Source organism: Dactylosporangium sp. NPDC000244 (genome assembly GCF_040300725.1).
Lineage (GTDB): Bacteria > Actinomycetota > Actinomycetes > Mycobacteriales > Micromonosporaceae > Dactylosporangium.
In genome coordinates, this window is the sequence record NZ_JBEPEH010000052.1 from 8,130 (window position 1) to 65,800 (window position 57,671).

Here is a 57,671-nt window from a genome sequence, read left to right on the forward strand (position 1 = left end):
CGGAGGCGCGGAGGCGCGGAGGCGCGGAGGCGCGGAGGCGCGGAGGCGCGGAGGCGCGGAGGCGCGGAGGCGCGGAGGCGCGGAGGCGCGGAGGCGCTAGGTCGGGCGGGCGATCCGGGCCGGGCTGCCGTCGGCGTTGTGGAACGTCACGCCGAGCGGTCCATTGTGGACCGTCAGCTCGCCCGCGGCCGTGACGCTCACGTCCAGTTCGCCGTCGGCGATTTTCAGGCCGCGGACGCGGTACGCGCCGACCGGGGACGGGGCGAGCGGGGCGAACGTGATGCGGCCCGCGGGTACGTCGACGTCCAGGCCCAGCAGGGCGGTCAGGATCGCGGGTGCGACCGCGGCGGCCCAGGCCTGGGGGCGGCAGGCGAACGGGTAGGGCGTGGGCCGGTCGTCGCCGCCGTACAGCTCCGGCAGCCGGTACTCGAACCGCTCCGCCGCGGCCAGCAGGGCCGTGATCACCGCCGACGCCTCCGCGCGGTGGCCGTCGCGCACGAGGCCGAGCAGGGCGATCACGTTGTCGTGGGGCCAGACGGAGCCGAGATGATAGGCGAGGGAGTCGTACCCGGCCGACACCGGCGACACCGTGCGAATCCCGAACGGCGAGCGCAGCCCGGCCAGGTGCCCGGCCACGGTGGCGCTCTCCCCCGGCGTCAGCAGCCCGGTACCCAGCAGATGGCCCATGTTCGACGCCACCAGGTCGATCGGGTGGCCGTCGCCGTCGAGGGCGATCGCCGGGTATCCGCCGGGGCACCAGAACGCCGCCCGGAAGCGGGCGCCGAGGTCGTCCGCCCAGGCTCGCCACCGCTTCGCCTCGTCCGCCGCGGACTCGGCCCCGGAGCCACCCGCGTCCGAGCCACCCGCGTCCGAGCGGCCCGCGTCCGCGTCCGATGCGGCCGGGCGCGCCGGGTCCGAACCCCCACCGGCCCCCTCCGCGAGCCACGCATTCAGGCTCGCCAGCCCCGAAGGAGCCTCCGCCGGGCCCGCGCCGGAGAGCCCAGAAAGCCCAGGGAGTCCGGCGGACCCAGAGAGCCCGGAGAGCCCAGAAAGCCCGGAGAGCCCGGAGAGCCCGGCGAGCCCAGAAGGCTCAGAGAGCCCGGAAAGCGCCGGGCGGGAAGGCGCGCCGCCCGAGAGCTGCTCCAGGAGCCAGGCCCCGTCCAGGGCCGCCCGGTACGCGTAGGCCTGGACCTCGCTCAAGGCGATCGGCCCCCGCGCCTCGCGGCCGTCCGCGTGCTGGATGGCCTCCGCCGAGTCCTTCCAGCCCTGGTTGGACAGGCCGGGGCCGCCGGTCGTGTGGGTGATGAAGCCGTCGTGGCTGCGTAGCCAGGCCAGGGCGCGGCGGACGTTCGGCACCAGGGCGCGGACCGCCGCGGCGGGCATGCCCCAGCGGTAGGCCTCCGCGAGGGTGCTCACGAACAGCGGGGTCGCGTCGACCGTCCCGTAGTAGGTCGGGGGGAAGCTCGGGGCGCTGTCGGCGCGGCGCAGCTCGTGCAGGATGCGGCCCGGTTCCTCCTCCGTCGCCGGGTCGTGTCCGGTGCCCTGGCGGTCCGCCAGGGCGCGCAGGGTGCCGGCGGCGACGTCGTGGCCGAGCGGGAGGGCGAGCCGGGCGGACCACAGGGCGTCCCGGCCGAAGAGGGTCAGGAACCAGGGGCTGCCGGCGGCGTAGTACGCGTCCGCGCCCTCGGTGCGGCGCAGGGCGTCCAGGTCCTGCACGCCGGTGCGGACGAGCGCGTCCAGGCGGCGGTCCTCGGCGGCCACGCGCAGGGTGCTGAACCGCTTGGGGCGGGCGATCGGCGGGATGTCGGTGCGGGTCACGCGCAGTTCGGCGGACCAGGTGGCGCTCGGGGGCACGACCGCCCGCCACTGCAGCGTCGCCTCCGCGCCCGCGGTCGTCACGGTCGCCGGCGGGGTGGCCTCGATCCGGACCGACATGCCGTCGGCCGAACGCCACTCGAGCTCGGGCGACACAGTCCCGGTCGCCTCGCCGGCGCGGCCCGCGCGGACGAGGCCCGGCGATGCGAAACCGGTCGCGGCAGCGGCGCGACCCGCGCGGACGCGGCCCAGCGGTGCAAAGCGGCCCGCGCGGACGCGGCCCAGCGGTGCAAAGCGGCCCGCGCGGACCACACCCAGCGGTGCGAAATCGGTCGCGGCATGCACCGTGACCGTGACCGTGCGCGGCTCCGAAGCGGTGTTGGCCAGCGTGATGGTCTCCGTTCCGCCCGTCGGCTCCGCCAGGCGGTCGCGCCGCAGGGACAGGGCGGGATCGGCCAGTACCGCGGAGAATCGCGCCGACGCGGCACCCGTCCGGTGCGCGTCCGCCGTCGCCGGCTCGGCGCCGTCGACCGTCACGCGCCAGTGCGACAGGACGCGGCGGTCCTCCACGTAGAGGCCGTCGGCGCCGGTGGAGAGGGTGCCCGAGGGCGGCGACAGCCACGTGGCGGGGGCGGCCACGCAGGTGAGGTGCTCGTGGATGTACGGCGGCGGCATCCCTCAGCCGCCGATGACGTTCACGGCCCGGGCCACCACCAGCAGGACCGTGACCAGGGAGACCACGGACTCGGCCAGCATCAGCAGCTTGGCCCGGACGGTCATCGGCAGCGTGTCCGTCGGGCTGAACGCGGTCGCGTTGGTGAAGGCGAGGTACAGGTAGTCGAAGAAGCCGGGCTCCCAGTCGTGGGGCGCGAGCTGCGGCACCTGCATCGGGGTGAACAGCAGGTCGGGGTGCGGGGTGTCCGCGTCCGCGCGGGCGGCCGGGCCGCCGCGGTCGATCTCCCAGAACCACAGGGCGAACACGATCACGTTGGTGAGCCAGATCGCGGCGCCCCACAGCAGCAGGTGGGCGGGCGGCAGCTCGCTCTGGTTCTTCTCGAACAGCGCCCGGACGAGCAGCCACACCGACCAGGCGGTGACGACGGTCAGCAGCGCGACGAGGCCGAGCGCGAGGGGGCGCAGGATGCGGGTCTCGCGGTTGATGCGCAGCGGGTTGACGACGACGATCGCGAGCAGCGCGGCGCCCTCGAGGCCGGGCAGCAGCCAGCGCGGGCGCGGCGCGAGGTCGGCGGGCAGCACGAGGTGGATGACGATGGCGATCGCGATGACGAGCGCGGCGGGCCAGCGCTGCTCCGCCTCGGTGCGGCGCAACCAGCCGGGCACCTGGGCGGGCGGGAGATCACTCACAGACGCCAACCGTAGACCTGCGTCGACGGTCAGGCGAGGAGGTGGTACACCCGCCAGCCGATCGCCGCGAAGCCGGCCAGCGCCAGGACGCCGAGGTAGGCCAGGACTAGGCGGGTGTCGCGCAGGACGCACTTGGACCGCGTGAGGCCGCGGCGGCGGGCGCGCACGTACCCGGCGAACCCGAGCAGCGCGAACCCCACCACCGCGATCGGCCCGAGCAGCCAGGCCAGGGCCGCGATCGTGGCGTACACACACAGCCGCAGCGGATCGTAGGGCTTCTCCGTCATCGCGCGGCCGCGCGCGGCAGGCGCTGGGCGGACAGCGCGGGCCAGGCCTGCACGGCGCAGAACGGCGCGCACTGGTCCTGCGGCCCGGACTCGCCGGGGCGGCGGGTCGCGACGTGCACGCAGCACTGCAGCAGCCGCTCCTCGATCATCGTGTGCATGTCCATGAAGGGCTTCACGGTGATGCGCTTGACCCGCTCCCCCAGCATCTTGCGCAGCCGCTGCCGCCCGCCCGGCAGCGACGCGGAGACGAGCGTCGTGAGCGTCGAGATGCCCAGGTCGCAGTTCTCGCAGATGTCGCGCCACAGGTCGCCCACGTCCGGGTGGGACAGCGACGACTGCTCCGAGAGCAGCCCGAGCAGCGAGTCCTTGACCGCGCCGCGCAGGGCCGCGGGGAGCTGGACGTCGGCGATGCGGTTGGCGACGAGGTCGGGCGCGAGGTCGAGGAACTCCAGCAGCCGGTCGTGGCCGATGAGCTTGGTCATCGACTGCCACTGGCCCGCGTCGTCGCGCAGCATGTACCCGACCGAGCAGCAGTGCGGGTGCGAGCAGGGCAGCGCCGTGAGGTCGCGCCAGGTGACCAGGTCGCCGGTCTGCGGGCCGAGCCGCGCGAGGACGCCGGTGTGGGTGAGCCGGTCCATCGGGTCGATCGGGCCCGAGCGGCCGGAGCCGAACTGCGGCTGCAGGGAGACGCCGCCGACGTACGGGGTGTCCAGCGCCCGCTTCACGACCGCGCCGATCTCGTCGTCGTTCACGCCGAGCGCGCAGGTCATGGTGAGCGTGGTGAAGATGCCGCGCGCGGAGAGGCGCTCCACGGCCTGGTCCTTGAGCCGGCGCAGGTCGGCGCCGCGGTGGTGGCGGGCGGCGCGCTCGGACACGCCGTCGTACTGCAGGTAGACCTCGACCCGCTCACGGTGCTTGGTGAGCAGGTCCAGCAGCGCGTCGTCGCGGGCGATCCGCACGCCGTTGGAGTTGACGAGGACCCGCACGACGTTGCGCCGGCCGACCTCGTCGAGCAGCTCGGCGAGCCACGGGTAGAGGGTCGGCTCGCCGCCGGAGAGCATGAGCACGTCGATGCGGCCGTTCTCCCGCGACAGCTTCGTGTCGACGCTGGCGAGCACGTCGGCGAGCGGCACGGCGCCCTCGATGGCCGGCGAGGAGTCGGTGAAGCAGGTCGGGCAGCGCAGGTTGCAGCTGTCGGTGAGGTCGGCGAGCAGGATGCAGGTGTGCTGGGTCTGCATCTCCGGCAGCCCGGCGAGGTAGGCCGACGGGACCGGGGCGAAGTTGCCGGCCAGGTCGGGCACGTGGGTCTTCGTGGGGGCGGTCCAGCGCTCGAGGTACCGCAGGATCTCCGGCTCCTCGTCGTAGAGGGTGCGCACCAGCCCGTGCGAGGGGCAGCCGCGCTCGAGCCAGATCCGCCCGTCGCGCTCCGCGAGCCAGCCCGAGAGGCGCTGGACGGTCTCCAGCGGACGATCCGGCTGCTCGGCCGCGCAGGAGGGGCAGAACGCGTTGACGTAGCGGTGGATGCGGTCGCCGCGCAGTGGCATTCCGGAGGAGGTCATAGTTGTCCTTGGTTGAGGACGGCGAGGCAGACGCCGATGCCGACGACGGGGCAGAGCAGGACGCTGGCGCCCCATCCGATGAGCAGGCCCAGGCCGATGCCGCGGTCCTTGCGCACGATCCAGATGATGCCGAACGTGAGGCAGGCGGCGAACAGCGCGACCTGCAGCGCGACCTCGAGCCACACGCCGAGCAGGCCGTTGTTCGGGTCGGAGCTGTTGCTGCCCAGCGCGACCGCGCCGATGCCGAGCAGCACGGCGACGAGCTGCGCGCCGAAGACGATGCCGATGCCGGCGAACACGCGCCCGGGCCGGATCGGGCGGTCGGGCCCCGGCATGGGCGGCGGGGGCGGGACGGTGAAGCTCATGACGCCTCCGCTTCGCTCCGGCGCCATGAGCCGCCGGCCCTGGATTTCCGATGAGCGGCCCCTCCGCTGCGCTCCGGACCGCTCATGTTGCCTCCACGCGCTTGTGGGACCAGACGAAGCGCCCCAGCGTCAGGGGCAGCAGGGCGAGCAGGAACAGCTGCGAGCGGGTCAGGCCCGCCCACACGACCTCGTTGCCGCGCACGAACTCGACGCCGAAGCGGAACGCGGCGTACGCGGCGAGGTAGTACGTGAACATCCGCCCGGGCGCGGTGACCCGCTCGCGCAGGGCGACGATGGCGGCGAACGCGGCCAGGTGGAACAGGATCTCGTAGACGAACGAGGGGTGCAGCGGCACGCCGGCGGGCACGTGCATGGCCGCGGCGTGCGCCTCGTCGAGCCGGATGCCCCAGGGCAGGCGCGTCGGGGTGCCCGGCGACTCGGCCAGCAGGCAGCCGATCCGGCCGACCGCCATGCCGGCGGCGACGGCGGGGGCGAACAGGTTGCCCGTCTTGTGCGGGTACCCGCCGATCCGCTTGCCGAGCAGGGCGCCCAGGTAGGCGCCGAGGAGCCCGGAGAGGATGCTGCGGTTGCCGTACGCCCACTGCTCCAGCAACGAGGCGTTGTCGCGCGGGTCGAGGTGCTGCGCCCAGGTGCCCAGCCGCGCGAGGATCGCCCCGCCGACGAGGGCGCCGGCCAGCACGTACCAGAGGCGCTCGTCCTCGGCCCGGCGCCGGCGGATCTCCCAGAGCAGCACGAGGGCGGCGATCCCGACGCCGAGCCCCACGAACACGTCGTGGGACAGGATCGCCACCGGGCCGATCCGCATGATCACCGGGTGCACGGTTGCCGAGCCTAGTGCCATCCGGCCGCATCCGGGCGTGTCTGGCGCTTGCGTCGCTGCCCTACCCTGGTGGAATGGCCACCACGCAGGACACCCTGCCGTTGCTGCCCGAGAAGCCGGTCAAGCGGCGCAGCCGGTGGTGGAGCGTCGTGGTGTGGCTGCTGGCGGCGCCGTTCCTGGCGTGGGCGGCGCTGCGCCTCCTCGGGCTCGACAGCGGCTTCCCGGCCGTCCAGCTCGTCGCCTTCACGCCCTACGTCGCGGCCGCGTCGCTCGTGCCGCTCGTCGTCGCGCTGCTGACGAAGCGGGTCTGGCCGGCCGTCATCACCGCCGTCGCGACCGTCGCGCTCGCGGCCTGCGTGCTGCCGCGCTGGATCGCCGACAGCGACCCGGGACCGCAGGACGGGCCGGGGCTGCGGGTGCTGAGCGTCAACATGCTCATGGGCGGCGCGGACGCGGGCACGATCGTCGCCCTGGTGCGCGACCTGCACGTGGACCTGGTGGCGCTGCAGGAGTACACGCCGGAGGCCAAGGCCGCGCTGAACGCCGCGGGGCTGGACGAGATGCTGCCCAACGCGGTGTCGTACCCGCGCCCGGGCGTGACCGGCTCCGCGGTCTACAGCCGCTTCCCGGTGACCGACCTCGGCTACCGCCACTTCCCGAGCGACTTCGGCCAGGCCCAGGCGGGCGTGGCGGTGCCGGGCGCGACGGACGTGCGGGTCGAGTCGGTGCACCCGTGCGCGCCCTCGGACGCGCACGGGGCGTCGTGCTGGGAGCACGACATCGTGCAGGAGCCGGCCGCGACGCCGGAGGGCGCGGTGAACCTGCTCATCGGCGACTTCAACGCGACGCTGGACCACGAGAAGTTCCGCGCGGTGCTCGACAAGGGCTACCGGGACGCCGCGGACGTCGCGGGGGCCGGGTTCGCGGCGTCGTGGCCCTTCGACGAGCGCTGGTTCATCCCCGGCGTGGTGCTGGACCACGTGGTGGCGGACAAGCGCGTGGGGGTTCGGAAGGTGTCGGTTCACCGCATTCCCGACAGCGACCACAAAGCGGTCTTCGCCGAACTCATCCTGCCGAAGGGCTGATACCGGCCGAACGTACCGAAGGCGTACCTCCGGCTATACGCGGTTCGTTGGCCGGGAGTACCTTCACGTACGGATCGGGCCCCCGCCCGAGTGAAGACCACGTTGGAGCGGATGGGTGACACGTACGTTTCGCGGCCTCGCGCTCGCCATCGCCGTCCCGCTGGTCCTGGGCGCGGCGACCGCGTGCTCGGACAAGCAGAACGACAAGGCGGACCCCGCGTCGGACCGGCCGACGGTGGAGGTGACCGCGCAGCCGCAGGACGCGCAGTCGGCGCAGGTGACGGCCGAGCAGGTGTTCGACAACCTGTCGGACGGCGACTGGGCCGGTGCCTATGACCTGTGGACGGACAGCGCCAAGTCGGCGATCGGCAAGGACGCGTACATCGATCTGGTCGCCACCTGCACCGGGCAGCAGGGCGAGTACCAGGTCACGGGCGTGACGCCGGTGGACGACTCGACGGCGACGATCAAGTGGACGCACACCCCCGCCGCCGGGACCGGCCAGCTGACGGGGCAGAGCACGGTGAAGTACCAGAACGGGCTCTGGCGCTTCGAGCCCGACGCCGCCGCGCTCGCCGCCTACAAACAGAGCAAGTGCCCATAGATCATGGCTCGGGTCCGCGTCAGTAGCTGACCGTCGCTCCCGCCAGACAAAAGGGCGGTCCCGAGGGCCTTCGGCCGGAGGGACCGCCCTAGCCGTGTCCGCGGTGTCAAGGGCGAAGAGCCGTCAGACGCGGACCGCGTGCGAAAGGCCGTAGGTCAGCGCGTCGACCAGCGCCTGCCAGCTGGCCTCGACGACGTTCTCGTGCACGCCGACGGTGGTCCAGTCGTCCCCGGTCGCGTGGGTCTCCACGAGCACCCGGGTCACCGCGCCGGTGCCGTGGCTGCCCTCGAGGATGCGCACCTTGTAGTCGGCGAGCTGGAAGCGGCCCAGCTCCGGGTAGTGCCGCGTGAGCGCGACCCGCAGCGCCTCGTCGAGCGCGTTGACGGGGCCGTTGCCCTCGGCGGTCGCGATGACCCGCTCGCCGCGGACGCGGACCTTCACGGTCGCCTCCGACACGACGGCGCCGTCCTCGCGGTGCTCGACCAGCACCCGGTACGACTCCAGCGCGAACGGTTTCGGCAGCGCCCCCTCGGCCAGCTCGGCCCGGGCGAGCAGCTCGAACGAGGCGTCGGCGGCCTCGAAGGACCAGCCGCGGGCCTCGAGCTCCTTGACCCGGTTCGTGACCCGCGACAGGGCCTCGGGGTTGCCGGCCAGGTCAACGCCGAGCTCGCGCGCCTTGAGCTCGATGCTGGCCCGGCCGGCCATCTCGGTGACCAGGATCCGCATGTCGTTGCCCACGACGACCGGGTCGATGTGGTTGTAGAGCACGGGATCCACTTTGATCGCGCTCGCGTGCAGGCCCGCCTTGTGAGCGAACGCTGACGACCCGACGTAGGCCTGGTGGGTGTCGGGTGCGATGTTGGCGATCTCTGCGATGGAGTGCGAGACGCGCACCATCTGCTCGATGCACCCCTCCGGTAGGACGGGCATGCCGAGCTTGAGCTGCAGGTTGCCGACGACGGCGAACAGGTCGGCGTTGCCGGGGCGCTCGCCGTAGCCGTTGGCGGTGCACTGGAAGTGCGGTACGCCGGCCTCGACCGCGGCGACGGTGTTCGCGACCGCGCACGACGTGTCGTTCTGGCAGTGGATGCCGAGCCGGGCCACGGCCTCCTCCGCGCTGACCCCGAGCGCGACCGCGAGCCGGTCCTTGACCTCGGCGATCGTGCGGGTGATCAGGGAGGGCACCATGCCGCCGTTGGTGTCGCACATGACGGCGGCCTCGGCGCCGGCGGCGAGCGCGGCCGCGGCGACGGACGCGGTGTAGTCGGGGTCGAAGCGGTACCCGTCGAAGAAGTGCTCGCAGTCGAGGAAGACCCGCCGGCCCTCGGAGACGAAGTACTCCACGGTGTCGCGGACCATCGCGAGGTTCTCCTCGCGCGTCGTGCGCAGCGCGCGCTCCACGTGGCGGATGTCCGACTTGGCCACGAGCGTCACGGCGGGGGTCTCGGCCTCCAGCAGCGCCCGGACCTGCGGGTCGTCCTGGACGCGCACGCCGGCCTTGCGGGTGGCGCCGAACGCGACGAACACCGCGTGCTTGAGGTCGAGCTCCGTGCGCGCCCTGCGGAAGAACTCGGTGTCCTTCGGCATCGCCCCCGGCCACCCGCCCTCGATGAACCCGACGCCGAACTCGTCGAGCAGCCGCGCAACCGCGAGTTTGTCCACGACCGAGTAGCTGATCGCCTCACGCTGGGCCCCGTCGCGCAGCGTCGTGTCGTACACCTGCATGGTTGTGCTCCTTTGGCGGGAAGAGGGGGCCTTCGGGCTCGGCGGATCGGGGCCAACAAAAAGACCCCCCGCAAATGCGAGAGGTCTGCGCGTCCGGCGGATGGTTGCCGGGCGCGCTAGGGGCCAATAATGAGCCGAGTCACGTTCGGTAGCTTGCCACCAACGGGCCTTCCGTGACACGTGATTCCGAATTTTGAGATCCGGGGTGATCTGCTTCACGATTCACCCTGTTCGTCACGTCCTCGTAACGAGCGTCGGTCAAGGTTGGAGCCAGTCCGGAACGACGCCCCGTCCGGGGGCGCCGATCACCGTTGGTGAGGGGGTGAGGTGACATGTCCATCGAGACGCTGAAGGCGGCGGTTCCGCCCTACGCGCACGATCTGCGGCTCAACCTCGACTCCATCCTCGCCACGGAGCTGCTGACCGAGCGGCAGCTGTGGGGCGCCGTGCTCGCGAGCGCGATGACGACCCGCAGCGCGACGGTGATCCGCGAGGTCACCGGCGAGGCGGCCGGCCGGCTCAAGCCGGAGGCGATCGAGGCCGCGAAGGCGGTCGCGTCGCGGATGGCCATCCACAACGTCTACTTCCGCGCCAAGCACCTCATCGGTGACGAGGCGTACCAGAGCCTGCCCGCGCGTCTGCGCCGCCAGGTCTCCTCCACGCCCGGGGTCGGCGCCGCCGACGTCGAGGCGTGGTCAGTGGCAGTATCCGCGATCACCGGGTGCGGGGTGTGCCTGGAATCGCACGAAAGATCGCTTCGTGGTGCAGGGGTGTCCCGCGAAGCGGTCGACGAGGTGTTGCGCGTCGCCGCGGTTGTTCACGCACTGGCGGTAACCCTCGATGCAGAGGCGGCTTCCTACTAGGAGCTTTCCTCTTGTACGGGTGTCGGAGTGGCGGCTCCGGCACCCGTACGCATTTTCCGGGCTTGATGGCCGTCCCCCGCTCGTGCAAGTTGCGCACAGCGTGTCTGCGTCATCCGCGGATTCACCGTTACCGTTGCTATCGGCACATCGGGTGCGCAATCGGTCTCGGGTCTTTGGGGGCGCAACATGATCGACGACGTACCGCGGGAACCGGTGGAGCCGCCGGTCGAGCCGCCCCTCGGCTGCGCCGACCCGATGTTGTGGCGCGTGGCCCGCGCCCTGCGCGACGCCCACCGCCCGCGGACCGACAACTTCTGCGAGTGCAAGGCGTTCTGGCCGTGCCCGGACGCGCAGTTGTCCGAGGAGGCGCTGCAGCTGGCCTACGATCGGCCGTCGCCGCGGGGCTTACGGCCGGGGACGGGCCGCGGTTCGAATCTGGGCCGCTGGTCGGCGTAGGGGCTTTGACCCGGATATGTCGGCCGCTTCGCGGCCGAACCGGCCAACATATCCGACATTTACCCTGACCGGCGATATATGCGCAGCTCACCAATGGCGCATTGATCGCACTCCACGGGCGCCTCGGAAACGGGTGCGATTCCCCCCGAGTCGGAAAAGTCCGGAACAGCACAAACGGCGCCGGGAACGAATCCCGGCGCCGCCGTGTGAACGATTCGTTACAAGACGCGATGGACCCAGCCGTGCGGGTCCGGGGCGGTCCCGCGCTGGATGGACACGAGCTGCTCCCGCAGCGCCATCGTCACGTCGCCGGCCTTGCCCTCGCCGACCGTGAACTCCCCGTCGGCGTCGCGGACCGTGCCGATCGGCGTGATGACCGCCGCCGTCCCGCACGCGAACGCCTCGCGCAGCCGGCCCGAGTTGGCGTCGGCGCGCCACTGCTCATACGAGTACAGCTCCTCGCGCACCGCATGCCCCCGGTCCGCGGCCAGGCGCAGGACCGACTCGCGGGTGATGCCGGGCAGGATCGAGCCGGTGAGCGGCGGCGTGCTGATCGAGCCGTCGTCGAACACGTAGAACACGTTCATGCCGCCGAGCTCCTCGACGTATTTCTGCTCCACCGCGTCGAGGAAGACCACCTGGTCACAGCCGTGCTCCATGGCCTCGGCCTGGGCCACGAGGCTCGCGGCGTAGTTGCCGCCGCACTTCGCCGCGCCCGTGCCGCCGGGGGCCGCGCGCGTGTATTCCCGCGACACCCACACGCTGACGGGCTGCACGCCGCCCTTGAAGTAGCTGCCGACCGGCGAGGCGATGACCAGGAAGAGGTACTCCGAGGACGGCTTGACGCCCAGGAAGACCTCGCTGGCGTACTGGAAGGGCCGCAGGTAGAGGCTGCCCTCCGGGTCCGTCGGCACCCAGTCCCGGTCGGCGCGGATCAGCGCCTCGAGGGAGTCCAGGAAGAGCCCCTCCGGCACCGGTGCCATCGCCAGGCGCCGGGCCGAGTCACGGAACCGCGCCGCGTTGGCGTCGGGGCGGAACATCGTCACGCCGCCGTCGGCCGTCCGGTACGCCTTGAGCCCCTCGAAGATCTCCTGCGCGTAGTGCAGCACCGCGCTCGCCGGGTCCATCGGGATCGGGCCGCGCGGCTCGACCCGGGCGTCGTACCAGCCCTTGCCCTCGGCGTAGCGCACGGTGACCATGTGATCGGTGAAGATCCGGCCGAAGCCCGGGTTGGCCATGAGCGCGGATCGCTCCGCGGCGGCTACGGGCTGGGGATTCGGACGGATCTCGAAATCGAGCGTTTCACCGCCGTTCATGCATGCCTCCACAAAAGGTCGCGGTGGCACGCTCACGCCGCGTGCCGTGCCGCCAACTTACCCGAACGGACGTTCAATCGCAGCCAGCGCGCGGAGGTTCCAATGGTGTGGAGGATTCCGGCGTTGAGCCCGGGCCGATCGGCCCGGGCTTTCCCTCGGTCTACGCTCTGAAGGCGGGTGTGGCCCGTGGTGCATCAGGCCGGCCCGCCTTGTTGCCGACGGCCTGGCCGGTCGCCGATCGCGGCACCGGCCTCGTGGCCGACGGCCTTGCTTACACGTGGTGGATCAAGCGGGCCGACGGCCTTGCTCACATGTGGTGGATCAAGCGGGCCGACGGCCTTGCTTACGCGTGGTGGATCAAGCCACCGCTGCCGCGAGCCGGTCGCCGATCGCGTCGGTGGACAGGGCCGAGCCGGGGGTGCGGCCCGCGACCTCGTTGCCGACGGCCTCGGTCACGCGCGCGGCCGCCTCGGGGTGGCCGAGGTGGTCCAGCAGCAGCGCGGTCGAGAGCACGGCGGCCGACGGGTCGGCGACGCCCTTGCCGGCGATGTCGGGAGCCGACCCGTGCACGGGCTCGAACATCGACGGGAAGGCCCGCTCCGGGTTGATCGAGCCGCTCGCGGCCAGGCCGATGCCGCCCGTGACCGCCGCGGCGATGTCGGTGAGGATGTCGCCGAACAGGTTGTCGGTGACGACGACGTCGTACCGCTGCGGATTCGAGACCAGGAACATCGCGGCCGCGTCGACGTGCTGGTATTCGGTCTCGATGTCCGGGAACTCACCCTTGACCGCGTTGAAGGTCCGCGCCCACAGACCACCGGCGTGGGTCAGCACGTTGGTCTTGTGCACGAGCGTCACCTTGCGCCGCGGGCGCTTGGCCGCCCGGGCGAAGGCGTCGCGGATGACGCGCTCGACGCCGTGGCGGGTGTTGAGGCTCTCCTCGGTGGCGACCTCGGCCGCGGTGTCGGGGTGCAGGTTGCCGCCGGCGCCGACGTACAGGCCCTCGGTGCCCTCGCGGACCACGACGAGGTCGATCTCGCCCGGCTTCACCCCGGCCAGCGGGCTGGTGGTGCCCGGCCAGAGGCGGGAGGGGCGCAGGTTGACGTACTGGTCGAAGTCGAAGCGCAGCTTCAGCAGCAGGCCCCGCTCCAGCACGCCCGGCGGGACGCTGGGGTCGCCGACCGCGCCGAGCAGGATGGCGTCGTGGCCGCGCAGTTCCTCGAGCACGCTGTCGGGAAGGACCTCGCCGGTGCGGTTGTACCGGGCGGCGCCCAGGTCGTAGTCGGTCGTCTCGACGCCGGGCAGGACCACGCGCAACACCTTCAGCGCCTGCGCCACTACCTCGGTGCCGATGCCGTCACCGGCCACAACCGCGATCTTCGCCACCTCTGACCCCTTTCGTAGACCGCTCAACCGTACGCCGCTGTCCTATTCCGTGGACGGGCGTCCCGCTCCATGAGAACACGTGCTGTGATGCCGGGCCGGTCACGGCCGCCGCGACCCGCGGTGACCGCTCGCGTCCGGGCGGCCACGCACTCGTGCTCGCGCGCAGCCACTCTCCCATTCGCGTCCGCACGAGGATGCAGCACCCACTCCTGCACCGCGTAAGCACGCCGCGCCCGCGCGCTGAACGCGCTTTCGCGCCCGAGCACCGGCGAGCACCGTCGCGCCGCACCCGAGCGCCGCCGAGCCATTGCCTGACGCGCCCGAACGCCCCCGCGGACCGTCTGATCGCCCCGAGCACCGTCGCGCCGTCTGATCGCCCCCGAGCACCGTCGCGCCGCACCCGAGCGCCGTCGAGCGCGTCCGAGCGTCGGCCGGTCGTTGCCGAGCGCTGCGCCCCCGCACCCGCGCGACCGGGGCCGCGCAAGGAATGAGGGCGGGGAGCGCCGCCACGCTCCCCGCCCTCGCAGAGGAAAGTCCTAGTCGGCGGACAAGTCCGCCGTGCTCGCGGCAGTCGCACCGATGGCCTGCTGGGCCTCGCCGAGCAGATCCGCCGCCACCGCCTGGTCGACGGTCAGCGTCATGAGCGCCTCCCCGCCGGCCTCGCGCCGAGCGACCTGCATCGAACCGATGTTGACCCCCGCGGAACCCAGTATCGACCCCACCGTGCCCACCACGCCGGGGCGGTCGGCGTAGCGGAAGAACAGCAGCACGCCTTCCGCAGCCAGCTCGAGACTGAAGCCGTCGATCTCGGTCAGCTTCAGCGCCTCACGCGGGCCCGCGACATACGTACCGGACACCGAGGCTACCCGCCCGTCCGGCAGGGCTCCACGCACGGTCACCAGGTTGGGCTGGTCGGATGAGTCGGTGAAGACCGCGAGTGCTACCTCGACCCCGCGGTCGGCCGCCAGATGGGGGGCGTTGACGTACGTCACCTGCTCCGCCACCACGCTGCCGAACAGCCCCTTCGTGGCGGCCAGCTTGAGCACCGACACATCGTGCTTGGCCACCTCGCCGTGCACCTCGACGGTCACCGACGCCGCGATGCCGCCCGCGACCGCGGTGAACACGGCGCCGAGCTTCTCCGCCAGCGGCAGCAGCGGGCGCACCTCCTCCGCGACCATGCCGCCGACCTGGACGTTCACCGCGTCGGGCACGAACTCGCCGTCGAGGGCCAGCTTGACGGAGCGCGCGACCGCGAGCCCGGCCTTGTCCTGCGCCTCGACCGTGGAGGCGCCCAGGTGCGGGGTGGCGACCACGCTGTCGAAGGCGAACAGCGGCGAGGCGAGGCACGGCTCCTTGCTGTACACGTCGATGCCCGCGCCCGCCACCCGCCCGTCGGCGATCGCGTCGGCGAGGGCCTGCTCGTCGACGAGGCCGCCGCGGGCCGCGTTGATGATGCGCACGCCCGGCTTGACGATGGACAGCTCGCGCACGCCGATCAGCCCGACGGTCTCCGGCGTCTTGGGCAGGTGGATCGAGATGAAGTCACTCTCCCGAAGGAGTTCGTCCAGCCCCAGCAGCCGCACTCCGAGCCCAGCCGCGCGCGCCGGCTGGATGTACGGGTCGTAGGCGACCAGCCGGACCCCGAACGCCGCCATGCGCTGGGCGAAGAGCACACCGATGCGCCCGAGCCCGACCACTCCGACGACCTTCCCGGACAATTCCACGCCGGTGTACTTCGAGCGCTTCCACTCCCCCGCCTTCAGTGCCGCGGACGCGGCGGCGGTGTTGCGCGCGACGGCGAGCAGCAGCGCGACGGCCTGCTCGGCCGCGGAGACGATGTTGGACGTGGGCGCGTTGACGACCATGACGCCGCGTGCGGTGGCGGCCGGCACGTCGACGTTGTCCAGGCCGACCCCGGCGCGGGCGACGACCTTGAGCCGAGGCGCCGCGGCGACCGCCTCGGCGTCGATGCGGGTGGCGCTGCGAACGATCACGGCGCTGGCGTCGGCGAGCTCGGCCAGCAGAGCGGGGCGGTCGGTACCGTCGATGTGACGAACCTCGTAGTCGTCGGCGAGCACCTCGAGAGCGGACGGAGCCAACTCCTCGGCGATGAGCACCACCGGGCGGTCAGGAGGGAGGGTCATGGGACCTCGACTTCCAGGCTTCGGTTGGCGTCGGCTGCGGGGCGCGCGACACTGCCCGCCACGCACTGGGGGAAACCGCGACGGGGCCGGGCGGACGGCCTCTTCAGGCGATGGTAGGCCCGCCGCCCCACCCCTTCCCGACCCAATCAAGTGAGCGCGATCACAGCGTGAGCCGGTCGGGCCCCTCGCCTCCGCGCCCGATATCCCCCTGTAAGAGCGCTTTCCCGCACGAACACTCCACCGACTAGGCCCCCGCGCGCCCGCCCACACCCGGCCGCGCCCCCGCAGCCGCCCAACACATGGCCACCACCCCACCGAACCCGCGCGACCGTCGCACGCCCGCCGCCGCCGGGCAGGACGCCGGCTATGAGGCGCACGGCCCGGGGGCGACGTACGACGCGCACGGGCAGGAGGCGACGTACGACGCGCGCGAGGTCGACGGAGCCGCCGTAGCCCCAGCCCTGACCGTCCTCCAGGAACAGGCCGGCGGGGGCGCGCTGGGCGGGAGTCGTCTGGGCGGTGGTCATCGCGCGGACCGACGCCTCGGACAGCACGCGGCGGCCGTCCGGGGCCGTGCCTCCGGTCAGGAGCATCCGGCCGAACGCGACCCAGTCGGCCGCGGTCGTGACCAGGCCGCCGTTGCCGAGCTCGAACGCCGGCGCGGTGCGGGATCAATCCGGACACGGAGTGTTCGGATTGATCCGGCCCCAAGGGGGTTGACTCTCCAGTCGCTGGAGACATCAGGCTGGAGGGCATGACGATGAACCTGACACCCGAGGAGAAGCGGGAGCTGTTCGGCTCCTTCGATCCCGATCAGCATGCCGAGGAGGCCGAGCAGCGCTGGGGCTCCACCGAGGCGTACCAGCAGTCCGCCCGCCGCACGGCGCAGTACACCAAGGCCGACTGGGAGCGGATCAAGGGCGAGGCGGCCGAGAACACCGCCCAGTTCGCCGCGGCGTTCGACGGAGGCGTTCCGGCCGGCGACGAGCGGGCCATGGACCTCGCCGAGGCGCACCGGCAGCACATCAGCCGCTGGTTCTACGACTGCTCGGCCGAGATCCACCAGGGGCTCGGGGAGATGTACGTGTCCGATCCCCGGTTCACCGCGAACTACGACACCGAGCACCCGGGGCTCGCGGCGTACATCCGCGATGCCATCCGGGCCAACGCGGCCCGGGTGCGCTGAGCCGGCCGCCACCCACGGACGTCGGGATTCCTGGCGGGAGCGACGGTCAGCTAGTGACGCGGACCCGAGCCATGAACCAGCGCGGCCCCTCTCAAAGCGAGAGGGGCCGCGTTTTTTTCAGGTCAGGCGGTCTCGGTGATGGGCCGGTCGACCCAGCTCATCATCGAGCGCAGCTGCTTGCCGGTCTCCTCGATCGGGTGGTTGGCGCCCTGCTCGCGGTACTTGGTGAAGTTCGGGCGGCCGGCGTCGTCCTCGGCGATCAGCTCGCGGGCGAACTCGCCCGACTGGATCTCGCCCAGGATGCGCTTCATCTCCTCCTTGACCCGGGCGTCGATGACGCGCGGGCCACGGGTGTAGTCGCCGTACTCGGCGGTGTCGGAGACGCTGTAGCGCATGCGGGCGATGCCGCCCTCGTACATCAGGTCCACGATGAGCTTGAGCTCGTGCAGGCACTCGAAGTAGGCGATCTCCGGGGCGTAGCCCGCCTCGGTGAGCACCTCGAAGCCGGTCTGGACCAGGGCCGACGCGCCGCCGCAGAGCACGGCCTGCTCGCCGAAGAGGTCCGTCTCGGTCTCCTCCTTGAAGGTGGTCTTGATCACGCCGGCGCGGGTGCCGCCGATGCCGGCCGCGTAGGCCAGCGCCAGCTGCAGCGCGTTGCCGGTCGCGTCCTGCTCCACCGCGACGAGGCAGGGCACGCCCTTGCCGTCGACGAACTGGCGGCGGACCAGGTGGCCCGGGCCCTTCGGGGCGACCATGCACACGTCAACGTCCGCGGGGGGCGTGATCAGCCCGAAGCGGATGTTGAGGCCGTGGCCGAAGAAGAGCGCCTTGCCGGCGGTCAGGTTCGGGGCCACGTGCTCGGAGTACAGCGAGCGCTGCGCCGTGTCGGGCGCGAGGATCATGATCACGTCTGCCTCGGCGCTCGCCTCGGCCGGGGTGAGGACGCGCAGGCCCTGCTCCTCGGCCTTGGCGCGGCTCTTGGACCCCTCGGGCAGGCCGATGCGCACGTCGACGCCGGAGTCGCGCAGGCTCAGCGCGTGGGCGTGACCCTGGCTGCCGTACCCCAGCACCGCGACCTTGCGGCCCTGGATCAACGACAGGTCGGCGTCGTCGTCGTAAAACACCTCGGCGGGCATGTGCTTGTTCCTTTCGAGAATTTCAGGAGGCGGCGCGGAGCGCCGGACCGGTCGTGATGGAGCGGGAGCCGCGGCCGATGGCCACGACGCCGGACTGGACCATTTCCTTGATACCGAACGGCTCCAGGTCACGAAGCAGCGCGTCCAGCTTTTCCGACGTGCCGGTCGCCTCGATGGTGAGGGCGTCGGCGGCGACGTCGACCACGCGGGCCCGGAACAGGTTCACGGTCTCGAGGACCTGCGAGCGCACCGGGCGTTCCGCGCGCACCTTCACCAGCAGCAGCTCGCGCTGCACGCTGGCGGTGGTGTCGAGTTCGACGATCTTCAGGACCTGCACGAGCTTGTTGAGCTGCTTGGTCACCTGTTCCAGCGGGGATTCGTCCGCGTTGACCACGATCGTCATCCGGGAGACCTCAGGGTGCTCGGTCTCGCCGACGGCCAGGGAGTCGATGTTGAAGCCGCGGCGGGCGAACAGCCCCGCGACGCGGGCCAGTATGCCGGGCTTGTTCTCCACCAGGACGGAGAGGGTGTGCTTGGCCATGTCGGTGCTACTCCTACACGTCGTCCTGGTCGAACGCGGGACGGACGCCCCGCGCGAACATGATCTCGTCGTTGCTCGTGCCGGCGGCGACCATCGGCCACACCATCGCGTCCTTGCCGACCACGAAGTCGATGACGACGGGCTGGTCGTTGACCTTCATCGCGGCCTCGATCGTCGCGTCGACGTCGCGCTTGGTCTCGCAGCGCAGCCCGAAGCAGCCCAGCGCGTCGGCGAGCTTCACGAAGTCCGGGATGCGGTGCTTGTGGGTGCCGAGCTCGGTGTTGGAGTACCGCTGGTCGTAGAAGAGCGTCTGCCACTGCCGGACCATGCCCAGGTTGCCGTTGTTGATGACGGCGACCTTGATCGGGATGCCCTCCAGGGCGCAGGTGGCCAGCTCCTGGTTGGTCATCTGGAAGCAGCCGTCGCCGTCGATCGCCCAGACCGTCTTGTCCGGGCGGCCGACCTTGGCGCCCATCGCGGCCGGCACCGCGTAGCCCATGGTGCCCAGGCCGCCCGAGTTGAGCCAGGTGGCCGGGTGCTCGTACTTGATGAACTGCGCGGCCCACATCTGGTGCTGGCCCACGCCCGCGGTGTAGATCGCCTCCGGGCCGACCAGCTTGCCGATGCGCTCGATGACGTACTGCGGCGACAGCGTCCCGTCCGCGGGCTCCTCGTAGCCCAGCGGGTACCGGCCGCGGATGTCGTCCAGGGTCGCCCACCAGTCGGTGACGCTCGGCTTGCGCCCGGCCGCGTGCTCGGCCGAGACGGCGGCGATGAGCTCCTCGATCACGTGCTTGGCGTCGCCCACGATCGGCACGTCGGCGGTGCGGTTCTTGCCGATCTCGGCCGGGTCGATGTCGGCGTGGATGACCGCGGCGTTCGGCGCGAACGTCGACAGCGTGCCGGTCACGCGGTCGTCGAAGCGGGCGCCGATGGTGATGAGCAGGTCGGACTTCTGCAGGGCGTAGACCGCGCCGACCGAGCCGTGCATGCCCGGCATGCCCATGTGCTGCGGGTGGGAGTCCGGGAAGGCGCCGCGGGCCATCAGCGTCGTGACGACCGGGGCGCCGGTCAGCTCGGCCAGCTTCAGCAGCACCTCGGAGGCGTGGGCCTTGATGACGCCGCCGCCGACGTAGAGCACCGGGCGCTTGGCCGCGGCGATGAGGCGGGCCGCCTCGCGGATCTGCTTGCCGTGCGGGTGCAGGGTCGGGTGGTAGCCGGGCAGCTCCATGGTCGGCGGCCACTTGAACGTGGTCTTGTTCTGCAGCACGTCCTTGGGGATGTCGACCAGGACGGGGCCGGGGCGGCCGGTGCCGGCCAGGTGGAACGCCTCGGCGAGCACCCGGGGCAGCTCCTCGCCCGACTGGACCAGGTAGTTGTGCTTGGTGATCGGCAGCGTGATGCCGGCGATGTCCGCCTCCTGGAAGGCGTCCGTGCCGATGTAGCTGGAGGCGACCTGGCCGGTGATGGCCACCATGGGGACCGAGTCCATGTAGGCGTCGGCGATCGGGGTCACCAGGTTGGTCGCGCCCGGGCCGGACGTGGCCATGCACACGCCGACCTTGCCGGTCGCCTGCGCGTAGCCGGTGGCGGCGTGGCCGGCCCCCTGCTCGTGGCGGACCAGGATGTGCCGGACGTTCTCGGAGTCGAACAGCGGGTCGTACGCCGGGAGGATCGCGCCGCCCGGAATGCCGAACACGACGTCGGCGCCGAGGGCCTCGAGCGAGCGGACGAGTACCTGCGCCCCGGTGAGCAGCTCCGGCTGGGCCTTCTTGTCGGCGGCCGGCGCGGTGGCGGGCGGTGCGGGGTGCCCCCGGTGGGCGAGCACTTCTGGCGTGGGTCTCGTCATCGCTTTCGCACTTTCGCTCGAAGGTGTCTAGGCAAGGCTCCGGACATGAAAAAACCCCACGTGCTCGGCACGGGGGGCTAGCGCGCTGACGGCAGGCGTCGGCGCGCTAGATGATAAGTACTCGGAGCGACCTCGACGACATGAGCCCACTCTGGCGCATCTCATGGCCTGAGTCAACCTATCCCAGGATGCGGAACGTGTCAGACTCCAAGTATGCCCGAGCTGCGGTCCAAGACTTCCACTTCTGGTCGCAACATGGCCGGCGCGCGCGCCCTCTGGCGCGCCACTGGCATGACCGACTCCGACTTCGGCAAGCCGATTGTCGCCATCGCCAACAGTTTCACGCAGTTCGTGCCGGGCCACGTCCACCTCCGCAACCTCGGCATGATCGTCGCCGACGCGGTTGCCGAGGCCGGTGGGGTCGCCAAGGAGTTCAACACCATCGCCGTCGACGACGGCATCGCCATGGGCCACGGCGGGATGCTCTACTCGCTGCCCAGCCGCGAGCTCATCGCCGACGCCGTCGAGTACATGGTGCAGGCCCACTGCGCCGACGCCCTCGTGTGCATCTCCAACTGCGACAAGATCACGCCCGGCATGCTGCTCGCCGCCCTCCGCCTCAACATCCCGACCGTCTTCGTCTCCGGCGGCCCCATGGAAGCCGGCAAGACCATCTCGATCGAGGGCATCGTCCACGAGAAGGACGCCAAGCTCGATCTCATCGACGCGATGATCGCCTCCGCCAACGAGTCCGTCACGGACGAGCAGCTCGGCCAGATCGAGCGCTCCGCCTGCCCGACGTGCGGCTCCTGCTCGGGCATGTTCACCGCCAACTCCATGAACTGCCTGACCGAGGCGATCGGGCTGGCCCTGCCGGGCAACGGCTCGACGCTGGCCACGCACGCGGCGCGCAAGGCGCTCTTCGAGCGGGCCGGTTCGCTGATCGTCGACCTCGCCAAGCGCTACTACTTCTCCGATGACGCCTCGGTGCTGCCGCGGGCGATCGCCTCCCGGCCCGCCTTCGAGAACGCGGTGGCGCTGGACGTCGCGATGGGCGGGTCCACCAACACCGTGCTGCACCTGCTGGCCGCCGCACGGGAGGCCGAGCTCGACTTCTCCGTGGCCGACATGGACGGGATCTCGCGTCGCGTGCCCTGCCTGGCCAAGGTGGCACCGAACACGCAGAAGTACCACATGGAGGACGTGCACCGCGCCGGCGGCATCCCCGCCATCCTCGGCGAGCTGTCGCGCGGCGGGCTGATCGACGAGTCCGTCTGGTCGGTGCACTCCCCGACGTTCCGCGAGTGGGTCGACGAGTGGGACATTCGCGGCGGCAAGGCCTCGGAGCAGGCGCTCGAGCTGTTCCACGCCGCGCCCGGGGGCGTGCGGACCACCGAGCCGTTCTCCACGGAGAACCGGTGGAACTCGCTCGACACCGACGGCGAGAACGGGTGCATCCGCAGCGTCGAGCACGCCTACACCAAGGACGGCGGCCTGGCGATCCTCTTCGGCAACCTCGCGCCCGAGGGCTGCGTCGTCAAGACGGCCGGCGTGCCCGAGGAGAACCTGACGTTCTCCGGCCGCGCGAAGGTCTTCGAGTCGCAGGAGGCCGCCGTCGACGGCATCCTCGCCAAGGAGGTCGTGGAGGGCGACGTCGTCGTCATCCGCTACGAGGGCCCGAAGGGCGGCCCCGGGATGCAGGAGATGCTGTACCCGACCAGCTTCCTCAAGGGCCGCGGGCTCGGCCGAGCCTGCGCGCTGATCACCGACGGGCGCTTCTCCGGCGGCACGTCGGGCCTGTCGATCGGGCACATCAGCCCGGAGGCGGCCGGCGGCGGGCTCATCGCGCTCGTCGAGGACGGCGACCGCATCGACATCGACATCCCGGCCCGCTCCATCCAGCTCGTCGTCGGCGACGAGGAGCTGGCCGCGCGCAAGATCGCGCAGGACAAGCGGGAGCGGCCCTACACCCCGCTCGACCGCGAGCGGCCGGTGTCGGCGGCGCTGCGGGCGTACGCGTCGATGGCGACGTCGGCGAGTGACGGCGCTTACCGCCGGGTTCCGTAAAGTTCCACTAGGATGTGCGTCAGTCATCGCGACTGGCGCACATCAAGGTGGAACCGACCACCGGGGAGCTTCCGATCGCGGGCACCGCGCGCCTGGGTGTCCCGACGTATCAGGAGGCTGCATGTCTTCTTTGCGCTTGGTGGACCCCGAGCTGGCCGCGCTCGTCGAGGGCGAGGAGCAGCGTCAGCACGACACGCTGCGGATGATCGCCTCGGAGAACTACGTCTCCCGGGCCGTCCTCGAGGCGACCGGCTCCGTGCTGACCAACAAGTACTCCGAGGGTTACCCCGGGAAGCGGTACTACGAGGGCCAGCGCTTCGTCGACCCCATCGAGGAGCTCGCGATCGCGCGGGCCAGGCACGTGTTCGGCGTCGAGCACGCGAACGTCCAGCCGTACTCGGGCTCGCCCGCGAACCTCGCCGTCTACCTGGCCCTGGCCAAGCCCGGCGACACCGTCATGGGCATGGCGCTGCCGATGGGCGGGCACCTCACGCACGGCTGGCCAGTGTCGGCGACGGGCAAGTGGTTCCGGCCGGTGCAGTACTCGGTCCGCCGCGAGACCGGCCGCGTGGACCTCGACGAGGTGCGTGACCTGGCCCTGCGGGAGCGCCCGAGGCTCATCTTCTGCGGCGGTACGGCCATTCCGCGCACGATCGACTTCCCGCGCTTCGCCGAGATCGCCCGCGAGGTGGGCGCGGTGCTCGTCGCGGACATCGCGCACATCGCCGGCCTCGTGGCGGGCGGGGCGCACCCGTCCCCGGTCGGGCACGCCGAGATCATCTCGACCACGACGCACAAGACGCTGCGGGGCCCGCGGGGCGCCATGCTCATGTGCACCGCGGAGCACGCGTCCGCCATCGACAAGGCCGTGTTCCCAGGCCTGCAGGGCGGCCCGCACAACCACACCACCGCCGGGATCGCGGTCGCCCTGGGCGAGGCTTCACAGGATTCCTTCAAGGTGTACGCCCAGCAGGTGGTCGCCAACGCCCGCGCCCTGGCCTCGGCCCTGCTCGAGCACGGCTTCGACCTCGTGTCGGGCGGCACCGACAACCACCTGCTCCTGCTCGACCTCACCGGCAAGGGCATCGGCGGGAAGCCGGCCGCGAAGGCCCTCGACCGCGCGGGGATCGAGACGAACTACAACACGGTGCCGTACGACACCCGCAAGCCCTTCGACCCGTCGGGTCTGCGCCTGGGTACTCCCGCGCTGACCACCCGCGGCCTCACGGAGTCCGCGATGCCCCAGGTGGCCTCGTGGATCTCCCGCGCCGTGGACGCCGCCCTGAAGTCGGACGACGACGCGCTCGACGTGATCGCCGGTGAGGTTCGGGAGCTGCTCTCGTCCTACCCGCTGCGCTGACGCCCGAGGGGGCGCTCCGCTTTCGCGGCGCGCCCCCTCGTTCGGCTCTTCGATCACTTCCGGCGCAGGAACCTGCGAGTCTTCTCCTTCGGCTCCTCGTCGAGGTTGAGCTCGAGCGGGGCGAGGTCCTCGAACGCGGAGAGCTGCTGCTGCTCGCGCTTGCGCTGCTCCGGGATGCGCTCGCCGCCGCCCCAGCCCTCGTTGCCGGGCTCTTCGCTCCTGGGCGCGGCGCGCTCCCAGCCCTCGTTGCGCGGCTCCTCGTTCCTGGGCGCCGCGGGTTCCCAGCGCTCGCCCGGCTCGGAGGCCCAGGCGCCGGCGGTCTCCTCCGGGCTGTTGCGCTCTTTCTTGTCCTTGTCCTTGTTGCGCCCCCAGCGGGACTTCTTGGCCTTCTCGGGACTGCCGTCACCGCCGTCGGCGACGGGCGGCGGCACGGGCGCCTGCGCGGGCCCGTCCCACCAGGCCTCTTCACCGGCACGCCCCGCGGGCGCGTGGTTGTCGACCGGCGGCGGCGCGGGCCGCTGCGGCCGGGACTCCCACGCATCGGTGGTACGCCCGTTCCGGCCCGGCCACGCCTGAGTGGCCGGCTCGTCGCGGCTCGGAGCCTGCGCCTCCCACGGCTGGGTGCTCGCCCCTTGCTGGGCGCTCGCTCCTCCCCCGGCCGCGAAGTCGGGCTGGCCCTGGGCTTCCCGGCCCGAGGGGTGGGAAGCCCACGGCTGGCTGTTCCATCCACCGCCGGCCGGGGCGGCGGGCTGGGCCTGCGTGTTCGGGTTCTCGGACCTGGGGTCCCACGCGTCGGCGGCACGGCCGTTCCCAGCTGCGGCCTGGCCCTCCCACGCGTCGGCGGCCCGCCCACTGCCGGCCTGGGCCTCCCACGCGTCGGTGGTACGCCCGTTCCCGGCCGGGGCCGCGTTCGGCTGCCCCATGCCCGGCATCGGGCCCGCATCCGCACCCGGCACGCTGGGCCAGCTCGCGGTCCGCTGCTCCCGCGCGTCGACGTTCTCAACCTCGCCCGGCTGCTGCCGATCCCGCCGCCGAATCGACCGCGACGCGGCATCGGACGACTCCCAGGACCGCCGCAGCTCGAGCGGCTTGGCCACGAGCTCGGGCGAATCGCCCTCGAACAGGCTCCCGGTGAAGGGCGCCCGCTCAGGCCGCCGCCGCGCCTCTCCGGCCGCCGGCTGCTGCTCCCGGCCCGGCTCCGAGTTACGCCAGTCCCCACCGCCCGCCTGAGGCGACGTCCGCCAGTCAACGGACGGCCCGGCCTCCGCCCCGGGCTGCCACTCGACGGACGGCCGGTTCTCCGCTGCGGGCTGCCACTCAACCGAAGGTCGCCCGGACGCGCCGTTCTCCGCCGCCGGCTGCCACTCGACGGACGGCCGCGCACTCGGCCGCACCTCATCGGCACCACGCCCGGCCGCGGGCGCCTCGGCGGACCGCCACTCCACGGACGGCCGCTGCGACGGACCCGCCTCGGACGCGGACCGCCACTCCACGGAGGGCCGCTCGGACGCGGGCTGCCGCTCGCCCGCGGACCGCTCGGACGCGGGCTGCCAGTCGACGGTCGGCCGCTCGGACGCGGGCCGCTCCGCCCCGGACTGCCACTCCGCCGCGGGCCGCTCCGGCGCCGCCAGCCAGTCAACCGACGGCCGCTCGGGCGCGGGCGCGTCCGGCGCGGACCGCCACTCGACCGACGGCCGCTCGGGCGCGGGGGAATCGGGCGTCCGCCAGTCCACCTGAAGGCGCTCGGCTCCCCGCGACTCGGCCGGCGGCGGCGGCCATTCCACGACCGGCCGCTCGTCCGCCCGCCGCGCGTCCTGGGAGTCGCCCGCCCATGGCTCCCGACCCGGCGTACGCCAGTCAGCAACCGGCTCCGGCGCCCGCGTCTCCGCGATCGGCTCGGGTGCCCGGCGCTCCCGCCACGGCTCCTGCACCGGCTCGGGAGCGCGGTTCTCCCGCCACGAATCGGCCACCGGCTCCGGCGTGCGGGTATCGCGCCAGGAAGGCTCGACCACCGGCTCGGGGGCGCGCGAGTCACGCCACGAGTCCGCCACGGGCTCCGGAGCGCGGGAATCACGCCACGAGTCCGCGTTCGGCTCGGGAGCGCGCGAGTCACGCCATGAGTCCGCCACGGGCTCGGGAGCGCGGGTCTCGCGCCACGAGTCCGCGTTCGGCTCGGGGGTGCGGGGGTCGCCGCTCGCGTCGGTGGGGCGCGTCTCGCGCCGCGCGTCCGGGCGGGCCGGCTGGGTGTCGGTGGAGGGGTCGGGCCAGCTGCCCGCCTCGTACGCCGTGGGGAAGTCGTCCTCCGCCTCGCTCGACCAGCGGAAGCGCTCGCCCGGCGCCGGTGTCTCGCCGCCCATCGGGGACCAGGCCCGCCGTGCGGAGGCGCGGGCGTCCGGGTCGGAGGTGTCCTCCGCGGCCCAGGCCGCGATCCGGCTGGCCGAGTCGTTGTCCCAGTTTCCGACGAGTTCGCGGGTCGAGCGGGCCTCCCATGAGCTCTCGGGGTCGTCGTCCCCCTGGGCGGAGGCACCCCCGCGGCCGGAGGCGCCGTCGCGCCCGCGCGAGGAAGCGTCGTCGTCCCCGCGCGAGGAGGCACCCCCGCGGCCGGAGGCGTCGTAGCCGCGGCCGGAGGCGTCGTAGCCGCGGTCGAATCGGGACGTGCCGCCGAGGTCCGCGTCGCGACCCGAGCCGCGGCCGCCGGCACGCGCGGGGGCGGCAAAGTCGGCGTCGCGGCCGAGGTCGCGGTCGTAGCCCGACGCCGCGCCGAAGTCCGAGTCGCGGCCAAGGTCGCGGTCGGCGCGCACGGGGGCACCGTACTCGGCGTCGCGGTCGCGGCGGGACGGGGCTCCGAAATCCGCGTCATGGTCGTGATCGCGGTCGAAGCGGGACGCTGGGCCGAAGTTTGAATCGGCTTGGGAGCGCAACGCGGCCTCCGGGGTAGCGGGGTCAGGTCCGTTGCCATCTGTGGGCGGTTCGGGGGCTGGCTCGGAGCCCGCGATTGTGGCATCCGCATGCTCGCCGCGGGCGGCGGCGCTCTTGGCCAGGCGACTCAGGCGCGCGCGCATGACGCCGTTGCCCGGGCGCCAGGCGGTGGTCGGGGCGGTGGGTTCTCCGGTGCCGCCCAGCACCGTCGGCATGCCCGCCGCGGCGGACGTGCCCGACGGCGAGGACGCCGCGGCGGCGAACGCCGCGTCCGTGGGCGACGCCGTGTCCGAGCGCTCGGCGGACGACGCGCTCGCCTCGCGGGCGAACGTGCGCGGGAGCGACAGGGGCTCCGGCAGCTCGTTGCCCGCCGCGAGGACGAGGAGGCGCTCCATGACGTGCAGGTCGACGCGGTACGGCTCGGCCGCCAGCCAGCGCCCGGCCGCGTCCGCCATCTCGTGGGCGTGCACGAGGTGCAGGTGCTCGCCGGGTGCGACGGAGATCACCAGGTCCTCGGAGACGTCGCCGCGGGAGGGGGCGACCACGAGGTACCCCCGGACGGAACCCCCGACCTTGGCCAGCTGCTCGCGCCAGGTGTGCACCTCCGCGGCGAGGCCGTCGACGTCCTCCGAGCCGGGCACGAACAGGCGGCCGCCGCGCAGCACCTGGCCCGCGGCGTCCATCGTGAAATCGCCGTGCGGCCAGACCGTCGGCAGGAACAGCGCGACGCGGCGGCCGGCGGAGACGAGATGCGTGCAGCCGCCCTCGCCCAGGGCGAAGAAGCGGGAGCTCGGGATGACCTCGAGCTCCTTCAGGCGCGGGAGCGTGTCGTCGGGCTTGCCCCACCAGCGGCGCCCGCTCACGGCCTCGTCGATGGAGGACCGGGACACCCGCCGCGCGTCGAGGAGCAGGGCGGAAAGAAAAGAGCCCGCCAACGGTACGACATAAGCGAGATTGATCCCGATGAAGCCCAGAACACCGGGTAGGTCGAACCAGCTGTCCGGCAGGCGACCGCGCGTGGCCACGCCCCAGGCGACGGCGCCCGCGGCGATGGTCAGGATCGCGAAGAGCGGGAAGCCCCTCAGCGTGAGCACCACCACACCGGCGAGCGCCAGGATCGCCGCGGCACCCCACAGGATGCTCAGCTCCTTGATCCCCCAGCCGGCCACGGCCAGCGCGACCAGGACCGATGCGCCCAGCAGCCCGGCGGCCACGGCTCCGGTCGGGCGCACGGTGACGCGCTTGCTGCGCTTGATGCCCTCGGCCCACGGGGCGGGCGTGTCTCGACGGAACGTGGCGGTCACGATCTGCCCTCCCCCCACGGGCAGCCTCCCGCAAAGCCGGACATATTACCGCGGATCGCCCGACGAGCCCTCCGGCCCGTCGCGATCTCGTCTAACACGGCACCGAGCGTAACCCCGGCCGCCGGTGGCGGCGAAGGGCGGCCGTTCTCATCCCCCACGGCGCTCAGTATGCCCGGCCGGGCGCCCGGAGGCAGTTCCTCGAAAGGTGGGAGGATGGCTGTGTGAGCAACCAGGTCAAGGTCAAGTTCCGGCGCAGCGCAGCCCTCGCCGTGGCGGCGGGCATCACCGTGATCGGCGCCATTCCACTGCTCGCCGAGAGTGTCTGGTTCCTGCTGGTGCTCCTGATTCCCCTCGCCGTCGCCATCTGGGCCTGGCGCGCGGGCACCGACGTCGACGAGCGCGGGTTCACGGTGCGCGCCCTGCTCGGCCGCCGCACGGTCCCGTGGAACGCCGTGGACGGCCTCGTCATCGACGGCGGGCGGGTGCAGGCGCGCCTGGCCAACGGCCACCTGGTGCTGCTGGACGCCGTGCGCGCCGCGGACGTACCGCGCCTGATCAAGGCCGGCGGACAGCCGCTCGGGGCCGACCGCCCCGCCGGCGAGGACGACTCGGACGCGTCCGACGACGGCGAGAGCGCTCCGCAGCCGGCCGGCCAGCGCGCTCAGTAGCCGTCGGTCACCACGTTGTCCAGGGGCTCGTCCGCGAGGAAGCGGCGCAGCTGGGACGCGGCGAGGGTGTAGCCGCGGCGCCACAGGCCCGGCACCGAGCCGGCGACGTGAGGCGTGATGAAGACGTTAGGAAGGCGCCACAGCTCGTGGTCGGGCGGTAGCGGCTCGGGGTCGGTGACGTCCGTGGCGAAGGCGATGCGGCCGGTTCGCGCGGTCGCGGTCACGGCCTCGGTGTCGACCACCGGGCCGCGGGCGGCGTTGACGAGCAGGGCGCCGTCGCGCATGTGCGACAGGAACCCGGCCGAGACGAGGCCGCGGGTCTCGGGAGTGAGCGGTACCAGCAGCACGACCACATCGGCGTCGGGCAGCAGCCACGGCAGCTCCTCGACGCCGTGCACGCCCTCGCGCGGGCGCCGCGCGACGCGGGTCACCTCGACGTCGAACGGGGCCAGGCGCGCCTCGGTCGCGCGGCCGATCGAGCCGGAGCCGACGATGAGCACGCGCTTGCCGGCCAGTTCGTCCGTGCGGCGGTACGCCCACTCCCCCCGCTCCTGCGCCCGCGCGAACGACGGGAACTCGCGCACGCAGGCCAGGACGGCCCCGACGACCCATTCGGCCGTCGAGGAGTCGTGCACGCCCCGGGCATCGCAGAGGGCCACACCGTCCGGGACCCGGCCCGCCCACGCGTCCGCGCCCGCGCTCAACAGCTGAATGACCCGCAGCTTCGGCATCTCGCGGGTGAGCGCGGTGACCTCGGGCTTGGCCAGGAACGGGGGCACCCAGAAGGCCACGTCGTCCGGGTCCGACGGCAGCTCTCCCGGCGCCGGCATGACCTCGACGACCGCCTCCTGCCGCGCGTTCGCGGCGCGGAGGAGCTCCGAGCCGCACTCGTGGGCGACCCAGATCTTCACCATGCGGTCGATGATGCAGGTCCCCGCGGCCCGGGCAAAACGACGCGCGCGTGATAAGAGCAAGACGCGCGGGGTGGGAACGACGGCGGAAAACGTCGCTCCCGAGCGGCAACGCTACGCTTGGCCGGGTGAACGCCCGGACGCACCGTTCTGCCCGCCGGCCCGCTGGTCGGAGCCTCGCCGTGCTCTGCGCGGCCGCGGCGGCCCTTGCCCTCGCGGGCTGCTCGTTCGGGCCACCGCCGCCGGACGAGCTGGGGTCGCCGCCGAAGCTGTCGCCGTACCCGTCGCCGTCGAGCTCCGGCAGCAGCGACGAGGGCGGGGCCGAGGTCTCGGTCACCGTGCTGGCCAAGGGGCTCGCGGTGCCGTGGGGCATCGCGTTCCTGCCGGACGGCTCCGGGCTGGTCACCGAGCGTGACAGCAAGCGGCTGCTCAAGGTCGGCACGGCGACCACGTCCGACGGCATGCTCGTGGCGGAGCTGCAGAAGATCGACGCCGCGGTGCCGGGCGGCGAGGGCGGACTGCTCGGAATCGCGGTTTCGCCGCAGTACGACACGGATAACACGGTGTTTGTGTACTACACCACCCAGGACGACAACCGCGTCGCCAAGCTGACCCTCGGGCAGGCGCCGGTGCCGATCCTGACCGGCATCCCCAAGGCGGGCATCCACAACGGCGGCCAGCTGCGCTTCGGGCCGGACGGATTCCTCTACGTGGCCACCGGCGACGGGAACAAGCCCGAGAGCGCCCAGGACCTCAACAGCCTCGGCGGCAAGATCCTGCGCATCCAGCCGGACGGGAAGCCGGCGCCCGGTAACCCGTTCGGAACCGCCGTGTACAGCTACGGACATCGCAACGTGCAAGGGTTCGCGTGGGACAAGAACCAGCGCATGTACGCGATGGAGTACGGGGCCAGCGATGCCGACGAGCTCAACGTGATCGAGGCGGGCAAGAACTACGGGTGGCCGACGGTCGAGGGCCGCGGCACCGACCCGAAGTTCACCAACCCGATCATGACATGGAAGACCGCCGACGCCTCGTGCTCGGGGCTGGCCTACCTGAGCGGCTACCTGGTGACCTCGTGCCTGAAAGGCCAGCGGATGTACGTCATGCAGGTCACCGAGGCCGGCACGCTCCTGGGCGCGCCGGTGCCGCTGCTGCAGGACAAGTACGGTCGCCTCCGCGCGGCCGCGGTCGCGCCCGACGGCAGCCTGTGGATCTCCACGTCCAACAAGGACGGCCGCGGCACGCCGAAGCCGGATGACGACATGCTCCTGCGCCTGGTGATCAGCGACGTCGGCGAGGCCGGCAAGAGTTGAGCTCCCCGTTCAGCCGTCGCGCCGCGCTGGCCGCCCAACGGGCCCGGCGCCGCGCGACCATCATGGCCGCCGGTCGCCGGAGGCACCCGGCCGGGCCCGGGAGCGGCCGCGCCCGGGCGCCGAGGCACAAACGCCTGCGGCGGATCGGCCACGGGCTGCTCGTGGGCGCCGTCGCGGTCATCGGGATGATCATCGGCGTCGAGCTCGGCGGGACCACGACGCAGGACATCGGGCCCTTCCGCGCGCAGCTCTCGCTTGTCCCGTCCTGGCACGGCGACACCTCGGTGGAGATCCCGCCGCTGGGCTCGCTGGAGCTGAACAGCCACGACGGCCCCGTGCACCTGCGCATCCGGCTGGAGTCGCTGGACGAGGCGCGCACCCGCGCGTTCGCGGCGAAGACCGGCAATCTCGAGCAGATCAGCCACGACGCGGTGGACCAGCTCAGCCTCGGCGTGCGGCGGCTGGCGCTGCAGACGGCGGGCAGCGGCCTGCTCGGCGCGATGATCCTGGTCGCGCTGGTGTTCCGGGCGCGCCGCGCGACGGCGGCCGGGGGCCTCGTGGTGATCGGGGTGCTGGCCTCGACCGGGGCCGCGACGCTGCTCACGTTCAATCCCGCGGCGATCCAGGAGCCGACGTACCGCGGCCTGCTCGTCAACGCCCCGGCCATCATCGGCGACGCGAAGCGGATCACCGACCGGTACGAGGAGTACCGCTCGCAGCTGCAGAAGCTGGTGCTCAACGTCAGCAAGCTCTACGGCACGATCTCGGCGCTGCCGGTGTACGAGCCGGACAAGAGCACCACCAAGGTCCTGCACATCTCCGACATGCACCTCAACCCGGCGGCCTGGGGCGTCGTGCGCTCGGTCGCGGACCAGTTCGACATCGACATCATCGTCGACACGGGCGACATCAACGACTGGGGCAGCGAGCCCGAGGCGTCCTACGTCAACGTCATCGGCGATCTGAAGGTCCCGTACCTCTACATCCGCGGCAACCACGACTCGGCCGTCACCGCCGCCGCGGTCGCACGCCAGCCCAACGCCACGGTGCTCGACGACACGATCGTCAGCGTGAAGGGCCTCACCTTCGCCGGCATCGGCGATCCGCGGTTCACGCCGGACAAGTCGACGGACGAGTCGAACGACGAGCAGCACAAACAGGTCGTGACCTCGGGCGACATCCTGGCGGAGAAGATCCGTTCCAGCACCAAGCCGGTCGACGTCGCGATGGTGCACGACCCGGTGGCGGCCCAGGAGCTCGCCGGGCTGTGCCCGCTGGTGCTGGCCGGACACAAGCACGAGCGCTCGATCGCGCGCCTCAACCCGAACCCGGGCGCGGCCGCGCAGGTGGCGGTGCCGGCTCCCGAGACGTCGCCCTCGGCCTCGGCGTCCGCGGCCGTGCGGGCACTGCAGGAGCGCACCCTGCTCATGGTGGAGGGCTCGACGGGCGGGGCGGGGCTGCGCGGGCTGGAGAGCTCGAAGCCCTTGCCACTCGCGCTTTCCATCCTGTACTTCGACAAAGACCGTCACCTCTCCGCCTACGACGACATCCAGGTCGGGGGCACCGGGTTGACCGAGGTGGCGCTGCAGCGGCACATCGTGCAGCCGGACACGAAGGCGGCTCCGACGCCGGCACCCTCGGCATCGGCGTCGTCCTCGTCGCCGGCTCCGTCGCCGAGTCCTACGCCGTAGGGATCGTTTGGACGCGAAAAGTCGGGCGCTCCGCGCCGCGACTTTTCGGATTTTTCGCCTGTCGGGTTGTAAATACGGTTTGGGGGGGATTCGGCGGCCGGCTCATGGCGCTCGGGGGCGTTGACGGGGTGCGCGAGGCGGAACCGGCGGTTCGACTGGGCGAGTCGGAGCCGAGCGCGCGGGAGCGGTCTGCACGGGAGGGTGAGGTGCGCGAGTCGGAGACGGGCGCGCGGGAGCGGCTTTGCGAGGCGACGGGGTGCGACAGCCGATGGCGGAGAGCTTCGGCCCGGCAGCCCGCGCTCGGGAGCGGCTTGTACGAGAGGGCGACGTGCGCGAGTCGGAGCCGGGAGCGACTTCACGAGATGCCGAGGTGGGAGAGCCGGAAGCGGGCGCGGAAGCGAGCCGGACAACGGTCCAGGGACGAGAGGCGCGCCCGGGAGCGGCTTGAGCGAGAGCGCGAGGCGCTGGGAGGCTCCGGGCGGCTGGGAGGCGCGGCAGGAGTGACGGCGGCTTTTTGTTCTTGGCGCCGCGGACCTGGCTGGGCGGTCCCTTCCGGCCGAAGGCCCTCCGGGACCGCCCATTGTCTGGCGGGAGCAACGGTCCGCAAGTGACGCGGACCCGAGCAAGGATGAAACGAGACGTCAGGACAGCCGGGCGATGATCAGCTCGCGCACGGTCTTCGCGTCCGCCTTGCCGCCCGTGGCCTTCATGACCGCGCCGACCAGGGCGCCCGCGGCCGCCACCTTGCCCTCGCGGACCTTCGTGGCGACGTCCGGGTTGGCGGCGATCGCCTCGTCGACGGCCTTGGTCAGGGCGCCCTCGTCCGAGACGACCTCCAGGCCGCGCGCGGTCACGACCTCGGAGGGCGTGCCCTCGCCGGCGATGACGCCCTCGAGGACGACGCGGGCGAGCTTGTCGTTGATCTTGCTGCTGTCGACCAGGGACTGCAGCTCGGCCACCGCGGCGGGGGTCACGCCCAGGGCGTCGAGCTCGGTCTCGGTCTCGTTGGCGCGGCGGGCGAGCTCGCCGAGCCACCACTTGCGCGCGGACGCGGCCGACGCGCCCGACTCCACCGTCGCGGCGATGAGCTCGACGGCGCCGGCGTTGATCACCGACTGCATGTCGAGGTCGCTGAAGCCCCACTCGGACTGCAGGCGCTCGCGGCGCACGCGCGGGAGCTCGGGCAGGGCCGCGCGCAGCTCCTCGATCCACTCGGCGGACGGGGCGAGCGGGACGAGGTCGGGCTCCGGGAAGTACCGGTAGTCCGTCGCCGTCTCCTTGCTGCGGCCCGAGGTCGTGTCGCCGGTCTCCTCGTGGAAGTGGCGCGTCTCCTGGGTGATCGTGCCGCCGTCGGTGAGCACGCCCGCCTGGCGAATGATCTCGGAGCGCACGGCGCGCTCGACGCTGCGCAGGGAGTTGACGTTCTTCGTCTCCGTGCGGGTGCCCCACTCCGCGCCCGGGCGGTTGAGCGAGGTGTTCACGTCGCAGCGCATCGAGCCCTGCTCCATGCGCACGTCGGACACGCCGAGGGTGCGGACGACGTCGCGCAGCTCGGCGACGTACGCCTTGGCGATCTCCGGCGCGCGGGCGCCCGTGCCCGGGACCGGCTTGGTCACGATCTCGACCAGCGGGATGCCGGCGCGGTTGTAGTCCACGAGGGACTCCGTCGCGCCGTGGATGCGCCCGGTCGCGCCGCCGACGTGCAGCGTCTTGCCCGTGTCCTCCTCGAGGTGCACGCGCTCGATGCCGATGCGCACCATCTCGCCGTCCACCTCGACGTCGAGGTAGCCCTCGACGCACAGCGGCTCGTCGTACTGGCTGATCTGGAAGTTCTTCGGCATGTCGGGGTAGAAGTAGTTCTTGCGCGCGAAGCGGCCCCACGGCGCGATCGAGCAGTTCAGCGCGAGACCGATGCGGATCGTGGCCTCGATCGCGGCGCGGTTGGCGACCGGCAGGGCGCCGGGCAGGCCGAGGCAGACCGGGCAGACCTGCGTGTTGGGCTCGGCGCCGAACACAGTCGGGCAGCCGCAGAACATCTTGGTGTTGGTGCCGAGTTCGACGTGCGTCTCCAGGCCGATGACCGGCTCGAACGCGGCCACCGCCTCCTCGTACGACAAGTGCGTCACGGTGCTCATGAAGTGCCTGCTTTCAGCCTTGGTGTATCAACGCACGACATTGGGTATCCCTCGCATACCTGGAGGGAGCGACGTCATGCCGGTGCAGTTTCGGAAGAGCAAGAAGATCGGCCCGTTCATTTTCCACTTCACGCAGGACGGTTTCTCCTCGTGGAGTTTCAAGCTGGGCCCCTGGTCGTGGAACTCGCGCAGCAAGAAGAACCGCGTGGACCTGCCCGGCCCGTTCTCCTGGCGCCAGGGCAGCCGGGGCTGATCCGGCCGCTGTCACAACGCCGGCGGGATGAGTGGCGGCAGCGCTGACTCCAGCGCGGCCGCCACTCGGTACATCCGGTCGTCGGCCATCGTCGGGGCCATGATCTGCAGCCCGACCGGCAGCCCCTCGCTCGTGCCGGCCGGCACCGAGATGGCCGGCCCGCCGTAGAGGTTCGACGGGATCGTGTAGAGGTCCGCCAGGTACATCTGGTACGGGTCCGAGGTGCGCGAGCCCAGCGGGAACGCCACGAACGGCGTGGTCGGCGCGACGAGCACGTCGGCGACCTCGAACGCGGCGGTGAAGTCGCGGGTGATCAGCGTCCGCACCTTCTGGGCCTGGCCGTAGTACGCGTCGTAGTACCCGGCCGACAGCGCGTAGGTGCCGAGGATGATGCGCCGCTTGACCTCCGGGCCGAAGCCCGCGTCGCGCGTGAGCGACATGACCTCTTCCAGCGAGTGCTTGCCGTCGTCGCCGGTGCGCAGGCCGTAGCGCACGCCGTCGAAGCGCGCGAGGTTGGACGAGCACTCGCTCGGCGCGATCAGGTAGTAGGCCGGCAGCGCGAACTTGAAGCTCGGGCACGACACCTCGACGATCTCCGCGCCCAGCTTCACCAGGGCGTCGATCGACTCGCGGTACGCCGCGGCGACCCCGGGCTCGGCGCCCTCGCCCGCGAACTCCTTCACCAGGCCCAGGCGCACGCCGCTCAGGTCGCCCGTCGCGCCCAGGCGCGCCGCCGCCACGACGTCCGGCACCGGCTGCGGGATCGAGGTCGAGTCGCGGGGGTCGTGGCCGCCGATGACGGCGTGCAGCAGCGCCGCGTCCTCGACGGTCCGCGCGCAGGGGCCGGGTGTGTCGAGGGACGAGGAGAAGGCGATCAGTCCGTACCGCGACGTGCCTCCGTAGGTCGGCTTCGCGCCCACGGTGCCGGTGACGGCGGCCGGCTGGCGGATCGAGCCGCCCGTGTCGGTGCCGATGGCCAGCGGCGCCTCGTATGCGGCCACCGCCGCCGCGGAGCCACCGCCGGAGCCGCCCGGGATCCGCGTGGTGTCCCAGGGGTTGTACGTCGGGCCGTAGGCGGAGTACTCCGTCGAGGAGCCCATCGCGAACTCGTCCATGTTGGTCTTGCCGACCATCACGAGCCCGGCCTCGCGCAGGCGCGTCATGATCGTCGCGTCGTACGGCGGGCGCCAGCCCTCGAGGATCTTCGAGCCCGCGGTCGTGGGCACGCCGCGCGTGGTGATGACGTCCTTGACGCCGATCGGCACGCCGTCGAGCGGGCCCAGCGCGGCACCCTGGGCGCGGCGCTCGTCGGTGGCGCGGGCGGCCTCGAGCGCGCCCTCGCGGTCGACGTAGAGGAACGCGTGGACCTTGTCCTCGACGGCCTCGATGCGGTCCAGGTGCGCGGTCGCGACCTCGACGGCCGAGACCTCCTTGGCGTCCAGGCGGCGGCCCAGCTCGGCCGCGGACAGCTTGGTCAGGTCACTCACGGCTCAGGCCTCCTCGTCCAGGATCCGCGGGACGCGGAAGCGGTTCTGCTCGGCGTCGGGCGCGCCGGCCAGCGCGTCCTCGCGCGCCAGGCCGGGGACGACGACGTCGTCGCGGTACACGTTCGTGAGCGGCACCGAGTGCGAGGTCGGCGGCACGTCGACGGCGGCGACCTCACCCACCTGGGCGACGGCCTGCAGGATCACGTCGAGCTGCCCGGCGAAGGTCTCGAGTTCTTCATCGGTGACGGCAAGCCGCGCGAGGCGCGCGAGATGCGCCACCTCCTCGCGGGAAATCGTGGCCATCGGCGCGCTTCTCCTTCAGATCGTCGGCTCGGGACGCAGCGTGACATGCGCGCGTCAACCCGACGAGTCTATTTCGTGGTGATGACGGGGCGTGCGGCAGTCTTGGACAGCCAGTCGAGCAGGCGATCCGGAGGCATCGGACGGGCGAAGTACCAGCCCTGGGCGACGTCGCAGCCGGCCTCCACCAGCATCCGCCAGGTGCGCTCGTCCTCGACGCCCTCCGCGACGACGCGCAGGCCGAGCGCCCTGGCCAGATCGATCATGGAGCGCACGATCGCGGCGTCGTCGGGATCGGTGGCCACGCCGAGCACGAACGAGCGGTCGATCTTGACCTCGGCCAGCGGCAGGCGGCGCAGGTGGAGCATCGAGGAGTACCCGGTGCCGAAGTCGTCCAGCGCGATCGCGACCCCGAGCTTCTTGAGCCGCGCGAGCGTGGTCAGCACCCGGCGCGGGTCGGCCATCAGCGCGCTCTCGGTGATCTCCAGCTCCAGCCGCGACGGGTCGACCGACATCTGGGCCAGCCGCGCCGCGATCCGGTCCGCGATCTCGCCGGTGTGCAGGTCGCGCACGCTGACGTTCACCGCGACGCGCAGGCCCTCGGCCGCGGGCGCGCTGTCGCGCCAGGCCGCGAGCCGCTCGATCGCCTCGTCGATGACCCGCAGCGTCAGCAGCCGCATCACCGGGCTGTGCTCGGCGACGCGGATCAGCTCCTCCGGGTCGATCGGGCCGCGCTGCGGGTGGCGCCAGCGCAGCAGGGCCTCGACGCCGACGACCGTGCCGGTCGCGAGCTCGACCTGCGGCTGGTAGTACAGCTCGATGCCGCCCTCCGGCCCCGACTCGAGCGCCTTGCGCAGGTCCGCGAGCAGGCTGAGCCGCTCCGGGGTGTTGTGGTCGGACTCGGGCGCGTAGACGGCGAGGTTGTCGCCGCGGCCCTTGGCGTCGTACATCGCGACGTCGGCGTGCCGCATGAGCTCGGCGAAGTCGGCGCCGTGCTCCGGGTACACGGCCACGCCGACCGACGCGCCCACGTCGATCGGCAGCCCGTCCAACAGCACCGGCTCGCCGAGCGCGGACATGATCTCCGCGGCGCACCGGCGCGCGTCGGCGACGTCGCGCAGATGCGGCACCACGACCGCGAACTCGTCGCCGCCGAGCCGCCCGACCAGGTTGTCGGCCCCGGACGCGCGCGCGGCCGCGGTGAGCCGCTCGCCGACCTCGACCAGCAGCCGATCCCCGACCCGGTGCCCGAGCGCGTCGTTGACCTGCTTGAACGCGTCGAGGTCGAGCAGCAGCAGCGCGAGGCGCCGCTCGGCCGCCCCGCCCTCGGCCCGCTCGGCATGCTCCTGCAGCCGGGCCGCGACCTCGCGCTCCAGGCCCTTGCGGTTCGCCAGTCCGGTCAGCGGGTCGAGGCGCCCGGCCTGCGCCCGCTGGGCCGCCAGCTTCGTCATGCGCCGAACGGCGAAGAGCGACAACAGCGCCAGCGGTACCAGCAGCGCGTCGACGTGCGCGGCCGCGACCAGCCCCGGGGCGGACAGCAGCAGCGCCCCGTTCGGCAGCGCGTCGTGGCGGACCGCCCGCGAGAACACGACCCACCAACGGCCCCCGAAGCGCAGCCACAGCGCCGTGGAGACGAGCAAATTGTTCACGACGAACCAGGTCACGGCCGCGGCGATCACCCAGCCGATCCCGCCGGCGTCCAGCAGGTCATGGGCGTCGCCGCGCGCGCCCTGGGGCAGCAGCATCCCGGCGGCCAGGAACGACAGCACGTACTGCGCGGCGTTGAACGCGGCCCGCCAGAACGTGTGCTTGAGCCACACCGCGGCGACCAGGACGGCGACGAGCTGGACGGCGACGGCGGGGCCACAGCCGTACGCGATCAGCATGGCGAACGTGAAGCACACCGACGGGAAGGTCTGGATGTTCTCGTCGCGCAAGCCCTGCACGAACGGCGGCGTGTCGGCGATGACCGCGAGCGCGGCGAACACCCAGAACGCGGTCTCGAGCCGGATCCCCTCCCGCAGCTCGTGCGCGAAGCTGCCCACGAGCAGCAGCGCCGCGAGCGCGACGACGACCGCGACGTACGCGAAGAACCGATGACGATGCCGAGGCGGCGCGACGTTGCGCAGCGCGCTCTGCTCCATCCGTTCCCCCCGCTCCCGCGCTAGGCCGGCCGTACCGATTCGGACGCCTTGCGAGCCTGCACCCTCCCCGAGGGAAATTTCCGGAAAGGATGCCGAATCGATGCAGAACGGGACCCGCATTCAACCGACCGGGCGATACCCACATAGACAGATCAGCTTGAATATGCGTACCGAGTAACCGCCGCCAAACTTTCCGTGACGATTCCACATTGACTACGATCGCCTTGGGTGGACATTACGGATTCGGCTTGGGGTGATTACGCTCCGACGCTTTCTTTCGACCCACTCCGGACTCGCAACGTCCGCGCGCGACCGGTCGCACCCGTCGCCTGCTGGAGCCGGCCGGCACCGAGCGCAACAAGCCGCGCGTGCGCGGCATAGGAAGCCTCCGCCCTCCGCCTCGGCGCCCAGCCCCCTCCCCGCGCGCGACGCCCTCTGGAGGCCAGCCGACGCCGAACGCAACGAGCCGCGTGCACGGCGCAGGAAGCCACCGCTCTCCGCCTCAGCCGCAGTGCCCAGCCTCCCCGCGCGTGTTCGGCCGCACCTATCGCCTGCGCGACGCCCGCTGGAGCCAGCCGACGCCGAACGCGACAAGCCGCGCCCGCGCGGGCACAGGAAGCCGCCGCCCTCCGCCTCAGCCGCAGCGCCCGCCTGAGCCGGCCAACGCCGAACCCACGCGCCACGCCGACCCGGGCATGAGAAGCCGCCGCCACCCTCTCCCCGCCGGACCGGCCTTGGCGTCGCGAATCTGGACCTCGTCTCGCCTCGGCATGATCGACTGGACAGGCCCCACGCCTAGCCGACGGGCCGCACCCAACACGAAGCGGGCGTCCCCCTGCTCAACGCCCGCTGGAGCCCGGTCGACGCTGAGCGCACGAGCCGCCCCTGCGCGGGAACACAGCCCTCCGCCTCCGTCGCGGCGCCACCTGCAGCGCGCCCGGCCCTCACCGTGCGCAGCGCCCGGCCTGAGCCGGCCGACGCCGAACCCAGGGCGCCACGCCGACCCGGGCGTAAGAAGCCGCCGCCGCAGCGCCCGGCCCTTCCCCGCGCACGGCGCCCACCTGAGCCGGCCGACGCCGAACCCAGCCGCCGCCGCAGCGACGCCCACCGGCCGAGCCACCGTAACGCCCGGCCCTTCCCCGCGCACGGCGCCCGCCTGAGCCGGAGCCGGCCAACGTCGAACCCAAGCGCCGAACCCAGCCGCCGCGCCCTACTCGGCCGCCGCAGCCTCCGCCTTCGCGGCGGCCTCGGCGTCCGCCGCCGCCTCCTCGTCCACCGGCTGAGCCGCCGCCCGCGCGGCGTCCGGCCCCTCGGTGAGCAGGACGTCGAACCCCGCCTCGTCCAGGATCGGCACCTTCAGCGACGCCGCCTTCTCCGCCTTCGAGCCCGGCGACTCCCCCACGACCACGAAGTGCGTCTTCTTCGACACGGAGCCCGAGACCTTGCCGCCGCGCGAGGTCACCGCCTCGGTGGCCTGGTCGCGCGAGTACCGCTCCAGCGACCCCGTCACCACGACCGTCACGCCCTCGAGCGGGCGCGGGCCGGTGTCGACACGCTCTTCCTCCATGCGTACCCCGGCCGCGGCCCAGCGCTCGACCCACGCGCGGTGCCAGTCGACCGCGAACCACTCGTGCACGGCGCGGGCGATCGTCGGCCCGACCCCCTCGACGGCGACGAGCTCCTCGGTGGTCGCGTTGGCGATCGCGTCCATCGACCCGAGCGAGCGGGCCAGGGCCTGGGCGGCGGTCGGCCCGACGTGGCGGATGGACAGCGCGACGAGCACCCGCCAGAGCGGGCGCTGCTTGACCTCCTCGAGGTTGGCCAGCAGGTTGTGCGCGTTGGTGCCGAGGGCGCCGTTCATGTTGACGAAGAACGGGGACTTGGCGAGGCGCTCGGCGTCGACGTCGAAGAGCTCGCTCTCGTTGGGGATCACCGACTCCAGCAGCGCCGCGGCCGCCTCCCAGCCGAGCGCCTCGATGTCGAGGGCGCCGCGGGCGGCCAGCCCGAAGAGCCGCTCGCGCAGCTGGGCCGGGCAGTGCTGGGCGTTGGGGCAGCGGATGTCCACGTCGCCCTCCTTGCCCGGGGCGAGGGTCGTCCCGCACGACGGGCACTCCACCGGCATCACGAACGCGTGCTCGGAGCCGTCGCGGCGGTCCACGACCGGGCCGAGCACCTCGGGGATCACCTCACCAGCGCGGCGGATGACGACCGTATCGCCGATCAGCACCCCCTTGCGCACGACCTCCTGCGCGTTGTGCAGGGTCGCCTGCCGCACCGTGACGCCGCCGACGAAGACCGGCTCCATCACCGCGAACGGCGTGACGCGCCCGGTCCGCCCGACGTTGACCTGGATGTCGACGAGCTTGGTCATCGCCTCCTCGGGCGGATATTTGAACGCGATCGCCCACCGCGGCGCCTTGCTCGTCGAGCCGAGCCGGCGCTGGATCGACATCTGGTCGATCTTCACGACCACGCCGTCGATCTCGTGCTCGAGCTTGTGCCGCCGCTCCCCGTACTCCGCGATATACGCCCGCACCCCCGCCATGTCCTCGCACACCCGGTATCGGGCCGAGGTCGGCAGCCCCCACGCGCGCATCAGCTCATAGGCCTCGGACTGGCTGGCCGGGTTGAACCCCTCCCGCGCGCCGAACCCGTGCACCAGCATCCGCATCGGCCGGCTCGCCGTGATGTGCGGGTCCTTCTGGCGCAGGCTGCCGCTGGCCGCGTTGCGCGGGTTGGCGAACGGCCGCTCCCCCGCCGCCACCTGGGCCGCGTTGACCTCCTGGAAGCCCTCCAGCGTGAAGAACACCTCGCCGCGCACCTCGAGCAGCTCGGGCACGTCGTCGCCGGCCAGCTGCTCGGGGATCTCGCGGATCGTGCGGGCGTTGAACGTGATGTCCTCGCCGGTGCGCCCGTCGCCGCGGGTCGCGGCCCGGGTGAGCCGCCCGTGCTCGTAGGTCAGGTTCAGCGCCAGCCCGTCGATCTTGAGTTCGCACAGGTATCGCGGCTGGCTCCCCGCATCCCGCTCGACCCGCTCCGCCCAGGCGTCCAGCGCCGGCTCGTTGAGCGCGTTGTCGAGGCTGAGCATGCGCTCGCGGTGGTCGACGGAGGCGAACTCGGTCGAGAACGTGCCACCGACCCGCTGGCTGGGCGAATCCGGCGTGACCAGCGCCGGATACTGCTGCTCGATCGCCTCCAGCTCGCGCATGAGCCCGTCGTAGACCGAGTCGTCCACCGCGGGCGACTGCAGCACGTAGTAGCGGTACTGATGCTCGTCCAGCTCACGGGCCAGTTCCGCGTGCCGCTCACGCGCCTCGACGGTCGGTTCGGACTCAGCGTCGGTCATGGCTGAGAACTTACCCCGCGGGTACGACAAAACGGCGTCAGTCCAGGTCAGCCGTCAGACGCCGACCGGCCTCGCGGACCGCGGTGAGCGCGGCGGTGATCCGGGGCTCGCCCGGCAGTCCGCACGGCGGCGTCACGACCACCTGCGCGGGCAGGGACTTCGGCGGGAAGCCGAGCTTGCGCCACAGGTCGCGCACCTGGTCGGCCTGCGCGGCGGCCGTGCGCCCGGACACGCCGGCGAACAGGCCCATCCCGGTGTCCAGCTGCTCGCCCAGCGGGTCGAGGTCGCGCAGCAGCGACAGGTCGAGGGCCACCCCGACGGCGCCAGCCTCGCGCAGGAGCGAGAGCGGTACCGACGCCGCGCAGCAATGCACGACGACCGGAACCCCGGCCGCGGCGATGACCGCCGACAGCGCCGACCGCGCGACCGACGGGTCCACGGACCGCAGCGTCCCGAACCCGCTCTCGGTCGGCACGCGCCCGCCCAGCACCGCGGGCAGCGACGGCTCGTCGAGCTGCAGCAGCACGCTCGCGCGCGGGAGCCGGGCCTTGACCTCAGCGACGTGCAGGCGCACGCCCTCGGCGAGCGACCCCGCGAGGTCGCGCGCGGCGCCGGGGTCGCGCAGCACCTGCCCGCCGATCGGCAGGCCGAGCGACGCGGCGAGCGTCCACGGCCCGGGCACCTGCACCTTGAACGTCCCGGCGAACTCGCCCGCCTGCTCCGTCATCTGGTCCAGGTCGCGTTCGAGCAGGTCGCGCGCGACGCGCAGATCGTGGCCGGGCCGCGACGCGACGCGCCACCGCGCGGCGTACAGCTCGATCGGCAGCTCGGTCAGGAACGCGCCCCCGCGCCCGATCATGTCCGCCCCGGGCCCCCGCGCGGGTAGCTCCGGCAGGTGCGGCAGGTCGGGCAGCTCGCCGAGCACGATGCGCTGCGCCTCGGCGACGTCGGTGCCGGGCATGGAGCCGATGCCGGTCGCCGCCCCGACCGGCCAGGGGAAAGAGGTCACTACCGCTCCGTGGTCACGAGGTGTGCGAGATGGTGGCCGACCCGAGCACGATGTCGCCCCCGGGCGAGGACTCGTAGCAGACGATGGCCTGCCCGGTCGCGATCCCGCGCGCGGGGCGCCCGAGCGCGGCGACGAGGCGGCCCTCCTCGAGCCGCACGGTCGCGGGCAGCGTCTCGCCGTGCGCGCGCATCTGCACCTCGCACGCGACCTCGCCGCCGGACGGCACCGTCCACACCGGCCGCTCCGCGACCACCGTCGACACGTCGAGCGCGGACGCGGGCCCGACGGTCACCGTGTTCGTCACGGGCGTGATCGACAGCACGTAGCGCGGCTGACGGTCCGGCGCGGAGACACGCAGGTCGAGCCCGCGGCGCTGGCCGACCGTGTAGGCGTAGGCACCCTCGTGCCGCCCGATGACGGCTCCGCTGGTGGCGTCGACGATGTCGCCGGGCGCCTGCCCGAGCCGCTCCGCGAGGAAGCGCTTGGTGTCGCCGTCGGCGATGAAGCAGATGTCGTGGCTGTCGGGCTTGTCGGCGACGGCGAGCCCGCGCGCGGCCGCCTCCGCGCGCACCTCGGCCTTGGTCGAGTCGCCGAGCGGGAACATCGCCCGGTCCAGCTGCGCGCGCGTGAGGACGGCGAGCACGTAGGACTGGTCCTTGGCCAGGTCGACGCTGCGCCGCAGCAGCCCGTCGCCCCCGAGCCGCGCGTGGTGCCCGGTGACGACGGCATCGAACCCGAGCGCGACCGCGCGATCGAGCACCGCCGCGAACTTGATCTTCTCGTTGCACCGCAGGCACGGGTTCGGCGTCCGCCCGGCCGCGTACTCCGCGACAAAGTCGTCCACCACGTCCTCGTGGAACTGCTCGGCCATGTCCCACACGTAGAACGGGATCCCGATCACATCCGCGGCCCGCCGGGCGTCCCGCGAGTCCTCGAGCGTGCAACACCCGCGCGCGCCCGTGCGATAGGTCTGCGGGTTGCGCGCCAGCGCGAGGTGCACGCCCGTCACGTCATGCCCGGCCGCAACCGCCCGAGCAGCCGCAACGGCCGAGTCGACCCCGCCGGACATCGCCGCTAGCACTCTCACACCCCCAGCCTACCGGCGCGCGGAGGCGTATTTTCCGGGGCGGTTTTTTCCATGACTCGGGTCCGCGTCAGTAACTGACCGTTGCTCCCGCCAGACAAATGGGCGGTCCTGAGGGCCTTCGGCCGGAGAGGACCGCCCAGCCAGGTCCGCGGGGCAAGGACAAACCCCGCACCGTCCGCCTCCCCGCCGCGAACGCCGAACGCTTACGCGCGGGCTTCTCGCACGCGTCCCTGCGCCCGCCACCCCGGCGGAAGCCGGACGCCCACGCGCGGCCGCGGCGCGTGGGCTTCGCGTGCGCATCCCAACCACCCGGACGCCCACGCGCGGCCGCGGCGCGTGGGCGTGATCGGCGATCAGACCGAGATCTCGTACGAGTCCCCGTACACCCGCCACCGCAGCGGCGGATCGAGATCGAAGTTGCGCGCCGCCAGGAACACGCGCTGCGCGTCCTCGACCCGGCTCTCGTCGTCGTGCGCCTCCTCGGCCTCCATCAGCCCCACCCGGGCGTTGAGGAAGGCCTCGAGGTACGCCGCCTCGTCGCCCCCGCGCGCCGGAGGAGCCGCCTTGGCCGCCGCCGACCGCCGCAGCTTCGCGAGCCCGTTGGCACCGTGCATCACGATCGCGTCGTAGTAGATGAACTGCCCCAGCACCCGCAGCCCGTCCTGCTTGGCCTGGCTGAGGGCCGGATTGAAGTACATGCGGTCCCGCTCGGCGTCCTGAGCGGCCCGGAACGCGGGATCGGCCGCGGCCGCCTTCCAGTCCGCGGTGAACGTCGGATCGAGCCCGGTGTGCGCGGCGCTGCCATTGAGCCGCTTGAGCGCCGGCAGATACTTCGCGAGCCGGTTCCCCGGCACGGCTTCCGTGTACCGCTGGACGACGGCGCGCATGTCCCCGGTACCGCTGCAGAACCCGACGATCCCGCCCGTGTACCCCCGGCCGTCGTGAATGTCCTCGATGTAGCCGTACTGCGCCGTCCAGTCGAGCGTCGAGTTCTCCGCACTGGACACCAGCCGCATGGCGATGTCCTTCTTCTGCGGGTCCGACAGATCCCCGGCGACCTTCTGCATGGGCCCGACGCGCACGGAGCGCCGCCCGTCGGGACTACTCGGCACCGTCCCGGCGGCTCCGGGCGTCTGCGAACCGATCGGCGACGCGTGCGCCGCGGTCTGCTCGGCGCCCCCGACATCCCCGCCTTCGGGCGCCCGCACCGCGAGCGAGGCCAACCCGAGCGAGGCGACGATGAACGCCGCGACGCCGAGCCCCCGGCGCAACGAGATGCGCGGCACTCAGTCCACCTCCCCTTCGACCGCAGCGGGCGGTAATCCCCGCGCGACCACGGCCGAATGCGACCGCATCACTCAGTCCTCCTCCCCTTTGACCCCGGCTGGGCGGCAATCCCCCCACCCGAAGCCGAACGCAACCACAGCACCCAGTCCCCTCGGCCCCGGGCCGGGCGGCAATTCCCGCCCGCCCGAAGCCGAACGCAACTGCGGCACTCAGTCCTCTGGACCCCGGCCGGCGGCAATCCCCGCCCGGCCCAGGCCGAATGCGACCGAAGCGCTCAGTCCTCTTCCCCGTCGAGCTCGGCCGCCCGCGACCGCACCACCGAGGAGTACGACGACGCGTACAACACGGCCGTGTGCTCAGAAACCCGGTGCCCGGGCGCAGAGGCCTGCGGCACCTGAGCAACCCCGCGACTCTGCGAGCCCTCGCCGTCCCCCGGCACCCGTTCCCGCGCGGAAGCGCCGGACCCACCGCTCCCGGCCGGCCCCCCGCCCCAGCGCGCGGAGGCGCCCGATCCCGAGCTCACCGCTCCGAAGCCGTCCCCCCGCGCGGACGCGTCATCGTCATGCCGCCAGGACCCGGCCCCATCGCCGCCGTACGCGGATTCACGGCCGTCGCGGCCCCATGCCCCGTACCCGTCACGATCGCTTCGCGCGGACGCGTCATGGTGCCGGCGTCCGGACCCGAACCCGCCGCCGTCGCTCCACGACCCGGACCGGTCGCGGTCGCGGTCGGAGCCGAACGCGTCGCCGTCGCCGCGCGCGGAGGCGGTCACGTCGCGGCTCACCGAGGCGAAGCCGTCGCCGACCACCGGAGCGCCGTCCTGAGCCGCGGCCGACAACCCGCGCGCGGACGTCCTGTAAATGGAGCCGGTCGACGCGTGTACGGACGTCCCGCGCTCGGACGTGACGGGCGGCTCGTACTCGAACTCGGCGGACACATGCGCGGCCGATTCACGCGCGGACGCGACGGACATCCCGCGACCGGACGCGGCAGACGCATGCGCGGACGCGGCGGACGTCCTGTGGCCGGGCGCCGCCGACGCGTGCGCGGACGCGGCGGGCTCGGACGCGGCCGGCGTCTCGTGCGCGAGCGCCGCGGACGCGGCCGGGCCGGCAGATGCGGCGGGCACGGCGGACGCGGCGGGTGTCGAGGGCTGGGCCGGGATCGGGGCGCTCGCGCCCGCCGAGCCCGCGCGGTGCAGCTTGTGCCACCGCAGCCGGGCGCCGGTCAGCGCCGTGCCCATGGACTGGATGAGGACGATGTACATCAGCTGGCGGTACACGAACTGTTGCAACGGCAGCACCCAGAGCGGCCTCAGCTTCTCCTTGTCGAGGCGGAACGCCACGATCGCGGTGAGCAGCTGCATCAGGAACATGGCGACCCACGCGATCGTGGTGATCTGCCAGCTGGAGAAGAACAGGCCGTAGACGAGCAGGATGTCGATCAGCGGGGCGAGCAGCGGCAGGGCGATGCCGAAGAACGCGATGAACGGCAGTCCCACGCGACCGAAGCGGCCGGACGGGCCCTGGTCCACGATGGACCGCCGGTGCTTCCACATCGCCTGCATCGTGCCGTAGCTCCAGCGGTACCGCTGCAGCCACAACTGCCGCAGAGTGCTCGGGGCCTCGGTCCACGCGCGGGCGCGCTCCTCGTAGACGACCCGCCAGCCCGTGCGGCACAGCGCCATGGTGGCGTCGGTGTCCTCGGCGAGCGTGTCGTGGCTGATGCCGCCGATGTCGCGCAGGGCCTGGCGGCGGAACGCCCCGATGGCGCCGGGGATGGTGGGCATGACCTGCAGGAGGTCGTACAGCCGGCGGTCGAGGTTGAAGCCGATGACGTACTCGATGTGCTGCCACCGCGCGACGATGGACTCGCGGTTGCCGACCTTCACGTTGCCCGCGACCGCGCCGACGGACGGGTCGGCGAACGGCTGGACGAGGTGCCGTACCGAATCCGGCTCGAAAACGGTGTCGCCGTCGACCATGACGATGATGTCGTGCTTGGCCAGGGCGACGCCGACGTTGAGCGCGTTCGGCTTGCCGCCGTTGGGGATGCGCACGACGCGCACGTTGGGCAGCCCCAACGCCTGGACGAGCTCGGAGGTGTTGTCGGTCGAGCCGTCGTCGACTACCACGACCTCGATGCCGCCGGGATGGTCACCGCCCGCGAGGGAGCGCACCGCGGCCTCGATGCCCTCCTTCTCGTTGTAGGCGGGCACGATGACCGACACGGGCTCGTCGACCGGCGGGCCCCACTGCCACGTCTTCGCGCGCCGCTTCCGCGCGTGGCGGCCGGCGAGCAGGAACAGCGCGACGGTGCGCCCGATCGTGAGGATGCCAACGATCAGGAACAGGATGCGCAGCAGTTCCATGATCCAGTCGGCCACCGAGACGGCGGTGACGAGCGCGAGGGCGCGGCGCTGATCGGAGGGGGTCGCGGGGGCCTCGAGCGCGACGCTCTGCCCGGCGAGGGCCTTGGTCAAAGCCCCAGAGACGGTGGTGAAGGTGTACCCGCGCTGCTGCATCATCGGGATGAAGCGGTCGAGAGCCTCGACGGTCTGCTGGCGGTCGCCGCCGGCGTCGTGCATGAGCACGATCGAGCCCTTGTCGCCCTCCGGCGTCGCGCCGCGCACGATCGCGTCGACGCCCGGTCGGCTCCAGTCGCGGCTGTCGGTACTCGTCATGATCGACAGGTAGCCGAGGCGCCCGGCGTCCTTGATGAGCGGCCAGTTCGCGTCGTCGATGGCGTCGGCGCTGGAGGAGTACGGCAGGCGCAGGAGCGCGGACTTCTGCCCGGTGGCCTTGACGACGGCGAGCTGGGTCTGGGAGTACTCCAGCTCGCGCTGCCACTGCGAGAGCTGGTCCAGGCGCGGGTGCGTGAAGCTGTGGATGCCGATCTCGTCGCCCCCGCGCGCGAGTTCGGTGACGAGCTCGGCGTGCCGGGTCACCTGCGTGCCCACGACGAAGAACGTCGCGTTGACCTCGTGCTTGTGCAGCACCTCCATGATCTCCGGCGTCCACTTCGGGTCGGGCCCGTCGTCGAACGTGAGCGCGATGGTCTTGTCCGGCATCGCGTACGAGCGCACCTGGTTGTTGCGGGTGTCGATGATCGGGCCGCCGTCGACGACCTCCTGCGGCACCGTCGACTGGCTGCCGGCGCTCTCGCTGTGGTCGGCCGCGAACTCGGCGTTGACGTACGCCTCGACGAACAGCACGCCCACGAGCATGCTCAGCAGGACGACGCCGAAGGCGAGGCGGGTGTACGAGAACCGCTTCCGCGCGCCCTTCGCGGCCTTCCTCCTGCGACTCACGCCGGGCCCAGGCTCGCGGTGGTGCTGGGTGCCGCGATGGTACCGGTCGAGCCCTCGCCGCTGACGCTCGACGCGAGTGGCGTCGCGCCCGGGAGCCCGGCCGACGTCTCACCCACGGGCACCGTGCCCGCCGAGCGCGTCGGCGTCGCGCCGATCGTCGGGATCTCGCCCGGGAGCGCCGTGCCGGCCTCGCTCGTGCGCGGCGTCGGCTGAGCCGTCGTCGGGTCGGTCGTCGGCTCCTTGGTCTTCGTCGGCGTGGGCGTGGGCTGCGTCGTCGGCCCGCTGCTCGGCTGCGTCGTCGGCGGGGCGTCCGTCGCCTCCGCGGGCGGGGGCGTCGTCGTGGTCGTACCCGGGCCGGGCCCCCCGGGCACGGTGCCCGACGGCACCGGAAGCGGCCCGCCCTGGGCCGGCTGACCGGTCGGGTTGATCTTCTTCGCCGTGCTGAGCGGGGACTTCTTGACCGTCGGCGTGTTCTTGGCGCCGGGCTGCGCCACGGGCTGCCCCTCGTCGAGCACCGGCAGGTTGTTCACCAGATCCGGGAACGGCACCAGCTGCTGCGGCTTGAGCGGGCCTCCGGCCAGGCTCGCGGCAACCAGGGCCCCATAGACGAGCGTTGCCGCTCCGAGCAACCCGAAAACAATTCGGATCCGCTTTCCCCGGCGGCCCGACGCATCGACGAATACTGGCGAAGAAAGATCGCCCTTGGCGATGATGTCGGTTGCTTCATCCATGGAAGGGGTTTCGACAGACACGGCGCAAACATAGGGTGAGCGGCCCACTTAAGGCGGAGGAAAAACGCCAAAGAAAGGCCGTAACCAAATCCGCTGCCCCGCTAGCTGGCAATATTTGCCGGCGTCGGTGCCGAATCACCCAATCGGATTCACCCCGACGACTGACCTCGTACGGCGCTCCTCACCGGCGTCTCACCCTCCTCGGAGCCGTTCGGATGAGGCCGTTCCGGCTGTTCAGCGGCGATGCGTGGCCCGGTCGCCGGAATCGTGCCACGTCCGCGCCCGGGCCCGGATTCGCGACTCTGCCGCCGCGCCTTGATCGATACCGCTGCGCCCCCGCGCGCGACCATTGCCCTGCGGCGCCGCGCGGGCCGCCCACCAGCACGCTTGGCGACGCCGCACGCGACCGCGCGTCAGTCGCCGGCGTCCTCGGCCACGACCGTCAGCGCCGCCGCCGCCGGGCGCGGGCGCGAAGCACGGCAGCGCCGGCCGTCGCCGCCACGAAGAGGCCGGGTGAGCGAGCGCGTCCGCGTCGGTCACGACCACCGACTGCCCGCGTCCACTTGCACGCGGACGCGCGGGCGCGCGGAGCGAGTGCGCGCGGGTGCGCGGGTGCGCGGGTGCGCGGGTGCGCGGGTGCGCGGGTGCGCGGGTGCGCGGGTGCGCGGGTGCGCGGGTGCGCGGAGCGAGTGCGCGGGTGCGCGGAGCGGGCGCGCGTCAGGCACGACCACCGACTGCCCCGCGTCCACTTGCGCGGGCGCGCGGAGCGAGTGCGCTGTTGCGTAGAGCGGGCGCGCGTCGGGCACGACCACCGACTACCCGCGTCCACTTGCGCGCGGGAGCGCTGGGACGCGGGAGCGTGGGTCGAACGTCGTTGGGCAGCGCCTTCGACGGCCGCCCGACGCGTCCGCGCGAGCGAAGCGTCAGCGGCTCTTCGTCGCCGCCCGGTGGGCCCGCTCGACGGCCGCGGGCAGCGCGGCGACCAGGGCGTCCACGTCCGCCATGGTCGACGTGTGGCCCAGGGTGAAGCGCAGCGAGGAGCGCGCCCGCGCGTCGTCGGCGCCCATGGCCAGGAGCACATGTGAGGGCTGCGCAACGCCGGCCGAGCAGGCCGAACCGGTCGAGCAGGCGATGTCCTGGGCGTCCAGGAGCAGCAGCAGCGCGTCGCCCTCGCAGCCGGGGAAGGAGAAGTGCGCGTTGCCGGGCAGGCGGTCGGACGGGTCGCCATTGAGGATGGCCTCCGGTACGGCCGCGCAGACCCGCTCCACGAGGACGTCACGAAGGCGTCCGATCCGCTCGGCCGTCTCGCGCTGGGTCTTGACCGACAGCTCCAGGGCGACCGCGAACGCGACGATGGCGGGCACGTCGAGGGTGCCGGAGCGCACGTCGCGCTCCTGGCCGCCGCCGTGCGCCAGCGGCGTGCAGTCGATCTCGCGGCCGAGCAGCAGCGCGCCCGCGCCGATGGGGCCGCCGAGCTTGTGGCCGCTGACGGTGAGCGCGGCCGCGCCGCTGGCGGCGAAGTCGACGGGCACCTGGCCGACGGCCTGCACCGCGTCGGTGTGGAAGGGCACGCCCGCGCGGGCGGCCAGCGCGGCCAGCTCGGTGACGGGCTGGACGGTGCCGACCTCGTTGTTGGCCCACATGGACGTGACGACCGCGACGTCGCCGCCGGCGAGGACCTCCTCCAGCGCCTCGGGGTGGACGCGCCCGGACGCGTCGACCGGCAGCCAGGTGACCGCGGCGCCCTCGTGGGCCTCGAGCCAGGCGACGGAGTCGAGCACGGCGTGGTGCTCGACGGAGCTCGCGACCACACGCGTGCGGCCCGCGTCGGCGGCGCGGCGGGCCCAGAAGATGCCCTTGACCGCGAGGTTGTCGCTCTCGGTGCCGCCGCCGGTGAAAATCACCTCCGACGGCCGGGCCACCAGCGAGGCGGCGATCCGCTCCCGCGACTCCTCGACCCGGCGGCGGGCGTGGCGGCCGGGGGCGTGCAACGACGAGGCGTTGCCGACTTCGCGCGCGGTGGCGACGTAGGCGTCGAGCGCCTCCGGGAGCATCGGCGTGGTGGCGGCATGGTCGAGGTACGGCATCGAGGCCAAGCCTAACGGCCGGGCACCCCTTACCTCGCCTCCGGTGGGCAGCGATCGCGACGCTCCCGCGCGCCGGCGGCGGCCGGGCGCCCCGGTGAGGGCACCGACTGTAACGGGCACACCCGGCCCCGCGCGGACGCGGCCGACCCATCGATCCGGAGCAATGCTGGTCGCGACCCCGATCCGACCACCGGAACGCGGCGATCCGCTCACGAAGCGTGATGGAGGCGGTGCGGGAAAATCTTCTGAAGAGATTTTCGCCGCTCGCCGCATCCGCGGCGCCCCCGCGCGCCGAATGCTCGGTCAGGAACTCCCCCGTGACTGCGCTAGCTTCAGGACGTGCCCGTGCGATGGTGGCGACCGTGGCATCCGGGCGGGCCCCGGTGAGTGCCCGGCGCCCGCGCGGCGACGACGGCTTCACGGAGCCGTCCCGCGCCCCGGACGAACCCACCTCACACGACGAAGGCCCCGTCCCGCCCAGGCGCGCCGACGACGGCCCCGTGGAGCCGTCCCGCGCCCCGGACGAACCCGCCCCACGCGACGAAGGCCCCGTCCCGCCCCCGCGCGCCGACGAGCCGTCAACCGGCCGAGGGAACGCGGCCGTGCACGGCCGCCACAACGGCAGCTCACAGGAGGCCAGGGCCGCCGGAGGCAACATGCCCGACGCACGCGACGGCGGCCTCACCAGGCCCGAAGAGCAGCACGACGGCGAGCGCGATGTGACCGGCAGCGGGCTCGGCGAACGCGACGTGTCGAACAGCGGCGTCCGCGAGCCGGACGCGCCCGACAAGCGAGGCGCGGCATTCCGGGTGCGGGACCAGCCGGTGCCCTTCGACGACGGGTTCGTGGAACTGTTCCGGGCCGGGGACGAGCGGGCTTTGCGGGCGGCGTACGAGCAGTTCGGCCCGGCGGTGTATCACCTCGCGGTGCGCGGCGTCGGCAGTGTCACCGACGCCGAGGACGTCACGCAGGCGGTGTTCGTCGCGGCGTGGCTCGGGCGCGAGGGGTTCGATCCCGGGCGCGGGTCCATGCTCGGGTGGCTGCTCGGCATCGCGCGGCGGAAGGTGGTCGACCAGATTCGCGCGTCCGCGCGGGACGGGCGTATCGGCGAGGCGATCCGGCGGCTGACCGTGCCCGAGCGCGACGGGGGCGGGGACGCGCCGCCGGAGCGCATCGTCGATCGCCTCGTGCTGGCCGACGAGATGGCCCGGCTCCCGGGCGAGCAGCGGCGCGTGCTCGAGTTGGCGTTCTACGACGACCTGACCCATCCTCAGATCGCCGCGCTCACCGGCCTGCCCCTCGGCACCGTGAAGAGCCACCTGCGGCGCGGGATGGCCCGGCTGCGCAGCCGATGGGAGGTGGACGGTGCCGCATCTGGAGCCCGAACGGCTGGTACTCCTGGCGCTCGGTGAAGAGGCCCTCGAGCAGCACGAGACCGGGCACCTCAACGCCTGCGAGCAGTGCCGCGCGGAGATGGACTCGCTGCGCAACGTCGCCGGGCTGGGGCGGCAGGCCTCGCGGCTGCGGGCGCTCCCGCCGCCGCCGGAGCACGTGTGGCAGCGCATCCGCGCGGAGCTCGCCGCGTCCGGGCGGGACCAGCCGCCGCCGGCCGTGAGCCTGCACACCGACCCGCCGCCCGCCCGGCCCGATCCCCCGACGGCTCCAGACCAAGAGAAGGTGCGGGAGCCGGGCGGAACCAGCGCGCGGACGCGGGACAAGGGGCCTCGGTGGCGGGTCACCGTCGCGGTCGCGGCCGCGGCTGCCGCCGTCGGGGGGCTGCTCGCGGCCGGCGGAACGGCGCTGTGGATTCGGCGCGGCGAGACCGCGGCGGGCTGCAGGGCGCAGGACGCGCGCGTCACGCTCCAGGCGCTCCCGGGGGCGCCCGCGGGGGCCGGCGGGTACGCGTGCCTGCGCGTGGTCGACGGAGAGCGGCGGCTCGTCGTGCACGCCGAGGGGATGCCCGTGCGGGACGATGCCGACTACGAGGCCTGGCTGCTGGATCGGGACGAGCCCACCGTGCGCACGGAGGCGCTCGGGGTGCTCGGCAAGGACTCCGAGCTGACGGTGCCGGCGTCGCTGGATCTGTCGAGGTACAACATCATCGACATCTCGGTCGAGCCGCACGACGGCAATGCCGCGCACTCCGGGCGGAGCATCCTGCGGGGAACCCTCCGCTGACAAGAAAAGCACGAAAGCGCCCGCCGCGGGTCAAGGCGACGGGCGCTGCGTACCAAACGGATGTTACTTGCGCTTGCGGATCTCCTCCGCCGCCTGCGGCACGACCTTGAACAGGTCGCCCACCACGCCGAAGTCGGCCAGCTCGAAGATCGGCGCCTCGGGGTCCTTGTTCACCGCGACGATCGTCTTCGACGTCTGCATGCCCGCGCGGTGCTGGATCGCGCCCGAGATGCCCAGGGCGACGTACAGCTGCGGCGAGACCGTCTTGCCGGTCTGGCCCACCTGGAACTGGTGCGGGTAGAAGCCGGAGTCGACCGCCGCGCGCGAGGCGCCGACGGCGCCGCCCAGCAGGTCGGCGAGCTCCTCGACCAGCTTGAAGTTGTCCGCGCTGGCCACGCCGCGGCCGCCGGAGACGACGATCGAGGCCTCGGCCAGCTCGGGGCGGGCGCCCTTGGCCTCGACCTTGCGCTCCACGACCTTCGCGAGGCGGTCGCGGTCGGTCACGTTGACCTCCACGGCCTCCACCGACGGGGTGGCGGGCGCGGGGCTGGGCGTGAGGGAGTTGGGCCGGACGGTGACGATCGGCAGGCCCTTGGTGACCTTGGACTTGACGATCGTGGAGCCGGCGAAGACGACCTGCGTGGCCGTGCCGTCGGCCTCCAGCCCGACCACGTCGGTCAGCACGCCGTTGTCCAGCTTGACCGCGACGCGCGCCGCGATCTCCTTGCCCTCCTGGGAGGAGGCGAGCAGGACCGCCGACGGGGAGACCCGCTGGATGAGCTCGGCCAGGACGGTGGCCTTGGGCGCGACCAGGTACTCGTCGAGGTCCGCGCCGGACGCGGCGTAGATCTTCGCGGCGCCGTACTCGCCGAGTTTGTCGGCGACTGGGGCCGGGTCCCCGAACACGACCGCGGAGACGTCGCCGCCCAGCGTGCGAGCGAGGGTGAGCATCTCGAGAGTGACCTTTTTCAAACTCTCGACGACGACCAGAACTTCAGCCATGGTGACGTCTCCCCTTACACGAACTTCTCGGAGGCCAGGTACTCGACGAGCTTCACGCCGCCGTCGTCGCCCGCGTCGACCTTGTTGCCGGCCTGACGGGGCGGGCGCTTGCTGTGCTCGACCACGGCGCTCGTCGCGCCGTCGAAGCCCACCTCGCCGGCCTCGACGCCCAGGTCGGCCAGCGACAGGGTCTCCAGCGGCTTCTTCTTGGCCGCCATGATGCCCTTGAACGACGGGTACCGCGGGTCGTTGATCGTGTCCCAGACGCTCACGATCGCGGGGGTCGCGGCGGTGACGACCTCGAAGCCCTCGTCGGTCTGCCGCTCGATCGTCAGCTGCGAGCCCTCGACGGTGACCTTGCGCGCGCCGGTGAGCGCGGCGATGCCCAGCCGCTCGGCGATCATGTGCGCCATCACCTGCACGCGGCCGTCGGTCGACTCGGCGCCGCAGATGACCAGGTCGGCGTTCTGCCGGGCGATCGCGGCGGCGAGCACCTTCGACGTGGCGACCGCGCACGAGCCGTGCAGCGCGTCGTCGGCGACGTGGACGGCCGAGTCCGGGCCCATGGACAGCGCCTTGCGGATCGACTCCGTGGCGCGGTCGGGACCGACGGTCAACACGACGACCTCGCCGCCGTGCGCCTCCTGGAGGCGCAGCGCCTCCTCGATGGCGTACTCGTCCATCTCGTTGATCACATTGTTGGCCGACGCGCGGTCGACGGTGTTGTCGTCACTGCGCAGGTTGCGCTCCGCGCCGGAGTCCGGCACCTGCTTGACGAGTACGACGATCTTCATCGTGGTCCGAGGTCCTCCTGCTTGACAGTCACCGCGCCGTCGCTGGTGACATGCGCCCCACGTTACGGCTCAGGGGAAGCGGTACTAGGCTGCCCTCCCGCATGTTACTGGGCAGTAGGTTCGCCGTGCCGGTGAAAAGCATCACGAATCGGGCGCACTCTGGACCGCGGGGGTGGGTGAAATGTCGCATAAAACGGTCATCTTCGAGCCGCAACGCCCGCTGTCGGCGGCGGTCGCTCAGCACGCTGCGGAATTGGTCACACACCGCCGCCGCGAGGCCCCGGACGACCATTTGTGCACGTGCGGGCACCTGCGGGAGTGCTGCGTCTCCGACGCTGTCCGCGAACTGTGGCACGCGCCGAGGCCGTAGCCGGCAGCAGCGCGGCGAGCGCGGCCGCGGCCGTGGCGAGCAGGGCGTACGAGGCCAGCCGGCCGACCGGAACCACCGGGTGGCCGTGACCGTACTGCCCGATGAGCCCGAAGGCCGCCGCCGACCCCGCGAGCACGCCCAGCCCGATCCCGGCCACGGCGCCGATAACGGCCATGAACACCGCCTCCAGCACCAGCATCGCCCGCAGCTGCCCGCGCGACAGGCCCAGGGCGCGCAGCAGGGCGGTCTCCCGGGTGCGCTCCAGCACCGAGAGCGCGAGTGTGTTGGCGATACCCGCCAGCGCGATGACGATCGACATGCCCAGCAGCGCCGAGAACACCAGCAGCTGGCGGTCGAGGCTCTCGGTGACCTTGGCCCGCCACTCGGCCTGGCTGGACACCTGCAGCCGGGGCTGCTCGCGCACGGCGCCGTCCACCGCCGCCCGCGCCGTCTCCGGTGGCACCCCCTCCGCGGCCTTGACCAGCACGGAGTCGGGCCCTCCGGCGCCGAAGACGGCGGCGTAGTCGCTCCAGTCGAGCAGGATCTCGCCGGTCGAGGGCGCGTCGTCGTAGACGGCGATCACGCGCAGCGGGCGGCCCCCGAGCGTGATCCGCGCCCCGACCCCGGCACCCACCGCGTCCGCGAGGGAGCCCTTCAGCGCCACGGTGCCGGGCCCGAAACCCGCGACCGAGCCCCGCATGACCTCCGGGCGCAGCACGGTGTCCAGCGCCCCGGGCTCCATGGACCACGCCTCGGTGGGCCGGCCCCGAACCTCGGCCTGGTGGGCCCGCGCGGCGGCCACGGCGGCGAGCTCGGGGCGCCCGCGCAGCGCGTCGAGCACGGGGCCGGGCACGGCGGGGGTGCGCTCGTTGAACACGAAGCCGCCGGTGACGACGTAGTCGACCGCGAAGTTCTCGTCGAGCTCGCGCTCGGACTGGGCGCGGGTCGTTGCCAGCAGTACCGCGAACAGGCTCATCAACGCCAGCCCGACCGTCAGCGCGCCCGTGGTCGCCGCGACCCGCTTCGGGTTGCGCCGCGCCTCCTGTACGGCCAGCCGCGCGGGCGCGCCGAGGACGCGGGCCGGCAGCCACCCCACCCAGGCCGTGAGCGGGCCGATGACGAAGGGCCCCGCGGCGACCGCGGCCGCGAACAGCCCGATGGCGCCGAGGAACACCACCGGAAGCCCCAGGAACCCCGGCGCCCGCGTGCCGCCCGCGACGAGCAGCACCCCGCCGCCGGCCAGGATCCAGGCCGCCCGGAGGCGCGGGCGCCGGTGCCCGGGCACGGCCGCCTCCAGCGGCGCCGCCGACAGCGCGGCCATCGGCGGGACCCGGCTCGCGGTGCGCGCGGGCAGCAGCGACGCCAGCACGGTGCACAGGGTGCCCGCGA

At 72.7% G+C, this 57,671-nt stretch carries 42 protein-coding genes and 1 riboswitch (1 of these 43 only partly in view); of the genes, 13 read left to right on the forward strand and 29 right to left on the reverse strand.

Translation table 11 applies throughout. The features are described 5' to 3' along the window. Positions 1 to 96: 96 nt before the first annotated feature. From ABT369_RS49625 to ABT369_RS49650, 6 genes are all read right to left on the reverse strand, one after another. Positions 97 to 2,490: a glycogen debranching N-terminal domain-containing protein gene (locus ABT369_RS49625; RefSeq protein ID WP_350624219.1), complete on the reverse strand. Its 2,394-nt coding sequence runs from the start codon at positions 2,488 to 2,490 to the stop codon at positions 97 to 99. A 3-nt stretch (positions 2,491 to 2,493) separates the two neighbouring features. Beyond that, positions 2,494 to 3,180 carry a hypothetical protein gene (locus ABT369_RS49630; protein ID WP_350624221.1) on the reverse strand — a complete coding sequence of 229 codons (687 nt, stop codon included), beginning with the start codon at positions 3,178 to 3,180 and terminating at the stop codon, positions 2,494 to 2,496. A gap of 29 nt (positions 3,181 to 3,209) precedes the next feature. Then, complete coding sequence (locus ABT369_RS49635; protein ID WP_350624223.1) at positions 3,210 to 3,467, reverse strand: hypothetical protein; 258 nt, start codon at positions 3,465 to 3,467, stop codon at positions 3,210 to 3,212. Then, positions 3,464 to 5,026 (reverse strand): radical SAM protein, encoded by a 1,563-nt coding sequence (locus ABT369_RS49640; RefSeq protein WP_350624225.1) that lies wholly within the window; start codon positions 5,024 to 5,026, stop codon positions 3,464 to 3,466. The genes ABT369_RS49635 and ABT369_RS49640 overlap by 4 nt, the downstream gene beginning before the upstream one ends. Further along, on the reverse strand, positions 5,023 to 5,391 hold the full coding sequence (locus ABT369_RS49645; RefSeq protein WP_350624227.1) for a hypothetical protein: 369 nt from the start codon (positions 5,389 to 5,391) through the stop codon (positions 5,023 to 5,025). Before ABT369_RS49645 ends, ABT369_RS49640 begins: the two co-directional genes overlap by 4 nt. Positions 5,392 to 5,473: 82 nt before the next feature. Then, positions 5,474 to 6,232 carry a prolipoprotein diacylglyceryl transferase gene (locus ABT369_RS49650; protein WP_350624229.1) on the reverse strand — a complete coding sequence of 253 codons (759 nt, stop codon included), beginning with the start codon at positions 6,230 to 6,232 and terminating at the stop codon, positions 5,474 to 5,476. A 74-nt stretch (positions 6,233 to 6,306) separates the two neighbouring features. Between ABT369_RS49650 and ABT369_RS49655 the strand changes: the two genes are divergently transcribed. Together ABT369_RS49655 and ABT369_RS49660 are read left to right on the forward strand one after the other, a co-directional pair. After that, positions 6,307 to 7,317 (forward strand): endonuclease/exonuclease/phosphatase family protein, encoded by a 1,011-nt coding sequence (locus ABT369_RS49655; protein ID WP_350624231.1) that lies wholly within the window; start codon positions 6,307 to 6,309, stop codon positions 7,315 to 7,317. Between the two features lie 115 nt (positions 7,318 to 7,432). Then, the gene (locus ABT369_RS49660; RefSeq protein WP_350624233.1) at positions 7,433 to 7,921 is read left to right on the forward strand and encodes a hypothetical protein; all 489 of its coding nucleotides are present in this window, start codon (positions 7,433 to 7,435) and stop codon (positions 7,919 to 7,921) included. A gap of 123 nt (positions 7,922 to 8,044) precedes the next feature. Here ABT369_RS49660 and cimA read toward each other — a convergent pair whose 3' ends face one another. Further along, on the reverse strand, positions 8,045 to 9,646 hold the full coding sequence (cimA, locus tag ABT369_RS49665; RefSeq protein ID WP_350624235.1) for a citramalate synthase: 1,602 nt from the start codon (positions 9,644 to 9,646) through the stop codon (positions 8,045 to 8,047). A 332-nt stretch (positions 9,647 to 9,978) separates the two neighbouring features. On the opposite strand from cimA, the gene ahpD reads away from it, so the two are divergent. Further along, entirely contained in the window at positions 9,979 to 10,509 is a 531-nt protein-coding gene (gene ahpD, locus ABT369_RS49670) for an alkylhydroperoxidase, AhpD family (protein WP_350624237.1), read from the forward strand. Positions 10,510 to 10,695: 186 nt separating this feature from the next. Next, positions 10,696 to 10,965, forward strand: coding sequence for a hypothetical protein (locus ABT369_RS49675; RefSeq protein WP_350624239.1), 270 nt, complete (start codon positions 10,696 to 10,698; stop codon positions 10,963 to 10,965). Positions 10,966 to 11,183: 218 nt separating this feature from the next. Here ABT369_RS49675 and ABT369_RS49680 read toward each other — a convergent pair whose 3' ends face one another. The 3 genes from ABT369_RS49680 to serA all read right to left on the reverse strand — a co-directional run bounded on the left by ABT369_RS49680 (position 11,184) and on the right by serA (position 15,814). After that, the gene (locus ABT369_RS49680) at positions 11,184 to 12,281 is read right to left on the reverse strand and encodes a branched-chain amino acid aminotransferase (protein WP_350624241.1); all 1,098 of its coding nucleotides are present in this window, start codon (positions 12,279 to 12,281) and stop codon (positions 11,184 to 11,186) included. Between the two features lie 357 nt (positions 12,282 to 12,638). After that, positions 12,639 to 13,667, reverse strand: coding sequence for a 3-isopropylmalate dehydrogenase (locus tag ABT369_RS49685; protein WP_350624243.1), 1,029 nt, complete (start codon positions 13,665 to 13,667; stop codon positions 12,639 to 12,641). Positions 13,668 to 14,203: 536 nt separating this feature from the next. After that, on the reverse strand, positions 14,204 to 15,814 hold the full coding sequence (gene serA / locus ABT369_RS49690) for a phosphoglycerate dehydrogenase (protein ID WP_350624245.1): 1,611 nt from the start codon (positions 15,812 to 15,814) through the stop codon (positions 14,204 to 14,206). A 754-nt stretch (positions 15,815 to 16,568) separates the two neighbouring features. Between serA and ABT369_RS49695 the strand changes: the two genes are divergently transcribed. Then, complete coding sequence (locus tag ABT369_RS49695) at positions 16,569 to 17,000, forward strand: TipAS antibiotic-recognition domain-containing protein (protein ID WP_350624247.1); 432 nt, start codon at positions 16,569 to 16,571, stop codon at positions 16,998 to 17,000. A gap of 122 nt (positions 17,001 to 17,122) precedes the next feature. Here ABT369_RS49695 and ilvC read toward each other — a convergent pair whose 3' ends face one another. The 3 genes from ilvC to ABT369_RS49710 are packed head-to-tail and all read right to left on the reverse strand — an operon-like array spanning position 17,123 to position 20,526. Beyond that, positions 17,123 to 18,136 carry a ketol-acid reductoisomerase gene (gene ilvC, locus ABT369_RS49700; protein ID WP_350624249.1) on the reverse strand — a complete coding sequence of 338 codons (1,014 nt, stop codon included), beginning with the start codon at positions 18,134 to 18,136 and terminating at the stop codon, positions 17,123 to 17,125. A gap of 22 nt (positions 18,137 to 18,158) precedes the next feature. Beyond that, entirely contained in the window at positions 18,159 to 18,677 is a 519-nt protein-coding gene (ilvN, locus tag ABT369_RS49705) for an acetolactate synthase small subunit (protein ID WP_344613581.1), read from the reverse strand. 13 nt (positions 18,678 to 18,690) lie between these two features. Then, entirely contained in the window at positions 18,691 to 20,526 is a 1,836-nt protein-coding gene (locus tag ABT369_RS49710; protein WP_350624251.1) for an acetolactate synthase large subunit, read from the reverse strand. 213 nt (positions 20,527 to 20,739) lie between these two features. On the opposite strand from ABT369_RS49710, the gene ilvD reads away from it, so the two are divergent. After that, positions 20,740 to 22,593 (forward strand): dihydroxy-acid dehydratase, encoded by a 1,854-nt coding sequence (ilvD, locus tag ABT369_RS49715; RefSeq protein WP_350624253.1) that lies wholly within the window; start codon positions 20,740 to 20,742, stop codon positions 22,591 to 22,593. 18 nt (positions 22,594 to 22,611) lie between these two features. Then, positions 22,612 to 22,698, forward strand: a riboswitch (ZMP/ZTP riboswitch). A gap of 16 nt (positions 22,699 to 22,714) precedes the next feature. Beyond that, positions 22,715 to 23,953 (forward strand): serine hydroxymethyltransferase, encoded by a 1,239-nt coding sequence (gene glyA / locus ABT369_RS49720; protein WP_350624255.1) that lies wholly within the window; start codon positions 22,715 to 22,717, stop codon positions 23,951 to 23,953. Positions 23,954 to 24,006: 53 nt separating this feature from the next. Here the strand turns inward: glyA and ABT369_RS49725 are convergent, their stop codons facing one another. After that, complete coding sequence (locus ABT369_RS49725; protein WP_350624257.1) at positions 24,007 to 28,176, reverse strand: hypothetical protein; 4,170 nt, start codon at positions 28,174 to 28,176, stop codon at positions 24,007 to 24,009. 221 nt (positions 28,177 to 28,397) lie between these two features. Here ABT369_RS49725 and ABT369_RS49730 point away from each other — a divergent pair, with 221 nt between their 5' ends. After that, positions 28,398 to 28,844 (forward strand): PH domain-containing protein, encoded by a 447-nt coding sequence (locus ABT369_RS49730; RefSeq protein ID WP_350624259.1) that lies wholly within the window; start codon positions 28,398 to 28,400, stop codon positions 28,842 to 28,844. Here the strand turns inward: ABT369_RS49730 and ABT369_RS49735 are convergent. Then, the gene (locus ABT369_RS49735) at positions 28,838 to 29,755 is read right to left on the reverse strand and encodes a 2-hydroxyacid dehydrogenase (protein WP_350624333.1); all 918 of its coding nucleotides are present in this window, start codon (positions 29,753 to 29,755) and stop codon (positions 28,838 to 28,840) included. The genes ABT369_RS49730 and ABT369_RS49735 overlap by 7 nt on opposite strands. Positions 29,756 to 29,883: 128 nt before the next feature. On the opposite strand from ABT369_RS49735, the gene ABT369_RS49740 reads away from it, so the two are divergent. Both ABT369_RS49740 and ABT369_RS49745 read left to right on the forward strand, forming a co-directional pair. Continuing rightward, on the forward strand, positions 29,884 to 31,071 hold the full coding sequence (locus ABT369_RS49740) for a PQQ-dependent sugar dehydrogenase (protein ID WP_350624261.1): 1,188 nt from the start codon (positions 29,884 to 29,886) through the stop codon (positions 31,069 to 31,071). Further along, positions 31,068 to 32,762 (forward strand): metallophosphoesterase family protein, encoded by a 1,695-nt coding sequence (locus ABT369_RS49745; protein WP_350624263.1) that lies wholly within the window; start codon positions 31,068 to 31,070, stop codon positions 32,760 to 32,762. Before ABT369_RS49740 ends, ABT369_RS49745 begins: the two co-directional genes overlap by 4 nt. 641 nt (positions 32,763 to 33,403) lie before the next feature. Here the strand turns inward: ABT369_RS49745 and gatB are convergent. Further along, on the reverse strand, positions 33,404 to 34,897 hold the full coding sequence (gatB, locus tag ABT369_RS49750) for an Asp-tRNA(Asn)/Glu-tRNA(Gln) amidotransferase subunit GatB (protein WP_350624265.1): 1,494 nt from the start codon (positions 34,895 to 34,897) through the stop codon (positions 33,404 to 33,406). A gap of 76 nt (positions 34,898 to 34,973) precedes the next feature. Here gatB and ABT369_RS49755 point away from each other — a divergent pair, with 76 nt between their 5' ends. Further along, positions 34,974 to 35,150 carry a DUF4236 domain-containing protein gene (locus ABT369_RS49755; RefSeq protein ID WP_350624267.1) on the forward strand — a complete coding sequence of 59 codons (177 nt, stop codon included), beginning with the start codon at positions 34,974 to 34,976 and terminating at the stop codon, positions 35,148 to 35,150. Between the two features lie 11 nt (positions 35,151 to 35,161). Here the strand turns inward: ABT369_RS49755 and gatA are convergent, their stop codons facing one another. The 10 genes from gatA to ABT369_RS49805 form a co-directional block, all read right to left on the reverse strand. Further along, a complete protein-coding gene (gatA, locus tag ABT369_RS49760; RefSeq protein ID WP_350624269.1) occupies positions 35,162 to 36,637 on the reverse strand; it encodes an Asp-tRNA(Asn)/Glu-tRNA(Gln) amidotransferase subunit GatA in 1,476 nt (491 codons plus the stop codon). Positions 36,638 to 36,640: 3 nt separating this feature from the next. Then, positions 36,641 to 36,940, reverse strand: a complete 300-nt coding sequence (gene gatC, locus ABT369_RS49765; RefSeq protein ID WP_350624271.1) for an Asp-tRNA(Asn)/Glu-tRNA(Gln) amidotransferase subunit GatC — start codon at positions 36,938 to 36,940, stop codon at positions 36,641 to 36,643. Between the two features lie 68 nt (positions 36,941 to 37,008). After that, on the reverse strand, positions 37,009 to 39,081 hold the full coding sequence (locus ABT369_RS49770; RefSeq protein ID WP_350624273.1) for a putative bifunctional diguanylate cyclase/phosphodiesterase: 2,073 nt from the start codon (positions 39,079 to 39,081) through the stop codon (positions 37,009 to 37,011). Between the two features lie 1,210 nt (positions 39,082 to 40,291). Then, the gene (gene ligA, locus ABT369_RS49775; RefSeq protein ID WP_350624275.1) at positions 40,292 to 42,427 is read right to left on the reverse strand and encodes an NAD-dependent DNA ligase LigA; all 2,136 of its coding nucleotides are present in this window, start codon (positions 42,425 to 42,427) and stop codon (positions 40,292 to 40,294) included. Positions 42,428 to 42,464: 37 nt separating this feature from the next. Next, a complete protein-coding gene (locus tag ABT369_RS49780; protein ID WP_350624335.1) occupies positions 42,465 to 43,388 on the reverse strand; it encodes a uroporphyrinogen decarboxylase/cobalamine-independent methonine synthase family protein in 924 nt (307 codons plus the stop codon). Between the two features lie 61 nt (positions 43,389 to 43,449). Then, positions 43,450 to 44,523 (reverse strand): tRNA 2-thiouridine(34) synthase MnmA, encoded by a 1,074-nt coding sequence (gene mnmA, locus ABT369_RS49785; RefSeq protein ID WP_350624277.1) that lies wholly within the window; start codon positions 44,521 to 44,523, stop codon positions 43,450 to 43,452. Between the two features lie 353 nt (positions 44,524 to 44,876). Continuing rightward, positions 44,877 to 45,809, reverse strand: a complete 933-nt coding sequence (locus tag ABT369_RS49790; protein ID WP_350624279.1) for a chitosanase — start codon at positions 45,807 to 45,809, stop codon at positions 44,877 to 44,879. A gap of 275 nt (positions 45,810 to 46,084) precedes the next feature. Further along, complete coding sequence (locus tag ABT369_RS49795) at positions 46,085 to 49,120, reverse strand: bifunctional polysaccharide deacetylase/glycosyltransferase family 2 protein (RefSeq protein WP_350624281.1); 3,036 nt, start codon at positions 49,118 to 49,120, stop codon at positions 46,085 to 46,087. Then, positions 49,117 to 49,749, reverse strand: coding sequence for a hypothetical protein (locus tag ABT369_RS49800; RefSeq protein WP_350624283.1), 633 nt, complete (start codon positions 49,747 to 49,749; stop codon positions 49,117 to 49,119). Before ABT369_RS49800 ends, ABT369_RS49795 begins: the two co-directional genes overlap by 4 nt. Positions 49,750 to 50,774: 1,025 nt before the next feature. After that, the gene (locus ABT369_RS49805) at positions 50,775 to 51,938 is read right to left on the reverse strand and encodes a cysteine desulfurase family protein (RefSeq protein ID WP_350624285.1); all 1,164 of its coding nucleotides are present in this window, start codon (positions 51,936 to 51,938) and stop codon (positions 50,775 to 50,777) included. A gap of 656 nt (positions 51,939 to 52,594) precedes the next feature. Here ABT369_RS49805 and ABT369_RS49810 point away from each other — a divergent pair. Both ABT369_RS49810 and ABT369_RS49815 read left to right on the forward strand, forming a co-directional pair. After that, positions 52,595 to 53,350 (forward strand): RNA polymerase sigma factor, encoded by a 756-nt coding sequence (locus ABT369_RS49810; RefSeq protein ID WP_350624287.1) that lies wholly within the window; start codon positions 52,595 to 52,597, stop codon positions 53,348 to 53,350. Then, positions 53,304 to 54,116, forward strand: a complete 813-nt coding sequence (locus ABT369_RS49815) for an anti-sigma factor (RefSeq protein ID WP_350624289.1) — start codon at positions 53,304 to 53,306, stop codon at positions 54,114 to 54,116. Before ABT369_RS49810 ends, ABT369_RS49815 begins: the two co-directional genes overlap by 47 nt. A 63-nt stretch (positions 54,117 to 54,179) precedes the next feature. Here ABT369_RS49815 and ABT369_RS49820 read toward each other — a convergent pair whose 3' ends face one another. The 3 genes from ABT369_RS49820 to ABT369_RS49830 form a co-directional block, all read right to left on the reverse strand. Beyond that, positions 54,180 to 55,118, reverse strand: a complete 939-nt coding sequence (locus ABT369_RS49820; RefSeq protein WP_350624291.1) for an electron transfer flavoprotein subunit alpha/FixB family protein — start codon at positions 55,116 to 55,118, stop codon at positions 54,180 to 54,182. A 14-nt stretch (positions 55,119 to 55,132) separates the two neighbouring features. Next, positions 55,133 to 55,912, reverse strand: coding sequence for an electron transfer flavoprotein subunit beta/FixA family protein (locus ABT369_RS49825; RefSeq protein ID WP_350624293.1), 780 nt, complete (start codon positions 55,910 to 55,912; stop codon positions 55,133 to 55,135). A gap of 257 nt (positions 55,913 to 56,169) precedes the next feature. Further along, on the reverse strand, positions 56,170 to 57,671 hold the 3' portion of the coding sequence (locus ABT369_RS49830; RefSeq protein WP_350624295.1) for an ABC transporter permease. It continues 1,114 nt past the right edge of the window; 1,502 of the gene's 2,616 nt are visible here — the last part of the coding sequence; its start codon lies off the right edge, out of view; the stop codon is at positions 56,170 to 56,172.

Bases quoted from the DNA above. Each gene is read 5' to 3' on its own strand.
- ABT369_RS49625 (WP_350624219.1), bottom strand. From the start codon at position 2,490: ATGCCGCCGCCGTACATCCACGAGCACCTCACCTGCGTGGCCGCCCCC.
- ABT369_RS49635 (WP_350624223.1), bottom strand. From the start codon at position 3,467: ATGACGGAGAAGCCCTACGATCCGCTGCGGCTGTGTGTGTACGCCACG.
- ABT369_RS49640 (WP_350624225.1), bottom strand. From the start codon at position 5,026: ATGACCTCCTCCGGAATGCCACTGCGCGGCGACCGCATCCACCGCTAC.
- ABT369_RS49645 (WP_350624227.1), bottom strand. From the start codon at position 5,391: ATGAGCTTCACCGTCCCGCCCCCGCCGCCCATGCCGGGGCCCGACCGC.
- ABT369_RS49655 (WP_350624231.1), top strand. From the start codon at position 6,307: ATGGCCACCACGCAGGACACCCTGCCGTTGCTGCCCGAGAAGCCGGTC.
- cimA (WP_350624235.1), bottom strand. From the start codon at position 9,646: ATGCAGGTGTACGACACGACGCTGCGCGACGGGGCCCAGCGTGAGGCG.
- ahpD (WP_350624237.1), top strand. From the start codon at position 9,979: ATGTCCATCGAGACGCTGAAGGCGGCGGTTCCGCCCTACGCGCACGAT.
- ABT369_RS49675 (WP_350624239.1), top strand. From the start codon at position 10,696: ATGATCGACGACGTACCGCGGGAACCGGTGGAGCCGCCGGTCGAGCCG.
- ABT369_RS49680 (WP_350624241.1), bottom strand. From the start codon at position 12,281: ATGAACGGCGGTGAAACGCTCGATTTCGAGATCCGTCCGAATCCCCAG.
- serA (WP_350624245.1), bottom strand. From the start codon at position 15,814: ATGACCCTCCCTCCTGACCGCCCGGTGGTGCTCATCGCCGAGGAGTTG.
- ABT369_RS49695 (WP_350624247.1), top strand. From the start codon at position 16,569: ATGACGATGAACCTGACACCCGAGGAGAAGCGGGAGCTGTTCGGCTCC.
- ilvC (WP_350624249.1), bottom strand. From the start codon at position 18,136: ATGCCCGCCGAGGTGTTTTACGACGACGACGCCGACCTGTCGTTGATC.
- ilvN (WP_344613581.1), bottom strand. From the start codon at position 18,677: ATGGCCAAGCACACCCTCTCCGTCCTGGTGGAGAACAAGCCCGGCATA.
- ABT369_RS49710 (WP_350624251.1), bottom strand. From the start codon at position 20,526: ATGACGAGACCCACGCCAGAAGTGCTCGCCCACCGGGGGCACCCCGCA.
- ilvD (WP_350624253.1), top strand. From the start codon at position 20,740: ATGCCCGAGCTGCGGTCCAAGACTTCCACTTCTGGTCGCAACATGGCC.
- glyA (WP_350624255.1), top strand. From the start codon at position 22,715: ATGTCTTCTTTGCGCTTGGTGGACCCCGAGCTGGCCGCGCTCGTCGAG.
- gatB (WP_350624265.1), bottom strand. From the start codon at position 34,897: ATGAGCACCGTGACGCACTTGTCGTACGAGGAGGCGGTGGCCGCGTTC.
- ABT369_RS49755 (WP_350624267.1), top strand. From the start codon at position 34,974: ATGCCGGTGCAGTTTCGGAAGAGCAAGAAGATCGGCCCGTTCATTTTC.
- gatC (WP_350624271.1), bottom strand. From the start codon at position 36,940: ATGGCCACGATTTCCCGCGAGGAGGTGGCGCATCTCGCGCGCCTCGCG.
- ABT369_RS49770 (WP_350624273.1), bottom strand. From the start codon at position 39,081: ATGGAGCAGAGCGCGCTGCGCAACGTCGCGCCGCCTCGGCATCGTCAT.
- ligA (WP_350624275.1), bottom strand. From the start codon at position 42,427: ATGACCGACGCTGAGTCCGAACCGACCGTCGAGGCGCGTGAGCGGCAC.
- ABT369_RS49780 (WP_350624335.1), bottom strand. From the start codon at position 43,388: ATGCCCGGCACCGACGTCGCCGAGGCGCAGCGCATCGTGCTCGGCGAG.
- ABT369_RS49805 (WP_350624285.1), bottom strand. From the start codon at position 51,938: ATGCCGTACCTCGACCATGCCGCCACCACGCCGATGCTCCCGGAGGCG.
- ABT369_RS49810 (WP_350624287.1), top strand. From the start codon at position 52,595: ATGCCCGACGCACGCGACGGCGGCCTCACCAGGCCCGAAGAGCAGCAC.
- ABT369_RS49820 (WP_350624291.1), bottom strand. From the start codon at position 55,118: ATGGCTGAAGTTCTGGTCGTCGTCGAGAGTTTGAAAAAGGTCACTCTC.
- ABT369_RS49825 (WP_350624293.1), bottom strand. From the start codon at position 55,912: ATGAAGATCGTCGTACTCGTCAAGCAGGTGCCGGACTCCGGCGCGGAG.